Origin of the sequence: Achromobacter pestifer (assembly GCF_902859625.1) — a bacterium.
GTDB lineage: Bacteria > Pseudomonadota > Gammaproteobacteria > Burkholderiales > Burkholderiaceae_B > Achromobacter > Achromobacter pestifer.
Genome location: NZ_CADIJX010000004.1, coordinates 682,106 through 738,616, shown reverse-complemented (window position 1 = coordinate 738,616; position 56,511 = coordinate 682,106). Strand labels below are relative to the sequence as shown.

Sequence of the window (56,511 nt, the reverse complement as noted above, 5' to 3'; positions counted from 1 at the left end):
GTTCTCACCCTGCACGTAGGATGGGTGTAGCGCGAAAGACCGGAGTAAAGAACCCCGGCATCCATCGCGCGCAACCCATCAAGCGCCGATTGTGCCGTGGCAGGAGGATTATGCCGTGGCAAAAATTGAGAAAAACCCAGCGCAGTTTGATGGGTGTCTCAGCCCTCGTACAACGCCGGAAAGCCGCAGTCCTGCAACATGGCGTTGGCTTCCTTCAAGAACGCTGGCGTGGACGTTTCGGGCACGCGGACCAGCCATTGCACGGCTTCCTCTTTCCTGCCCTGCAACAGCAGCAGGCGGCCCAGGTGGAACATGCCGCGGAAATCGCCGCCTTCAGCGCAGCGCTGATAGCAGTCAAACGCGCGCTCCATGTCTTGCCCAATCACATCGCCCGCTTCGTAGAAGCGTCCGACCACGCCGATCGATTTCACGTGACCGGTCTGCGCCGCCTGTTGGTACAGCGCGAGCGCCGCGGCCTTGTTCTGCGTGACGCCGCCTCGGCCGCCGCGCAGCATGTGCGCATAGTTGTACATACCCCAGTCCAGCCCGCGATCGGCGGCCAGGCGGAACCAGTAGGCCGCCACCGTATCGTCTGCCGTCACGCCCCAGCCGTTCTCGTAGCAGCGGCCCACCATGTTGATGGCCATCGGGTGATCGGCGTTTGCGGCACGCTTGAACCAGGCCAGACCCTCTTCGGGCTGGCGCTCGACGCCCACGCCGTCCAGCAGCATCTGCCCGTAGATGGTCTGCGCTTCGACCAGCCCAAGCTCAGCCGCCGCCCGGATCCAGGCGGCATAGTCCTCGGGCGGCCCTTCGCGCAGGCGAGCCAGTTGTTCCGGGGAGGTTGCGGCTACGTCGGCCGCGCTGTAGGTCTTCATGTCGGTTTCCTTCTGCGGCGCCAGGCATCCGCCAGATTCTGCGCCAGCGCATCACCCACGCTGGTGGGCGCGCGGCGCACGCCACAGGCCGCCATGTCGACGGTGCGCAGCCCTTCGTAACCACAGGGATTGATGCCCAGAAAGGGGGCCAGGTCCATCGCGACATTCAACGACACGCCGTGATAGGCCCGCCCGTTGCGGATCTTGATGCCCAGCGCGGCAATCTTGGCCAGTTCGCCGCCGTCGGGGTCCGGAACATACACGCCTGGTGCGCCCGGCTTGCGGCAGGCGCCCGCGACCCCCTGCTGGGTCAGCGTGTCGATGACGGCGCCCTCCAGCAAGGTGACGTATTCCTTTACGTACATGTCCACGCGGCGCAGGTCGAATAGCGCGTAGGCCATCACCTGACCAGGACCGTGATACGTCACCTGCCCGCCCCGGTCGCAGTGGACGATGGGGATGTTGCCGGGGTTGAGCACGTGCTGCGGCAAGCCAGCCTGGCCCAGGGTGTACACCGGCGCGTGCTCGCACAGCCAGATCTCGTCAGGCGTATCGGCGCCGCGCTGGTTGGTGTACGCCTGCATTTCCTGCCAGACCGGCAGATAATCCGCCGGCCGCGCGAGCCACTTGATCACGGCAATCCTGATTACAGAACGATGGACACCATCGGATGGCCGTGCAGCGCCTGGTAGAGGCTGTCCAGCTGTTCGCGCGAGGTCGCGCGCACGGTGAAGGTCAAGCCCAGGTAGTTGCCGCCCTTGCTGGGACGCATCTCGACCGTGGCGGCATCGAAGCCCGGATCGAACTTCAACACGACTTCAGTCAGCGTCTGCGCGAAGTCGGGATGGTGCTTGCCCATGACCTTGATGGGGAAGTCACTGGGATATTCAATAAGCGATTCTTCGGGCGGAATATGCATGATTTGCCTAGAGTGGTTGTTGCCCCTGAATGTTCTTATATGGGGGCAAACGGCGCATTGGCAAGTGTCCGCTGGGCGATGGACGGCCCTGCGGGCCGCCCAGTACAACGGTTTACAGCGCCGCGATGCGGGCATCATAACCCGCGCGCAATTGCTCGAAAACAGGGCCGGGCTTACCTGATCCGACCGGTTTTCCGTCCAGTGTGACAATCGCCAGCACTTCCTTGGTGGCCGACGACAACATCAATTCGTCGGCGGATTCCACCTCTTCCTGGGTAATTCGGCGGGCCTCGAACGGAATGCCGGCCTCGGCCGCCAACTCGCCCATCAGGCCATAGCGGATGCCTTCCAGGATCAGGTTGTTCTTCGGCGGCGCCAGCAGCTTGCCGCCGGACACCACCCAGATATTGGTGGACGAACCTTCGGTCAGGTAGCCATCGCGGAACTGCACGACTTCGTCGGCGTTGGCGTCCACGGCCTGCTGCTTGGCCAGCACGTTGCCCAGCAGCGACACGGATTTGATCTCGCAGTGCAGCCAGCGTTCATCGGGAATGCTGATGGCGCTCAAGCCCTGGGTACGCTGTGCCGCAGGCGGCGGCGACCACGGCGAAATCATGCCGAATACGGTGGGCGTGACCGGCGTGGCCGGAAACTGGTGGTCGCGACGGGCGACGCCGCGCGTCACCTGCAAGTACACGATGCAGGTATCCAGATTGGTACGCGCCAGCAATTGCTCGATCAGGTCGATCCAGCCCGCCCGATCAAACGGTTGCGCGATCCGCAGGGCGGCCAGACTGCGGTCCAGGCGGTTCAGGTGCTCGGCCATGCGAAACGCATTGCCTTGATACACGGGCACGACTTCGTAGATGCCGTCGCCAAAAATAAAGCCGCGGTCTAGGACGGAGATCTTGGCCTCGTCCACACGCAGGAACTCACCGTTGAGATACACCTGGCTTTCGCCCGGCACGCCCGGAATCATGAGGCACTCCTGATAGATGACAGCCCCTCTCGCCGTGCACGCTGTGCGTGCTTGCGGCCCCAAGGGGGTGTTTTGTCTTGGGACAGCCCGGCCTCAAAAACGATTGGGACGAACCGCTTGGTCCGTCCCAAATGGAAAACGGGCGTTTCGCGCACGAAACGCCCGTTGCTAGCTTACACCCGTGGCCGCGCCCGTGGCGCGTCCGCTTACTGGAACCAGCGCTTGACGGTGTCGACCATGCGGCCGAAGAAGCCGGCGCGTTCGACGGCATCCTGCACCACCAGCGGTTCAGTGCGCAGCACCTTGCCATCCAGCGTGAACTGTAGCGTGCCAACCTGTTGGCCCTTGGCCAGCGGGGCGATCAGCGGATCCGTGCGCTGCGCCACCGGCTTGAGATCACCGGCCTTGCCGCGCGGCACGGCGATCGACACCGGATTGGGCGGGCCCAGCTTGACGTTATCGGCCGTGCCTTCCCAGACGCGCGCATCGATGCCCGGCTGGCTCTTGTCGAACAGCTTCACGGTGTCGAAGTTCTGGAAGCTCCAGTTCAGGAGCTTCAGGCTTTCTTCAGCGCGCGTGGCTTCGCTGTCCGTACCCACGACGACGACCAGGATGCGGCGGTCGCCGCGCACGGCGGTCGAGACCAGGCAATAGCCGGCCGAATCCGTGTGGCCGGTCTTCATGCCGTCCACCGACGGGTCGGCCCACAGCAGCCGGTTGCGGTTGGGCTGGGTGATCTTGTTGTACGTGTAGCTCTTCTGCTTGTAGTAGTGGAAGAAGTCCGGGTGATCGGTGATCAGGTGCGACGACACCGTGGCCAGATCGCGCGTGGAGGTCGTATGCTGCGGGTCCGGCAGGCCGGTCGCGTTCATGAAGTGCGTGCTCTTCATCCCCAGGCGTTCGGCTTCCTGGTTCATCAGTGAGGCGAACGCGGCTTCGCTACCGCCTACGGCTTCGGCCAGCGCCACCGAGGCGTCGTTGCCCGACTGCACGATCATGCCCTGGTTCAGCTCGTCAACCGTGACCGGCTTGCGCGGCTCGATGAACATGCGCGAGCCGCCGGTGCGCCAGGCATGCTCGGACACCGGAACGGTCTGCTCCAGCGTCAGGCGCTTTTCGTCCAGCGCATTGAACACGACGTAGGCCGTCATGATCTTGGTCAGCGAAGCCGGCTCAACCTTCATGTCCGGGTTGGAGGCGGCCAGCGTCTGGCCGCTGTTCACGTCAATCACGATCCACGCCTTGGCCGCGATGGTGGGTGCCGGCACGGCCGATACATCACCCACCGGCACCACGCCCGAGGCCGTCGGAGCCGGCGCCGTGGCGCCTGCTGCGGCGGGCGCAGCAGCGGGGGCCTGTTGTGCCCAGGCCGGCATCGAGGCCGCGAGCATCGCCGACAACACCACGCCGGACAACAAGCGGCGGGTAAAGACAACGGGGGATTGAGCGGAGTAAGGCAAATTCTTCATCGGCAACGTGGGTCCAGGAAAGACGCCCGCCGGCGCGGGGCTAGTGGCTGACAATTATAGGCAGCCGATTGGACCGGCCCGCCCCGCGCGAGGTTCCGCACGCATTTAAAACATGCAACCTGATGCAACCTGCGGCCTGAATGCAACGACGAATCAATCCAGCGCAACCTTCAGGCGCGCTTGCACCAATTGGCGCAGCACCAGCAACTTGCCGTGGAAAAAGTGCGATGCGCCCGGCACCACCACCACCGGAATCGAACGCGGGCGTGCCCAGTCCATGGCTTCGGACAACGGCACGACTTCGTCTTCTTCGCCATGCACCAACAGCGTATCGTCAGGGACTTGCACCTCGTGCGACTGGAAGCGGTTCACGGCCGGCCCCATCAGCATCAGCGCCGACGGCAGCACGGGCTCGCCCGCCTCGGCCAGTGCCGAATACGTTTGCGCCGCCACCGCCGTGCCGAAGGAAAACCCGGCCAGCACCCACGGGGCCTGCGCCAACTCAGGGTGCAGCTCACGCATCTGCGCCACGACCGCCAGCATGTCTTGCGTCTCGCCCACGGACTTGTCGAACGCACCTTCCGACAGGCCCACGCCGCGGAAATTGGGGCGAACCGCCACCAGCCCGTGCTGCACGCAGGCACGCGACAGGGTCGTCACCACCTTGTTTTCGCGCGCGCCGCCTTGCAGCGGATGCGGATGCAAGACCAGGGCCCAGCCTTGCGGAGTGCCCGCCGGCCAGTCGATGGCGCAATCGATGCGGCCGGCAGGTCCGGCAAAGGCGTGGGTATCAGTACGTGCGGACATGGATGGGCTCAGCGTGCAAAAAAGGAAGGAATGTTAACCGCCCGGCTTGGCGGCCGATGACTTCAAGGCCACGGCCAGCCATTGCGCCAACTGGTCGGCGGCATCGTCACTGGCCTGCCGCAATGCGGCCACACCGCCTGCGGCGTCCTGCGTCGGCGCCGGCGCCTGTGTCGCAATGCGCGTCTGTCCCACGACCGTGCGCCCGCTGACCAGCACCGCTTGCAGCAAGACCTGCCCTTGGCTGGACTGGCCATCTTCGGCGTACACCTGCTCGAATTGGGTCAGCGACACCTGCAACTGCGGCGTCTGAAGATTCACGCGATCCGTCAGCACGGGGCCTTGGCGCGACAGGCGGTCGGTGATGCGCTGGCGCACCAGTTCCGCGGGGGATGAGGCCCATCGGAAGGTGGCATAAGCCTTGGGCGCGGCGCTATCGCCCACCCGCCAGATCATGCGGGTGTCCGACAGGACAGGCACGGCCTGGAACGTCAGCGCAACCGGCTCGCGCGCGGGCAGCGCGGGCACGGGTTTGCTATCCAGCCCCAGGTCAAAGACCGAGGGCGGCGCCCCCACACGGCCGATGCCGCACCCCGCCAAGGCCAGGGTCAAGATCAGAATGGCGCTACGCATTTTCATTTGGGCTGTCTCCCGAAGCCTGCAAAACCGGCTTCGCCGGGTCCAGGCGCAACAGGCGCCGGGCCGAACAAGAAGGATTGCGGCGTGCTGTCCACACGGCGCAGAGTAGTGGTCGCACCCCGCGCGGCGGCGCTGACGTTGGTGGCCATGTTGGTGACGGCGGGCAGGGTTTCACTGTCCAGCCGCGCGGCGGCCAGGGCGATGTCGTTCAAGCTGCGCGTGGCCACCGCCAAGGGGCCGTTGGGCGCATTCAGTTGCGCCAGCGCCTGCCGCGCCTGTTGCGCCAGATCGCCCACTTCACGCGCGGCGCGGTCTGCCTGGCGCGAGGTATTGCCCAGCGAATCGAGCAGCGGACCCAGCTTGGCCATCGTGGGCGCCAGGTCGCGACTCGCTTCCTTCAACGATTGCGTGATGTCAGTGGCGTTCTGGAGGCTGGCGGTCAACGCCTGCACGTTCTGTTCGCTCAGCACGCGGCGCAATTGCTCGGTGGCTTCTTCCACGTTCGAGATCAGCTTGCCGCCACGCTGCTCGATCCGATCCAGGAAACCCGGGCGCAGCGGAATGGCGGCGGGATGCTGGGCCGACGACGCCAGGCGCTTGAGCGACGTGCCGTCGTCGCGCAGTTCCACGTTGGCCATGCCCGTCACGCCCTGCACGCCCAGTTCAGCCCACGTCGATTCGGTGATCGGCGTATTCGGCGCCACACCGATGCGGATGCGCACTTGGCCCGGCTTGTCCGGATTCAGCGCCAGCGACTGCACCTTGCCCACCGGCACGCCCTGATAACGCACGGCCGACTGCGGATTCAACCCGCTGACCGCCGTGGCCGACACGATTTCGTATGTTTGCAGTTTGGTCCGGTCCCGGCCGATCCAGACAGCCACCAACGCGGCGGCGGCCAACAAGACCAGCGTAAAGATACCGGCCATGAGCGCATGACTACGGTTTTCCATGATGCAATCCCTTCGGCGCCAAATCCCCAAGCGCGCGCAAACCGCGTTCGCCCAGGAAGAATGTGTGAATGAACGGGTGATCAACCTTCAGTACTTCCGGCACCGTATCGCACACGATCACCCGCTTGTCCGCTAGCACGGCGACGCGCGTGGCCAACGCCAGCAGCGTGTCCAGATCGTGCGTCACCATGACAACGGTAAATCCCAACTGCCGGTGCAGGCTGCGCACCAGGTCCACGAATTCGTCCGACCGCAATGGATCCAGGCCAGCCGTGGGCTCGTCCAGGAACACCAGTTCGGGGTCCAACGACAGCGCGCGCGCCAACGCCACGCGCTTGACCATGCCGCCGGACAGGTCCGACGGCCGCTTGCCAGCGTCCTGCGCCGACAGGCCCACCATTGCCAGCCGGCACATGACGACATCGCGCACCAGGTCCTCCGGCACCGTGCGCAACTCGCGCAGCGGCAAGGCCACATTGTCGAATACCGACAACGCCGAGAACAACGCCCCCGCCTGGAACAGCATGCCCCAGCGGTACGACAGGCGCCTGCGTTCACTGGGCGACAGATCGAACAACGAATGCCCCAACACTTTCACGATGCCGGCCGCAGGCTGGTCCAGGCCGATGATTTGGCGCAGCAAGACGGTCTTGCCCGTGCCCGACCCTCCCACCAATACCAGGATTTCGCCCGGGAAGACGGTCAGGTCCAGATTGTCATGGACCACGTGGTCGCCGAAAGCCGTGCGCAATCCCCGCACCGAGATGACGGGTTCGACCGTGACGCTGTCGTCGGTGAATAACCGGTGTTGGGCGGCGCTGCTCATCAGATGCCCACCGAACTGAAAATGATGGCGTAGAGCGCGTCCAGCAGAATCACGCCGGTGATCGACGTGACGACAGAGGTCGTCGTGCCGCGGCCCAGGCTTTCGGTGTTGGGCTGGATGCGCAGGCCAAAGTGGCAAGCGATCAGCGCAATCAGGATGCCGAAGGTCACGCCCTTCAGGATGCCAATCCAATAATTCGTCAGGGAAATGGCGTCAGGCAGCGAGGTCAGGAACCATTGCGCCGAGACGCCCAGTTGCATCTGGGCGGCCAGCATGCCGCCCAGGATCGCCATGGCGTCGGTCCAAAGCACCAACAGCGGCATGGTCACTGCCAGCGCCACCACGCGCGGCAGGATCAACCGCTGCCCGTGCGAAATGCCCATGACCAGCATCGCGTCCAGCTCCTGCGTCACCCGCATGACGCCAATTTGCGCCGTGATGGCAGACCCAGATCGGCCCGCCACCAGGATGGCCGCCAGCACCGGCCCCAGCTCGCGCACGATGGATACGCCCAAGAGCCGCACGATGAAGCGGTCGGCCCCGATCATCTGAAGCTGCTGCGCCGACAGGTACGACAGCACCACCCCGATCAGGAAGCCGACCAGCGCCGTGATGCCCAGCGCCTGCGCGCCCGTGCGGTACACCTGCGCCGAAATCTCGCGCCAAGGGCCCAGTCGCGGACGGCGCAACATGCCCCCGAAGTCCAACATGAGTTGGCCCAGCATGATCAGCAGCGCGCGGCCATTCTCGGCGCCCCGGAAGAGCGAAGCGCCCAGTGCCCGCACCCAGCCCCAGGATTCGGCCTTGGGTTCGGGCGCGCGGGCGCCGCCCTTGTTCATGGCCAGCGCGTTGAAAACGTCCTGCTGCCCGGCCGCCCAGCGCACCCGCTCGGGCAGCTTTTCGCCCCAGGCCTGCCAGATCAGCAAGGCCCCGATGGTGTCCAACCGGCTAATACCGTGCAAATCCCAGCGCACGCCGTCTTGGGCGGCGCGGGCCATTGCCGACCGCCGGCGTTCGACTTCGCCCGCCTCGGCCAGGGCCAGGACGCTCCAGTCGCCCGCCACATGGCAGACGTTCCCGTCTTGGCGGAACGGCGCGGCGGCGGACGCGGGTGAAGCAGTTTGCGGCATGTAGACGGGGGACCGATGCAAAATGTATCGCTAATCATAAACGCTTGAGGGGACGAAAGGCCGCGAGGGCCGGCCGTGTGCCCTACAATCGCCGCCATGTCCGATCACGTTCGCCCAATCGACCTGCCCGCGCCAGAAGCCCTGGTCCGGGAGCTAGGCTCGCGCCTGCCCGTATTCCAAGACATCGCCTGGACAGGCTCCACCGGGTCGACCAACGCCGACCTGCTGGCTCGTGCGCGTTCGGGCGCTGGTGCCGGCAAGCCCTGGCTGCTAGGCACCCATTTGCAGGAAACCGGCCGAGGCCGCGCCGGACGCCCCTGGCAGAATCGATCGGGCTCCACACTGATGTTTTCGTGTGCCTTCGACGTGCATCTGCCCGCCGCGCAACTACCCGCACTGTCCCCGCTGGCCGGTGTCGCTGCTTGTGAGGCGCTGCGCGCCGTCGCCGGCCCCGAAGCCCGCGGCCTATGCATGAAATGGCCCAACGACATCCAGTGGCATGACGCCAAGCTGGCGGGCGTGCTGGTGGAGACCACCCGCAATCCCGGCGGCCGCGAGGCCGGCTACACCGTCGTCATCGGCATGGGCGTGAACCTGATCGATGCCGCGCAGCTGTCCCGGACGCTGGGCCGCGAGGTCGCCGACTGGACCCAGGTGCAGGCCCATTCGCATCGCCTATCCACCGCCGCCGACCTGGTCTGTGCCAGCGCGACGGCCTGGCACGAAGCGGTCCAGACCCTGGAACGCGAAGGATTCACCGCATTCAGGCAGCGCTTCAACCACGTGGACGCCCTGGCCGGCCGCATGGTGAACGTGCTGGAGAAAGGGGATATCCTGCTTAGCGGCGCCGCCTGCGGTGTGGACGAGCAAGGACGCCTGCTGGTGCGCACGCCCGAGGGCGCCACCCCGATTTCGGTCGGTGAAATTTCGATTCGACGCCAAGCATGATTATTCTCATCGACTCCGGTAACAGCCGTCTCAAGGTGGGTTGGCTGGACGCCAGCAACCCCGACATGCCGCGTGAACCGGCGGCGGTCGCCTTCGATGGCCTCGACCTGGACGCGCTGGACGGCTGGCTTGCCGCCCTGCCGCGCCGCCCGATTCGCGCGCTGGGCGTGAACGTGGCGGGCGAAGCTCGCGGCACGGCCATCGCCACCATTCTGCAAAAACACGGCTGCGCGGTTGCCTGGTCGCCCTCGCAAGCCACCACGCTGGGCCTGGTCAACAGCTACCGCGTGCCGACGCAACTGGGCGCGGATCGCTGGGCGTCGCTGCTGGGCGTGCTGTCGCGCCTGCCTGGCGCGCATCCGCCCTTCGTTCTGGCCAGTTTTGGCACCGCCACGACGATCGATACCGTCGGCCCCGACAACGTGTTCGCCGGCGGGCTGATCCTGCCCGGCCCGGCCATGATGCGCACGTCGCTGGCCCATGGCACCGCCAACCTGCCGATCGCCAACGGCCAGGTCGTGCCCTACCCGGTCGACACCCACGAGGCCATCGCCTCCGGCATCGCCGCAGCCCAGGCCGGCGCCGTCGTGCGCCAATGGCTGGCTGGCCGCCAGCGCTATGGCCAAACCCCGCAGATCTATGCGGCGGGCGGCGGCTGGCCCGAGGTGCATCAAGAAATCGAACGACTGTTGGCGGATGCCGGCGGCGCGTTCGGTGCCGCGCCCGTACCGGTCTATCTGGATCACCCCGTCCTGGACGGATTGGCTGCGGTTGCCCGCGCCACCCTGGACGCCAACGCCTGAGCGAGGCCCGCCATGCGAGTGCTCTTCATCCTGATCCTGCTGGCGAATTTGTGGGTCCTGGCGCTGGGCCAAGGTTGGATTGGCGTGCGTCCGGAGGACGAAGGCCGCGACACCCGACGCTTCAGCCAAGAGCTGAATCCAGGCGCGGTGACGTTGGTGCCGCGGAAAGCGCCGTAGGCGCTTCCCCCTGGGCAAGCCCGCACAGACCGCCGAGTCAGCCCAGCCAGGGCGCCAGTGCGTCCAAGGTGCGCCGGGTGGCGCCTGCATGTGAGTCGAACCAGGTCCGCGCCGCCTGACTCGCTGCCTGCCGGCGGGGCGTATCGGCAAGCAGCGCCATCGCGCTGTCCACCGCCTGCCCCGTATCCGCCACACGCAAGACCGCGCCTGCGGCGATCGCATCTTCCGCCGCCTGCTTGAAATTGAACGTGTGTGGCCCGACGATGGCGGGCACGCCGGCTGCGCAGGCTTCGATCAGATTCTGACCACCCAGTGGCGCGAAGCTGCCCGCGACGATGGCCACGTCCGAGGCCGCGTAATAGAACGCCATTTCGCCCAGCGTATCGCCCAGCAGCACCACTGTATCCGAAGCGGGCTCGGCCCCTTCGGAACGCCGCACGAATGTCAGCCCCGCATCCGCTAGTTGACGGGCCGCCTCGTCAAAGCGCTGGGGATGGCGTGGAATCAATAGGAATAGCGGCGCGTCCGGCGCCTGGAAAGTAGCGGCATGCCGCTTGATCGCGGCGATGAACCCACTGTCTTCGCCCTCGCGAGTGCTGGCCACGGCAAGCACCGGCCTGCCCAGCCGCGTCCGCCAGGTCCGTCCCGCCTGCACCTGCAGCGCCGGCAAGACCAGATCGAACTTCAAGTTGCCCGTCACAATGGGTGCCGGCGCTCCTGCCTGCGACAACCGTGCCGCATCCTCGGCAGTTTGCGCCAGCACCTGATCCAAACCGGCCAACGCTTCGCGCATCACGCTACCCATGCGACCTGCCTGACGCAGGGACGATGCCGAATACCGGGCGCTGACCAAGGCCATGGGCACGTGCGCGCGCCGGGCAGCGGCCAACAGGTTGGGCCAGATCTCGCGTTCGATCAACAGACCGCAGCGGGGCCGATAGTTGCCCATGAAACGGCGGGTCGCGCCAGGAAAATCGTACGGTAGCCACGTCTGACGAAGTTGCCCGCGAGCGATGGCCTCCGGAAACAGGCGTCCGCCCTCGGCGCGGCCGGTCGCCGTCATATGGGTCAGCAACACCGGCAGGCCACGATCAAGCAGCGCCTGCAACAGCGGTTGCGCAGCGCGCGTCTCGCCCAGGCTGACGGCGTGCACCCAGACGGGCGCCGTCCAGGACGGAAAAGAGCCGGGACCCGATGGCGTGGCATGGCCGAATCGTTCGGGGGAGAAGATTCCCCACTGCCCGCCCGCGCGCTTGGCGCGGCGAGCCATCCACAGCCATACCAGCGGCGACAATGCCCGAAGCGCCAGAGAATAGACGCCGCGGTTCATGTCACTGAGCGGCCAAAGCCTGCTCCACCGCCGCCATCACGGCCTCGCGCGAAGGCGATGCCCCGCGATCGCCCAGGCTGGCGGTGTAGTTGGAACCGACAAGCGGCGTACGCACCGGCGTGGAGGCGCGATAGATGCCGATCGTGGGGCGGCCCAGGGCGGCCGACAGGTGGGTCAAGCCACTGTCCAGACCCACCATCAGGCGCGACCCCGCCAGCAGACGCGCCACCGAGGTCAGATCCATGCGGGGCATGACCTCGGCGCCATCCATGCCGGCGACGAGCAAGCCGGCGCGCTGGGCTTCCGACTCATTGCCCGCCAATAGTTTCAAGGTGCAGCCGGCTTCGCGCAGACGGCGGAAGACCGCGCGCCAGTCCTCTTCGGGCCAGAGCTTGTCATCGCGGCTGGCCGACGGCATGATCACCGCGTAACCACGGTCATTGTCCAGATGATGCAAACGAGGCAATTCCGTCGTGTTCATCCCGGCACTGCCCACTTCCAGCACAGGCTCGGCCGACTGTCCCGCTTGGCGCACAAAGTTCTGCAACCCGAAATCCGGCAAGCCTGCGTGTTGGTAGCCAAAAGTCAGACCTGCCAGCTTGCGCTGACGGATCACGGCGGGTTGCCAGAATTCCACGCGATGACGCACGTTGTAGAAGAGCGAGGCCAGCGGCTCGCGCGCCGAGCGCCAATCCAACCCATGACGCACGCCGCGCGCCTGGCGGACCAGCCATGCGGATTTCAGCAGGGCCTGCATGTCCAGAACGATGTCGTATTGCGTGGTTCGCAAGCGTTCTTTCAACGCCTTGCGCTCGATGCGCACCTGCGGCGACCACCAGGATTTTCGCCAGCGGCGATGCGCGACCTTAATGATTTCATTGACAGCCGGATGCCACGAGGGGATCTCGGCAAACGCTTCCTCGACGACCCAGTCGATCTGTGCGTCAGGCACATGCCGGGCAATATCGGTGATTGCCGGCAGCATGTGGACAAGATCGCCCAGGGAGGACGTGCGAACAATGAGAATTCGTGTGGGCATGAGTAAGGATTCGTGCTTGGCACCACCCTCGACCCGATGGTGGCAGGCGCCGTTCAACGCAGCCCGCACTTTACAACAACATTGCCTCTCGCAGCGATGCATCCAGGCAGGCTTGCCTGGCCTCTAGAAATCGTGTGAGGAAAGCGCTTTATTGCTGGGCGCCTTCGCTCAATGACGATTCTTCTTCTTTTTCACGATCATCCATTTTGGCATGCGAAACAATACCAAGCGGCGATACAGCACAATATAGGTCGTGGAAAATACGGCGGTGAAGAACATCAGCAAGTAAGGTTGTTGCCAAAACAGCACAGCTGGAATGACCGCCAAGGACGACAGCAGCCACAAGTACGGGGACGTCATGGAATTACGCTGTGTCAGATGGCGCATTTCCCTGGAGCCAATAGCCCAGCGCACCAAACGCTTATAAATCAGCATATGCAGATGCACGCCGTCCGGAGCGCCAGGGGAGCGACCGCGCAACCATTTTTTCCGATAGATGGAAAATAGTGTTTCGAAGACCGGATATATACACAAGAGCAGCGGAAACCACGCTGACACTTCGGGGTGGCGGGCCAGCATCAGCACCGACAATTCACCAATGATAAAACCGAGGAAGTACGCTCCTCCGTCGCCCAGGAATATGTGCCCACGCGGATAATTCCAGACCAGGAATCCAATCACTCCACCCAACGTGCTGAGTGCCACGATCAATAGGAACCGATCGCCTAAATAGAACGACACATAGGCGAAACCGGCCAATATCATGGCGGACACCACCGCAGCCAAACCGTTGTACCCGTCAATGATATTTATGGCATTGGCAGCGCCCCCGATTGCCACTGACGTAAAAATCAGGGACACCACACCAAACTGCAATAACCAATCAATTCCGATAATGTCGACACGAGTAACAGCCGCATCCAATAAATAATATGCGGCAACTCCGGACAGCATCGCCAGGCCCAACCGAACAATGACGCGCACGTGCTTTGTAAGGTCCTCCGCAAACCCGCCCAGGAAGGCAGGCATCGCCGCCGCCAGCAGCAGCACCATACTGGGCAGCACGTCGGGTTCGCGCACCGCGACCAGCGCACAGGTAACGCCGCTGGCAATCAGAAGGGAAAGCCCGCCGATTCGGGGAACCGGGGCCGCGTGATACTTCTGCACACCATCCATATCGTGATCAGCCGTCAGGCCATCGTGCCAAGAACGATAGCGAACGATCAGCAAGGTGGAAATGAGCGAAACCAGAAACGCTACAAGGACGTACAACATGGAAAACACACGCCGGAGGGGAGAAGTGGCGGGATTGTAGCGTCAGACGCAGACAACACATGAAAACAATATTGACCGTTTTGCAAAAGAATGGAAACGCAGCTTGCAAAATAAAAGGGGCCTCCGTCCGGCCTGGACGACCAGTTAAACTCACGGCTTTGCAGAAAGGCGAAAATCGCCTCCCTGGCCCGGGGCAAATCTAGACGCCCATCCTCAGTACTAAGACGTATTCACAAAATATGCTGCCTTTAGACTCCGCTGACCACGCGAACCTGCAACAACTGCCTGAATGGCAGGCATTCAGACTCGCTGTCCAGGACGCCTCCTTCTGTACCGACGAGCTCCGTTTGCTGGAGGCCGCGGGCCTCTCCATCGACCTGAGCGCCCATGTCACCTCCCCCGCCACTCGAGCCGCTGCCGCCGCACTATTGAACGCTCGCGGTTTTGACGTAGCCCGCAACGCACTGCTGACAGGCGAACACGTCAACAGGACGGAAGACCGCGCTGCCTGGCACACCATGCTGCGCGCGCCCGAACCCATCGAGGCCGTCGCCCGCGAACACCAGCGCGTGCGCGAGTTTGTGCAGCAGGCCGACACGCAAGGCCAATGGAAGGCGGTCATCCACATCGGGATCGGCGGTAGCGATTGGGGCGTGCGACTGGCCACCGATGCTTGCAGCGGCGGTGGCGCGCGCCGGGCGTTGAAGTTCGTCGCCAATATCGATGGGCACGCGCTTGAAGATGCAATTCTGGGGCTGGACGCCACGGATACGCTGATCGTGGTGACATCCAAGTCATTCACCACGACGGAAACGTTAGCCAACTTGCGCCGCGCTATCGATTGGCTCACGCAGGCCGGCATCAAACACCCGTATGAGCAGGTCGTCGCCATTACTGCCCGCCCGGACGCGGCGCTGGCGCTTGGCATCCCCTCCCATCAGGTGTTTGAATTCTGGGATTGGGTTGGCGGCCGCTATTCTTTGTGGTCTGCGGTTGGGCTACCGGTCGCCATGGCGGTCGGCATTGACGTCATCGAAGGCATCCGCGCAGGCGCTGCCGCCATGGATGCTCACTTCGCCAAGGCGCCAATCGCCGAGAATGCCCCGGCCCAGCTTGCTCTCGCTGGCGTGGCCAATCGCAGCGTGTTGGGCTATGGATCGCTCAGCATTGCCGCTTACGATGCCCGCCTGCAATTCCTGGCTCCCTATCTACAGCAACTGGACATGGAGTCCCTGGGCAAGTCCGTGGACATGGCGGGCAACCCCGTAGGCGTGCCGACTGGCCCCTCCGTTTGGGGCATGCCCGGCACCGACGGCCAACACACGTTCTTCCAATGGCTGCACCAAGGCACGGATGGCGCAGCCGTCGACTTCATCATGTGCCGCGAAGCCGACCATCAGTGGACGGAAGAACACGCCATGCTGCTTGCCAACTGCCTTGCCCAGCGCCAGACGCTCTTGCAAGGCACATCGGCCGACGTCGACCGCGCCAGCCTGCTGGCGCAAGGGATGGCCCCGGACACGGCCGAATGGCTATCCCGACACCGCAAGCACCAGGGTGGCAGGCCGTCGACGCTGATCGTGTTGCCCAGGCTGACCCCACACGCGCTGGGCGCGCTGCTCGCGCTATATGAGCACAAGATTTTTGTACAGGCGCTGATTTGGGGCATCAATCCCTTCGATCAGTGGGGTGTCGAAGCCGGCAAGAAGATGGCCAGCGGCATTCTGCAGGAGCTCCACGGACAAGCACCGAACGCGGCACACGATCTGTCGACCCAGCATTGGATTTCCGTATTGACGCAGGGCCACTGAGCCACGGCGCCAGGGCCGGCCCCGCCAAGCCCTGGTAGCCAAACCTGTTATTTGGGACGAGAATGTAGATATAACTCTTCCAAGGAGACAGCCATGCGCATTGCCGATGCCCAATGGATTCCTTCGACGCAGCACCAGACATGGGATGCGTTGACCGACCCGAGAGTCTTACAGAAATGTATTCCGGGATGCGTGGAAGTCGCGATGCGCAGCCCGACGGAGTACGCCGTCACATTGCGAGCCAATATCGCCGGGATCGATACCGACTACGAAGGCGAGATCCTGCTCTCCGATGTCAATGCCCCCGATAGCTGCACCCTCGTGTTTGAAGGCAAGGGCCGCGCCGCCTGCCTTGCAATCGGCACCGCCCAAATCAACCTCAGCACCAAAGACCAAGGCACCCGCGTGGCCTATACCGTGGCCGGCATGGCGGGTGGCAAGCTGGCGGAATGCGGAGAAGGCCTGCTGCTGAAAGCGGGTGACAAGATCATCCAGAAGTTCTTCACCGCCTTTATCGATCACATGGCCAAGCAGCCCCGCCTTGCACCGCCCCCCCCGCCTCCTGAACCCGAACCTCGCGGCCTGTCCAATTCGCGTTGGTCCTGGGTGCTGGTGATGGTGGTCATCGCGGTATTCTTGGGATACCACTCGTTTTACAAGTGAAAACCCTAGTAGGCCGGTGATATCCTAGGCGGCATGACGCCGCCCCCAACGCCCCAGCCATCCGCCACCGATCCCGCCCACTCTCGCCGGGATCTCCTGATGGCCATGGCAGGGGTGTCGGCGACGGTGGTGCTGGCCGCGCTGGACTCCACCATCATCAGCACCACGCTGCCGCGCGTGGCCGAAGCGCTGAACGGCATGGCGCTGTATGCCTGGGTTGGCACCGGCTACCTGCTGGCCACTGCGGCCTCCATCCTGATCTTTGGCCGGCTGGGCGACATGTTCGGCCGCAAGCCCCTGATGCTGGTCTCCGTCCTGATCATTGCGTTGGGCTCCATCGCCTGTGGCCTGGCGCAGTCCATGACCCAGCTGATCGTGTTCCGTACCTTGCAAGGCGTGGGCGGCGGGATGATGATCGCCACCGCCTTCGCCGCGCCCGCTGACCTGTTCCCCGACGCCAAACAGCGCGTGCGCTGGATGGCGCTGGTGTCTGCCGCCTTCGCCATGGCCAGCGGCATCGGGCCGGTCCTGGGCGGGGCCGCCACGCAGGCACTGGGCTGGCGCGCGGCGTTCTTCATTTCGCCGATCGCGGCGGCGGGTGCCTTTTTCCTGCTGGCGCGCTATTTCCCGCGTATCCGCCCCATCCATGACGGCAGCCGCAAGATCGACTGGTTGGGTGCCATCTTGCTGGTATTGGCGGTGGGCGCACCGCTGGCTGCGCTGGAACTGGCCTTTGCCAGTGGCGAACACGCGCACCCGCTTCTGGGCGGCATGCTGGCTTTGATTGGCGTCGCCGCCATTGCCATCCTGATTCCCACCGAACGCCGCGTGAAATCGCCCATCTTTCCGCTGCGCGTCCTGGCCGGCCAGGAATCCCGTCTGCTGAACCTGGCCGCGATGATGGTTGGCGCGGTGATGTTCGTGCTGATCTTCTACAGCCCGTTGCTGCTGCAACAGGTGCTGGGCTATTCGCCCAGCGAGGCGGGCCTGCTGCTGACCCCGCTGGTCGCCGCGATCTCGGTGGGCAGCATCATCAACGGGCGGATGTTCCCCAAGCAGACCGAGCCGCAACGCCTGATGGTGTTCGGCGCCCTCTTGCTTGCGGCCGGCACCCTGATGGTGCTGCTGATTTCCCCCGGCACGTCGGCCTGGTGGATTCTGGCCGCCTTTTTCGTCAACGGCTGTGCGCTAGGCTTTCTGCTGCCCAACCTGACGCTCTTCATGCAGATGCTGAGCGAACGCCGCGACGTGGGGGTGGCCTCTGCGCTGGTGCAGACCACGCGCGCCATTGGCAGTGCCTTGGGCACGGCGGTGGTTGGCATCATTATTTCGCACGGCACGGTACTAAACGGAGTGCGGGCAGGCCTGGCCTTGTGTATTGTGCTGTCGCTGACCTGTGCGTTGCTGGCGCACCGGGTCAAGATGAAGAACCTGGTCACCGGCCGGAAGTAGCCGCCACCCAAGCGAAACGCCGGCCCAAGCAGGCCGGCAGAATCAGGCCTGCCTTAGGCTAACTCGAGACAAACATGCGTCAACGCAATCTGCTGGACCTGCTGCTTCTGGCTGCGGTCTGGGGCGGTTCCTTCCTGTTCATGCGCATCGCGGTTGGCGATTTCGGGCCGATCGCGCTGATCGAGTTGCGCGTGGGGCTGGCCGCGCTGTTCCTGCTGCCCGCCGCCCTGTGGCGCGGCAAGATGCCGCTGATCGTCCGGCACTGGAAAGCACTGCTGGTGGTCGGCACGCTGAACGCCGCCGTGCCCTTCCTGCTTTACGCCTACGCGGCGCAATCGCTGGGCGCGGGCTTCCTGTCGGTGGCCAATGCGGTGACACCCGTCTGGGGCGCGGTCATCGGCTGGCTATGGCTGAAGGACAAACTGCCCTGGATGCGTTCGCTGGGCCTCTTGATCGGGTTCCTGGGCATTATCGTGTTGGTGTGGGACAAGCTGAACTTCCAATCCGGTGGCACGGGGCCGGCGGTGCTGGCCGCCGTGTCGGCGCCCGTGTTCTACGGCATTGCCGCCAACTGGACCAAGCGTTTCCTGAGCGGCGTCGACGCCTTGGCCAGTGCCACCGGCAGCATGATCGCGGCCTCGCTGGTACTGCTGCCTTTGGCGATCTCCGCATGGCCGGAAACGCCGGCATCAATGGCCGCCTGGATCTCCACGATCTTGCTGGCCGTCGTGTGCACGGGCGCGGCCTACATCGTCTTCTTCCGTCTGATCGCCAACGTCGGGCCGACCGGCGCCGTCAGCGTGACCTTCCTGGTGCCGATCTTCGGTGTGGTGTGGGGGGCCTGGTTCCTGGATGAGAGCATTACGCCGTCCATCGCCATCGGCGCCGCCATCATTCTGGTGGGCACGGCGCTGGCACTGGGCCTGATCAAGCGCCGAGCCTGAACCGCCCGCTCAGTATTTGTCCGACGTGCCCGTCAAGGCCACGCCGATACGCAGCAGCGTATAGGAAGCCGCATCCACCCAGCGTCGGACCCACCCCCGGCGCTGGTATTCCAGCGGACGAATGAAGCGGCCGCCTTCTCGGATGGCCATTTCCAGGCGCTCCTGCAAATCCCACGCGAAGGGCTGGTCGTCGACGACCACATTGGCCTCGCGCGCCAGCAACAGGCTGAAGGGATCCAGGTTGGACGAGCCCACGGTCGCCACGTTGTCGATCACCGCGACCTTGGCATGCAGGTAGCTCGGCATGTATTCGTAAATCTCGATGCCGTCACGCAGTAGCTGGTCATACAGCGAGCGCGTGGCGTGGTACTGCATGCGGTATTCGACCTTGCCTTGCAACAACAGCCGCACCCGCACGCCGCGCGCGGCGGCGCGGGCCAGGGCGCGACGGAACTGCCGTCCTGGAAAAAAATACGCATTGGCGATCAGGATATCGCGGCGTGCCTGCGTGATGCCGTACAGATAGGCCCGTTCAAAAGTCTGCCGGTAGCGCAGGTTGTCCCGCAGGACCAGCGCCGCGCGCAGCGTGCCGCACGGGGCTACCGGCGCGGGGTGCGGCTTGGTCAGCCGCATGCGGCTCCAGTCACGCGGATGACGTCGCAGGCGTGCCCAGTTCAGGCGCACCCACAGCAGATCCTGCGCGTAGGCCGCGTCGGTGACCAACGGCCCTTCCACCTGCACCGCGAAATCAAAGCGTGGCGCCGAGATGCCGTCCGTGGGGTCCAGGTCGTCGTAGTCGTCGATGACATTGATGCCCCCCACGAAGGCAATGCGCCCATCCACGATGGTGACCTTGCGATGCAGCCGTCGCAAGCGGCTGCGCGATGGGATCAGACGGGCGAACCAACGTGGTTCGGGGCGGAATATGCGGCATTGCGCGCCCGCTTCAAGCAAGCGCTCGCGCACCTCGTCGGCGCTTTCGGCACTGCCGAAACCATCCAGCACGACGCGCACCTTCACGCCGCGCCCGGCCGCCGCCGCCAGGCATTCCAGCACTCGTGAACCGCTGCGGTCCACCATGAAGATATAGGTTTCCAGGTGCACGCTGACCTGGGCTGCATCGATGGCCGCGCACAGGGCGGGAAAAAAGTCGGACCCGTTCTGCAACAGGCGGATGCTGTTGCCGTCGGTCCATTCCAACTTGACCTGCTCGGCCTTCACGGTAGTTCCAGCTCGGCCAGCAAGGGGGAGTGATCGGAAAGCCGCGCCCATTCGCGCCCGCGCAAGACGCGCGCGCTGCGCACGGCAAAGCCGCGCTGGTAGATGCGGTCCAGGCGGAACCAAGGGAAGACGGCGGGAAAGGTGCGGGGCGGCGGCAGCAGCAGACGCGAGCTACCGTCCATGCCCAGTTGATTGGTGCGCTCCATGACGGACAGGCCGCCATTGGGCAGCCCCCGCAGCGCATTGCTCAGCCGCTTGACCGAATCACGCAGGCGCGGCAGCTCGCCGCCATGGCTGCGCGGTGCGTGGGAGAAAACTTCGTACAGGCCCAGCTGCTGCACAAAGAGCGGCGCCAGGCGGTCGTTCCAGTCGTTGAAGTCACCCGCGATGAGGATCGGTTCACCGTCCGGCACCATGCGCCGGATGCGTTCGGTCAGTGCCAGGATCTGGCGGCTGCGGCTGCCGGCGAACAAACCCAAATGCACCACGAAGCAATGCACCGCACGGCCGCCGAGTTCGATGCGCGCATGCAGCAGGCCGCGTTGCTCCAGCCGGTGGTCGGAGATGTCCAGGTTTTCGTGGTCAAGAATGGGGAAGCGCGACAGCAATGCGTTGCCGTGGTCCGTCTCGTGCCGGACGGCATTGCGGCCATAGGCCACGTCCAGCCGCAAGGCGGCGGCAAGGGATTCGTGTTGAGCGTCGAGCAGCGATTTCTGCTCGTTGCGGCCTTGGACTTCTTGCAGGAAGACCAGGTCGGGGCGCAGGCCATACAGACCCAGGCGCAATTCTTTCAGGGAGTCGCGCCGGCCCAATGCCGAACGGCCCTTATGAATGTTGTAGCTGACGACACGGATAAGCGACATAGCGGATATGGCGCCTTTCAACATCGGGAAAACGCCAGGAATCTGGCGCATTCCCCGAGAAGATCGGCTGGCTGAGCACCGCCGCGACAAGCGGCGGCGCTACGCCAGATTACTTCATTTCGGTTCGACGTTACGCAACCGAATGTGCAATTCGCGCAGTTGCTTTTCATCGACTTCCGACGGCGCTTGCGTCAGCAGATCCTGAGCGCGTTGCGTCTTCGGGAAGGCGATCACGTCGCGGATCGATTCAGCGCCGGTCATCATCGTGACGATGCGGTCCAGGCCGAATGCAATGCCGCCGTGCGGAGGAGCGCCGTATTGCAGCGCGTCCAGCAGGTAGCCGAACTTCTCGCGGGCTTCCTCGGCGCCAATCTTCAGCGCGCGGAACACCTTGCTCTGGACTTCTTCGCGGTGGATACGAACCGAGCCGCCGCCGATTTCCCAACCGTTCAGCACCATGTCGTAGGCCTTGGCGAATGCCTTGCTGGGATCGGTCTCCAGGAAGTCTTCGTGGCCATCCTTCGGGCTGGTGAAGGGGTGGTGGGCAGCGGTGTAGCGGCCGTCTTCCTCGTCGTACTCAAACATCGGGAAGTCAATCACCCACAGCGGCTTCCAACCGGCCTGGAACAGGCCCGTCTTCTTGCCGAATTCGCTGTGGCCGATCTTCACGCGCAAGGCGCCGATGGCGTCGTTGACGACCTTCTCGCGATCCGCGCCGAAGAAAATGATGTCGCCGTCTTGCGCGCCGGTGCGCTTGACCAATTCGGCCAGGGCAGCGTCGTGCAGGTTCTTGACGATCGGGGATTGCAGGCCGTCGCGGCCCTTGGCCACTTCGTTGACCTTGATGTAGGCCAGGCCCTTGGCGCCGTAGATGCCAACGAACTGCGTATAGCCGTCGATTTCGCTACGCGACATTTCAGCGCCACCCGGCACGCGCAGGGCAACGACACGGCTGCCCGGCGCCGTGGCGGCGGCGGCAAACACCTTGAAGTCCACATCACGCATGACGTCGGTCATGTCGGTGAATTCCAGCTGCACGCGCAGGTCCGGCTTGTCCGAACCGTAGCGGCGCATCGCTTCCGTCCACGGCATCAGCGGGAACGGCGACGGCAGTTCAACGCCCTGGACCACCGAGAACACGTGGCGGATCAGGTTTTCGAAGATTTCGCGGATTTCGATTTCGTTCAGGAACGACGTTTCGCAGTCGATCTGGGTGAATTCGGGCTGGCGGTCAGCGCGCAAGTCTTCGTCGCGGAAGCACTTGGTGATCTGGTAGTAGCGGTCAAAGCCCGACACCATCAGCATCTGCTTGAACAGCTGCGGCGACTGCGGCAGCGCGAAGAAGTGGCCGGCGTTCACACGCGAGGGCACCAGGTAGTCGCGCGCGCCTTCGGGCGTGCTCTTGGCCAGCATCGGCGTTTCGATGTCGATGAAGCCCAACTGGTCCAGGAACTTGCGCGTTTCGATCGACACGCGGTAACGCAACATCAGGTTGCGCTGCATCTGCGGGCGGCGCAGGTCCAGCACGCGATGCGTCAGGCGGGTGGTCTCCGACAGGTTGTCGTCATCCAGCTGGAACGGCGGCGTGACCGAAGCGTTCAGGATTTCGACTTCCTTGCAGAGCACTTCGATTTCGCCCGAAGCCAGCTCGCTGTTGGCGGTGCCGGCCGGACGCTCGCGCACCAGGCCGGTGACGCGGACGCAGAATTCGTTGCGCAGGCGCTCGGCGGTGGCGAAGGCGGCGTTATCCGGATCGAACACGATCTGGGCCAGGCCCGCGCGGTCGCGCAAGTCGATGAAAATGACCCCGCCGTGGTCGCGGCGGCGGTTCACCCAGCCGTACAGGGTGACAGTCTGGCCGAGATGGTCACGGCAAACCTGGCCGGTGTAGCAGGTACGCATGCGGGATGACTCCGTTGTGTGCTTAGTTTGAGCGTAAGGGTTACGAATCGGCGCGAGGCGTGTCTTGCACGCCAGGCGCTGGAGAGGACGGGGCCGGCCGGTCCTCGGGCGCGGGCGCCTGGGCCGGGGCGACAACGCCCATGGAAACGATGTACTTCAATGCCGCGTCCACGCTCATCTGAAGATCGATCGCGTCGGCGCGAGGCATCATCAGGAAAAAGCCGGACGTGGGGTTCGGCGTCGTCGGCACATACACGCTGATGTGGTCGCCGGGCAGCAGGCTGGCCACTTCACCGCTGGGCGTGCCGGTGACAAATGCAATCGTCCAGGAACCTGCCCGCGGATACTGCACGAGCACCGCGCGGCGGAACGCCTGGCCATTCGGGGCAAGCACGGTATCGCTGACCTGCTTGACCGAGTTGTAGATCGAACGCACCAGTGGAATACGGCCCAGCAGGTTTTCCCACTGATCCACCATGGTACGGCCGATCAGGTTTGCCGCAAATACGCCCGTCAACAACACCACCGCGATGACCAGGACGAAGCGGAAGCCGGGGATGTCGATGCCGAACAGCGATTCGGACGACAGAAAGCCAGGCACGAACCCTTCCAGGGTGGCGACCAGCAAACCCAGCACCCACACCGTGATGACCAGGGGAACCCAGATCAACAGGCCGGTGATGAAGTACTTCTTGATGAGGCGCATCCGCATCGCGTGCGCGCTACGTGGCCGAAGACCCGGCGGCCGGCGTTCCGGCGGCCGGCGTTGCAGCCGGAGCCGCAGCAGGGGCTGGCGTGGCGGCCGGTGCGGCGGCGGCGGGTGCGGCGCCTTCAGCGGGCGCGGAAGTGCTGGCGGGCGCGTTGCCGTTTCCACGGAAATCGGTGACGTACCAGCCGGACCCCTTGAGCTGGAATCCAGCCGCGGTCACCTGCTTGGAAAACGTGCTTTGGCCGCATTCGGGGCAAACCGAAAGCGGCGCATCGGAAATCTTCTGCAAGACGTCTTTGGCATGGCCGCAGGCGCTGCATTTATAAGCGTAGATGGGCATCAGGGGCTCCCAGGCGCGGGCCCGGCAAATAAGAAGCCGTCAGTCGTCGGACGGAAGGGTCCGCGGCGGCGGGTGGGCAAGGCCGGAAAAAAATACGGGAAAGTCTTGAATTTTAGCGGTTTTTCATGAACCGTCGGTGTCCGACCCGGAGGGCGAGGCCCAAGGCCCGTCCCGGAGGCGCCGCCCCCGGGTCTGCCAGGCTCTTTCCCTAGACGGGAAGCAGGAACATGACCGCTGCCACCAGGGTGGGCGCCAGGGCGGACAGGAACAGCCGACCCGACGAAATGCTGCCGTCTGGAAAATGGTTCTTCAGGATGGCGAAGCCCGCCGGATTGGGCGCATTGGCGATCACGGTCAGCCCGCCGCCTGTCACGGCGCCGGCCACCAGCATGTAGCGCCAGGCCTCGTTGGTGCCTTCCACCAGCGACCCCAGATAGGTCAGCGCGGCATTGTCGGTAATGGCTGTCAGCGCGGTGGCCCCCCAGAACAGCACGAACGGCTCCAGTCCGCCCAGCAGATCCTGCAACCACCATTTCTGTAGGCCGCCCAGCACCACCAGCCCGGCCAGGAAGAAGCCCACCATCAGGCCTTCCTTGATCAGCAGGCGGTTCTGGTGCCGTTTGTAGGCTTCCGAGAAGCCGATGAACATCATCAGCAACCCCATGAAGATCGCCGGATGGTGCGCGGTCAGCACCACGGCCACCAGGAAGACCAGGTGCACGAGGATGACGACGGCCGGCACCGGGGGACGCGAATCCGCCCCTTCCGGCGCGTCCACGCCACCGCCCGTGCCCACCGAACGCTCCATCAGTGCCTTGCGGCAGATGAACGTCAGCAGACCGGCGTTCAGGCACACTGCCACCGCGGCACGCCAGCCGAAATGCTGCGCCATGAAGGCGGAATCCCAACCGAACGTGGAGGCCACCATCAGGACGGGCGGCGCGGCATAGGAGGTCAGCACCCCGCCGATGGACACGTTCACGAACAACACGCCCAATGTCATGTACTTGAAACCCGCGCGGCCGCTCGTGCGGAAATAGGCGTCGCGCAGCAGAATGGCGGCCAGCGTCATGGCGGCCGGCTCGGTAATGAACGAGCCACCCAGCGGCACCAGCGACATCACGACAAAAAAAGTAGCCAGTTCGCGCGGCAGCGGCAGCACGCGCGCCACCACGCGCACCATCAACCCCACCAGTTCCAGGATCGGCCGGCTGGCGGCCACCACCATGATCGCGAACACGAACAGCGGCTCCGTGAAGTTGCGCGTGTCCATGTAGTCGATGGCACTGGACGGTCCGGCCAACGCCGCCATCGCCACGATCAGCGCGAAGGCCCATACCCCGAAGACGGCCTCGACTTCCGCGAACAGATGCCAAAAGCCCGCATGGGGGCCGCCGCGATGCGCGAGCCGTGCGAAAAAGGGAACCGAAAAAGTATGAAGGACCGCCACGGCGAACAGAATGGTGGCAATGACTTCAATGGTTTGAGGCATGGGGGGGCCTTCCGGAATAGAGACTGACGCAACGGAAAATCACGCGATGCGAACGCGGTCCAGCGCGGTTCGCCGAACAAGGGACGCAATATAACGCAGCCGTTTTACCCTGTAACGCAGGGTCTACACCAAGTCCCCCGGCGGTGGCGCAGGCCTGTTGCCCGTCCTGGCACCTGCCGGCCTAGGCGATCGGTGCCGGGGGCTCCGCGCCCTGCTGGGCGGCCTTCATCTCCATCAGCAGACTGTGCAACATCTCGGTGGACAAGCCGTGCAGCACCAGGCGATAGCCCGCGCGCAAGGTCGACATCGGCACCAGAGGATGGCTGTTGTTGACCAGGATCAGATGCTGCGGCGCCCCCAGCAGCTTGGCGGCGTAGATGCCGATGGTCTCGTCCAATTGCAGGGAATTGGCCGCGCGCCAGAAGTCGTTGTCGGTCAGCATCAACTGGTACAGGGGCGTGAACAGCTCGATGGCGCTTTGCAGGTCCAGGAAGTTCAGCTTGCCCTGCGGCATGTCTTCCAGCTTCAGCGGCGGATCCTTGATCATCGAGAAATCGACGGACTCGGGTGCGTGCATTTCAACGCCCGCATCGTTCAGCGCCTGGTTCAGCCGGATGACGAAGTTGAACAGGTTCAGGTCGTGTTTGACGAAGAGCTCGTCCTTCAGGTCGTCGATTTCCAACGGCTCAAGTGGCGTGGTCGTGATCCGCACCGGCGAATTCGCGGCAATGAAGGCCAACGCCTGTGCGCCCAGATGGAAGTGCCGCAGGATCAGCCAGTTGGCCTCGGGCGACACAAAGCGCTTGAGCCCCCACGCCAGAATGCGGTGCAGGAGCTTGGAATGCGACCAACGACGCGGCAGGAACGTCTTCACCACCTGGATCAGGATGATGAAGGCGCGTGCCAGCGGCCGCAGGAACGGCAACAGATACTGGCGCGACGCGCAGCTGGAATCCGTCAACCAGGCTTTCTTCACCTTGTCCGGCAAAGGCGTGCTGCGGTCCAGGTATAAAGCCAGCCAGGGGCTGGGGTCAGCCGGGTCGTGCGCCTTGGCCAGGAATTCGGGTTCCTTGCTCATGCCGTATCGCCCTCCATCACGTGGTGGAACTGCATCAGGTACAGCGCGGCCGTGCGGCGCGCGGTATCCACGATGCGTTGTTCGGCGCGGCCATCCTCATCGCAGTCCAGCGCCAATTCCACCGCCGACAGCCAGCGCGCCAGGTGATGCTCGTCGTTGTGTCCGTGATATTCCAGGAAGCGGAAGGCGTCGGGCGGCAGCTTCAGGCTGGCCTTCAGCAGCGGCAGCAGCGCGGGCACGATGCGCTGGCCCGTGCCTTCGATGATGTAGATCGCGCCCAGCAGGCCAATCGGGTCGCGCGTGGCGGCCAGGCTGTGCAGATAGGCGTTCAAGGCCTCGCCACCCGGGTTGCGGCGCAGGGCATCGATGTTGTCCACCGCGCCGCCCGCATTGCGGTAATCCTGGAACAGGATCTGGAAATCGTTCTGTTCTTCGCCGGCGTGCATGTCGATCAACGCGGCCAAGGGCGCGTATTGCTCGGACAGCGAAGCCGCACCTTCGCGCATCCACTTGCTGCCTTCGCGCACCTGCGGAATCCAGTTCTCCATCCAGTTCAGATAGTCGGGCGTCTGGAACTGACGGTTGCGCAGGCGGCGCACCACCGGCGTGCGCCAAACGCGCGACCGGTAGTCGTGCCAGATGGCCGCCAGCTCGGTCAGCAGTTGGCCCAGGCCTTGCGGCGCCATGTCGGGATCGTGCGGCGGCGCGATCGCGTCGGCGTCGCCACTCAGCGCGTCATCGCGTGCTACCGCCGGCGCCGCTACCGCCGCGCCGCCCGCCACGGCATGCGGCGCGTGTACGGCTTCCGCCTCCAGCAGCATGTAGGCCGCCATGAACCGGCCGGACTCGGGGATGTAGCAGAAGATCTGCTCGCCCGGCTTCACCTCGCGCGTCTCCAGGAATTCGGCCAGCATGATCAGGATGGAGGCCGCGCCCGTATTGCCGCGCCACGCCAGGTTGCTGAACCAACGTTCGCGCGGAATCACCAGGCCCGCTTTCTCCATCAGGTCTTCGACCACGGGAATGAATTTCTCGGACGAGTAATGGCACAGGAAGTGGTCCACCTGATCGGGATCCAGCCAGCCGTCGCGCACCAGCTTCGCGTACTCGTGGATACCGATATCGAACAGGTGCGGCAGCAGCCGGATGTCTTGCCGCAAGGACAGCGCGCCATCGGCCTCGGCCTCGTTCCAGGACGGATAGTCCAGGTGCCCCTTCTGCCGGTCGGCCGACAACCCCAGTTGCATGCACACGGGATAGTCACCCGAGAACGAACGCTGATGCACCCATTTCAGCTTCAGTCGCACGCCGCTGGACGCCCCCGGCAGAGCGCGGCCAGTATTGCCCAGCAACAGCGCGCCCGCGCCATCCGACAGCATCCAGCGCAGGAAATGCGCGTCGAAATCCGCGTCGTAACCACGCGCCGCGAAGCGCGAACGCTTGAACAACCGTGACGGCAATTCCGCGGCCACGGCCAGCGCGCTGGCGTGCCCACCCATCTCGACGCCTTGCGCGGCGGCCTGAATCGCCGACACGCCAGCGGCGCAGATGCCATGCACCGACAGCGTCTCCATCGGCTGCGCGGCCAATTCGCCCTGGATCATGTTGGAAAAACCGGGCATCAGCGCATCGCCGCCCGATGAACCGCTGGTCAGCAGGGACACGGCGGACAGATCGCTGTCGCTGCGCCGCAGGCAATCGCGTATGGCGTTGGCAGCCAACTGCGCGTTGGTAAACACGGTGGCGCCTTCGGGATCAATGGCGTAGTACCGGTGCTTGATGCCGTTCTCGGCCAGGATGCGGCTCTTGATGCGGCTGGACATCCGGTTCAACGGCGCGATGTAGTTATCCATGGCGTCGTTGGACACGGGCTCGCCTGGCATGAAATAGCCGGCGCTCTCAAGATAGACACGATTGAACGCGATAGGCATGTGGCGGGTCTCTAGTGGGAACAGGGAATGCGGCGCTAGCGGATGTGCTCGGGCGCCATGCAGGAACGGCTGCGAAACCGCGGCACGAAGATGCCCAGCACGAAAACGCGGAACATATACGGCGTTAGCCCGCGTTCATTCAGCGCCGGATCGACGCGCTGGCGGTAGTGCTCGCCATGCAGCCGGGTCAGTTCGGACCAGTGCGCGCGCGGATGCTCGTGATGCGCGGTGTGCAGGCCGATGTTGAACAGCAACGGGTTGACCAGCCCTTCAAAATTGCGCGCGTAGTTCAGCCCGGCGGCGGGTCTCGGTCCACCGTCGGCGTGCGCATGCTGCAAGTAGTTCGTCGCCAGCAACCAGTGCAGACCGTGCAATTGCGGCACGATCACGAACACCAGTGCCTTGATGGGATTCACGGCCATCAGCCCGCCCCACAGGCCCAACCACACGCCATACTGCGCCATGCAATAGCGCCAGGCGCCCGGCCAGTGGCGGCGCAAGCGCCCCAGCCACGCGAAGAACAGCGGATACAACACCCAGCCCGCCTGCAAGGGGTGGATCAGATAGCCCCACAGATGATTCGTGTCGCCGCCAAAACGGTAGGTGCGCGCCACGTCGCGCGCGCCGTGCTTGAACCGGTGATGGTTGGCCACGTGCGCGGGGTAGAACACGAAGGTGGGATGCCCTTGCAGCAGCGTGATCCAGAAATCGGTGGCGCGGTTGGTCCAGCGCCCGCGCCACATCCTGATATGGGTGTGGTTGTGGTGGATGACGCCAATTCCCAACGTCAGGAACAGCATCAGCGCATACAGCGGCCACCAGAATCCGTACACCCATTGCCAGGCGGCCAACGCGGGCAGCGCGGCCAGATAGACCAGACTTTGCCAGTCGCGACGATGACGCAGCGACGGCAGCCGGCGCCGCGGACTAGGCCCGTCCGCCAACCGATTCTCTACGCTGGAATGCATCAAGCTGCGCAGTCGCCGCTTCGGCTTTCAACCGGGTGCGGAACAGGCGATCCATGAAAGTGAACTGGAAACCGTAGTTGCCGTTGTAGCAGGCATGGTGCAGATGATGCCTGCGGCTGGCGGCGAACCAATGCGCATACGACACCTTGGGGAAAAAGTCGTAATTGGCGTGCCCGATGCAATTGAAAAACAGGCTGAACAGCGGCACGGAGGCCAGCGCCCAGAAGCTGAAATCATGCAGCAGCATGGGCAGCAGGATCACGTTGCCCAGCATCAGGGCCTCGATGGGATGGAAGCTGTACGTGGAGAACGGCGTCGTCACGACCGAGCGGTGATGCGGCAAATGGAACCGTCGCAGCGGCTTGGTGTGGAGCAGCCGGTGGTTGACCCAGAAATGCACGTCATTCCACGCCACCAGCACCAGAATCTCGACCACGACCTTCTGCCAGCTTGGGTTCGGGTCCAGGTGCGCCCATCCCAACTGCAACAGGCCCCATGGAAAGATCATGCCCGTGCCGAACAACAGAACGGACAGCCCGGACTGAGCGAACTCGCGCCGCAGTTGCCCCGGGGCCAAAGGCCGCGGATCCAGCGGCCGCCCCATGCCCAACGCCGGCAACACGTACTGCGTCAGTAGCCAGGTTGCCGTGCCGAAGACCAGATAGATGCCGCCAAAGAACAGCAGCCCCGCCAGCATTACCTGCCAGGCGGACAAGGCTTCAAAAGCTTGAGCCATAAACGTTTGGTTTCACCCTGAGAATGGCCGCATCATAAGCAATCCGTCAGCTTCCCGGTAAGCCTTTTATTACAAAATGAATCCGGGCACCACAAAGCTGATGCATGGCGGCGTGCAAGCCGCCTAACTTCCGGCTACTGGCAGGGATACTGGCGGTTCAGGCCTGCAACAGCCGCATCCATCCGCGCGGCCAGCGCAACGCTTGCGGCCGGCATCGGCAGGCGCAGTTCCTCGGTCAGCAGTCCCTGGCGCCCCAGTTGCGCCTTCAGCGGCCCCGGATTGGGCTCCTCGAACGCCAGTTGAATCACCGGCACCAGCGCCTGGAACAGCTTGCGGGCCAGATCCAATTGCTGCGCACGCACCGCCTGATGCATGGCCACGAACAGGTCGGGCCGAATATGCGCCGCCGCCGCGATCATGCCGGTACCGCCCAGGCAAAGGGTCGACAGCGACTGTAGGTCTTCGCCTGCCAACACGTTCATCTGGCCATCGGCGATCAGCGCCAGCGTCTTCGCAAGCGACCCGCCGCAATCCTTGATAGCCCCGATATTCGGATGTGCGGCCAACGCCAGCAAGGTCGCGGTGTCCAGCGTCGTGCCGGTGCGATAGGGAATGTCGTAGAGCACGAGGGGAAAACGCGACGCATCGGCCAGGCAGCGAAAGTACGCGGCGGCGCCCTCCTGACCGGCCCGCACGTAGTACGGCGCGGGCGCCAGGATGCCAGCCAATGGCCGAGTGCCGAAGGCCGACAGGCGTTGCAGCACGTGGCCCTGATGATTGCCGGCCAGGCCCATGATCACGGGCAGCTTGCCCGCTTCATTCAGCACGGCGTCCAGGACGGCCAGTTGTTCGGCATCATCCAGCGATGCGGCCTCGCCGGTGCTGCCGCACACGACCAGCCCATCCACGCCGGCCGCGGCGTAATGGCGCACCAGCCGACGCAACGCACCGCCGTCAACGGCGCCGCCGGAAAACGGCGTCACCAACGGCACCCAGACACCCTGGAAAAGAGAGGATTGAGATGACATGAGAACACTCCTTCGATGTAAACGGGACCGTGGTTGGGACCGTACAGAAGTGCTCGGGATATCAGGGGTGCGCGCGGAGGCGCCCATGCGCCGCCAAGAGGCCGCTGTTCCGTCGCCCATCTGACGGAACAGCATGCTCCGGTCAGATGAGCGGCTGTTTTTTGGATTTCAGGCCGACGGCAGCCAGCACCACGCCCAGGGCGCGGATGCAGGAAGCAGATTGGAAGGCCTGATGAATCATGAATGAGATAGACGCCGGAATCGGCGGATAAGCGGTAGAGCAGGAATCTACCGGGCCGTCGTCACCGTGTCAACGGACGCCGGAGGCTGGCGTCCACATCCGATCAGCCCAGGCTAGCCAGGAACACGGCGCACAGGGCTTCCATGCCTTGGCGGTCGTCTTCATCGAAGTGATCCGGCACGGGGCTGTCGACATCCCAGACGCCGATCAGCTTGCCCTGGTGCACCAGCGGCACGACGATTTCCGAACGCGACGCGGCGTCGCAGGCGATATGCCCCGGAAACGCATGCACGTCCGGCACCAATTGCGTCTGGCGCTGGCTGGCGGCCGCGCCACACACACCGCGATTCAGCGGAATGCGCACGCAGGCGGGCTTGCCCTGGAAGGGGCCCAACACCAGCTCGGTGCCGTCAAAAAAGTAGAACCCCACCCAGTTCAGGTCAGGCAGGGCTTGATAGGCCAGCGCGCTCAGATTGGCGGCGTTGGCGATGCGATCGGGTTCGCCGTCCAGCAAGGCGCGGGCCTGGCCCGCCAGTTCGGCGTACAGGGCGGCTTTGGAGGCGGCAACGATGGGGGCAGCTTCAAACATAGCGTTAAATGTAACTGTACAGGCGGTTATCGATGCAGGTGATTTTAGGGGTTCCGCGCGTTAAAGGGGCCGGGCTGCTACCGTGTGGGACAATAGATTTTTGCCGCAGTCCCTCTCACAAGCCTCTCCCTTTTACCCTTCTTGATCAAGAAGCAATCCATGGACAAGCCTTTCGAACCTGCGTTTTCCTTCTCGGAACGCGCTCAGCAACTTACCAGCTCCGCCATCCGCGAAATCCTCAAGGTCACCGAGCGCCCCGAAGTCATTTCGTTCGCTGGCGGCCTGCCGGCGCCCGGCGGCTTCCCGGTAGAAGTGGTACGTGCTGCATTCGACAAGGTATTGGCCACCAACGGCCGCGCGGCCCTGCAATACGGCCCGACCGAAGGCTTTGCCCCACTGCGCCAATGGGTTGCCGATGACCTGAACCGTGCCGGCGCCAACTTCGCCGCCGACCAGATCCTGATCGTGTCGGGTTCGCAGCAAGCGCTGGACCTGCTGGGCAAGGTACTGATCGACAAGGACAGCAAGGTCCTGGTCGAAGACCCCAGCTATCTGGGCGCCCTGCAATCGTTCAGCCTGTATCAGCCCAAGTTCGTGCCGGTGCCCACCGACGAAGGCGGCCTGATCCCGGAAGCCATCACCCCCGAACTGGCCGACGGCGCGCGCTTCCTGTATGCGCTCCCCAACTTCCAGAACCCTACGGGCCGTACGCTGAACCTGGAACGCCGCATCGCGCTGGTCAAGCGCGCCGCCGAACTGAACCTGACCATCGTCGAAGACGATCCCTACGGCGAACTGCGCTACGCGGGTGAACCGCAGCCGGGCCTGATCGCGCTGGCCGCCGAACACGGCGCCAATGTCGTCCGTCTGGGCACGTTCTCGAAGGTGCTGGCCCCTGGCCTGCGCCTGGGCTATATCGCCGCAGCCCGTCCGCTGATCAACAAGCTGGTCCAGGCCAAGCAAGCCACCGACCTGCACACGCCCACGCTGACGCAAATGGCCGTGTACGAAATCGTCAAGGACGGCTTCCTGGAAGAACACCTGCCCAACGTGCGCGAAATCTACCGCGCTCAGGGCAGCTGCATGCTGGAAGCCATCAAGCGCGAATTCCCGTCCACCGTCACCTGGACCAAGCCGGAAGGCGGCATGTTCATCTGGTTGACGCTGCCCGAGCACATCGACAGCACCAAGTTGCTTGAAAAGGCCATCGCGCAAAACGTGGCCTTCGTGCCGGGCGCACCGTTCTACTGCGGCGCGGGCCGTGCCAACACGCTGCGCCTAAGCTTCGCCACGGTGCAGGAAGACAAGATCCGCACCGGCATCGCTATCCTGGGCAAGCTGCTCAAGGAATACACGGCCTGAAAACCCAGGCCCTGAACGGCGATTGATCTTCCACGGCCGGGCGCGATGCCCGGCCGTTGTTTTATGCTGTCGGCTTTCCCGACCATTTTCCGACCGTGACAGTGAGCGCTCCAGAACAACCTCCCGTCGACCTCAGCGACATCGTCTTCACCGACTGGGTCGAACGCTGGCTGCCCAAATCGTGGCGGCCCTACGCCCGCCTGTGCCGCCTGGACCGCCCCATCGGCACGTGGCTGACCCTGCTGCCGGCCATCGCCGCGCTGATCCAAACGGCGGGCGGCCTGCCCGACCTACAGCGCTTGATCGTCTTCTCGCTGGGTGCCCTGCTGATGCGCGGCATCGGCTGCACCGTCAACGACATGTGCGACCGCAACTTCGACAAGCACGTCGAACGCACGCGCTTCCGCCCGCTGACCAGCGGCCAATTGTCGATGAAGAATGCCGTGTGGTTCCTGGTGGGCCAGTTGCTGGTCTGCGGATCGCTGCTGTTCTTCCTGAACGACATGAGCCGTTGGCTGGCCGTGGCGGTGCTGCCCTTTGTCTTCATCTACCCGCTGTGCAAGCGCGTGACGTACTGGCCGCAAGTGGTGCTGGGCATCTGCTTTAACTGGGGCATGCTCATGGCCTGGTCCGACACGCAGAACCACGTGCCGCTGGCCGCCGTCGCCATGTGGGTGGGCGCGGTGCTCTGGCAGGTGGGCTACGACAGCATCTATGCCTATGTCGACGTGCGCGATGACCGCAGCCTGGGGCTGCATTCCACCGCCATGCGCTTCGGTGACCAGGGCAAGCTGTGGATCGGCGGCTTTTACCTGGCCACCGTCGTGCTGTGGGCCTGGGGTGGTTATGCCATGGGCATGTCGTGGGCCTATCACGTCGGCATTGCCGCTGTCGCGGTGCATCTGGCGTGGCAGCTGAAGGTGTTCGACATCCAGCGCCCCGACCGCAACTTCATGCTGTTCCGGGCCAACCTGTGGTTGGGCGCCCTGCTGGTGGCCGCGGCCCTGGCCGGCACGCTGATCCGGTAATCCGCTGGTGCGCTGATCCGGCACGGCAAGCAGGGCGATTGACCCCGCGCATTGCCGGCAACGCCGGATCGCGCGATCATGGTGTTTCCGCCACGCTTACGGAGACACCGCATGCCCTCTTTGATCAAATCCCTGACTGCCGCTGCCGCCGCATGCGCTCTGTTCGGCGCCTTGCCCGCGCAGGCCGCCACCGACTGCTCGGCGCAGCGCGGTTGCGCCGCCAAGTTCTGCGAAATCGAAAACGACATCGCTGCTGCCCAGGCGCAAAACAACACCCGCCGCGAAGCCGGCCTGCGCAAGGCCTTGGCAGAAGCGAAGGCCCATTGCACCGACAGCCGCCTGCAATCACAGCGCGAGGCCGACGTGCGCGATAAGCAGGCCAAGGTGTCCGAGCGCGAGCAGGATCTGAAGGAAGCCCGTGCCAAAGGCAAACAGGACAAGATCGACAAGGCGCAGCGCAAGCTGGAGGAAGCCCAGTCCGAATACAACGCCGCGCTGGTCGAACTGAACCGATAAGCCGAAACCCGTTCAGCCACCGGCTCTTCCCCGCTTTTCCAGATTTTCCCCTGTCAGCCCCGGGTCTCTCCCGGGGCTGCGCTTTTTTACGTCCCCGGGCCCGTCGTGCAGGCCTGCACCAACACACCACCTATAGCGTCATCAAATGGAAATATCGCCACCCATGGTGTCATTTGGCGAAATCCAAATCGATTAGTACGTATTTTGGAAAGATGTTTTCAGGTAATAAGGGTTTATCCCAAGGTTGTTTGAGCACAGAATGCATCTCATCGGGACACAGCAAGCGAACCCCCGGCAATGAGGCCAGCGGTTCGGATCCCAAGCTCACAAGACACCGGAGGTCTGCTATGAAAACCCTTGCTACCGCATTGATGCTGTCCATGTCCGTTCTGGCTGCTGGCGCTCAAGCCGCTGAAGCCGACCAAGGCCCGTCGCGCGCCCAAGTCCAGGCAGAACTGCAACAAGCCAAGGTTTCGGGCCAATACACGTTTGGCGAAGAAGGCTACCCCGCCGCCATCGCCCAGAAGTCCAGCCTGACGTCGCAACAAGTGCAAGCTGAACTGGCACAAGCCAAGACCGCTGGCGAAGTCACTTTCGGCAACCTGGACTACCCGCCCGTCGCCGCCGCTGAAACCGCCACGTCGCTGACCCGCGCTCAAGTGCAATCGCAACTGGCTCAAGCCAAGGCAGAAGGCCTGGTCACCTTCGGCAACATGGACTACCCCCCCATGGGCAGCTGATCCACGGGCCTGAAAAGGCCGTGCCAGCCCCATTGAAAAGCCCCTCGGCCACAAGCCGAGGGGCTTTGTTTTGACGTTTCGATATCTTATTAAGTCAAAACGACGTCAAATTAAGCCGTTACGACAATTTAAAGGCTACAAATCGACAGCGCTCACGCATAGGATGAGGCCAACCCATCCCCCCTCATCGCAGGAGCTGCACCATGTCCACCCCCACCCGTCCCATTGTTCTGCTGGGCGCCGGAAAAATCGGTTTCGCCATCGCCTTGATGCTGGAACGCAGCGGCGATTATTCCGTGCTGGTTGCCGACCAGGATCCCGCCCGCCTGGCGGTCCTGGCTGAATTGGGTTGCGAAACGCGCCAGATCAGCGATGACGCCTCCGTGGCGCGCTGCATCGAAGGCGCTTATGCCGTGGTCAACGCCCTGCCATTCCACCGCGCGACCGCGGTGGCCGGGCTATGCGCACAAGCCGGCGTGCACTATTTCGACCTGACCGAAGACGTCGCCAGCACCCATGCCATCCAGGCCCTGGCAGAAAACGTGCGCAGCGTGCTGATGCCGCAATGCGGCCTGGCGCCGGGCTTCATCGGCATCGTCGGCAACGCGCTTGCGCGCCGCTTCGACACCCTGCTGGACTTGCGCATGCGCGTCGGCGCCCTGCCTCGCTATCCCTCGAACAGCCTGCGCTACAACCTGACGTGGAGCACCGAAGGGCTGATCAACGAATACTGCAATCCGTGCGAAGCCATCGTCGACGGAAAACTGACCAGCGTGCCCGCCCTGGAAGGCTATGAAACATTCGCGCTGGACGGTGTCGAATACGAGGCCTTCAACACGTCGGGCGGCTTGGGCACGTTGCCCGCCACGCTGCTGGGCCGCGCCCGCAACGTGGACTACAAGTCGGTGCGCTATCCCGGCCACTGCAACATCATGAAGCTGCTGTTGAATGACTTGCGCCTGCGCGACCGCCGCGATCTGCTCAAGGATATTTTCGAGTCGGCCATCCCCACCACCGAACAAGACGTGATCGTGATTCAGGCCTCGGCATCCGGTCATCGCCATGGCCGCCTGGAAGAAGAGTCCTACCCGATCCGCGTGTTTGGCGCGGACGTGGACGGCCATCGCCTGAGCGCCATCCAACTGTCCACGGCCGCGGGCATCTGCGCCGCGCTGGACCTGGTGGCGCAAGGCGTGCTGCCGCAGAAGGGTTTCGTCGGCCAGGAATCCATCGACCTGGACGCACTGCTGAACAACCGCTTCGGCCGCGTCTATGCCGGCAAGCCGCTGGCACTGGCGGGTTGCGCCACCGCTGACCGCTAGACGTTCAGGTCCGTTCCGCCGCGGCGCGGCGCTATGTCCAGCCTTCCAGACGTAGCGTCGCGCGCACCAGGCGCTGCTCTTCCTGTTCGATCTCGGCCAGGCTCTGGCGCACGCTGTCCACATGATCGGCCGCCGCCTTGCGCGCCAATTCGGGTTGACGCCCCGTCACGGCGTTGAACAGGCGCGTGTGTTGGCGGTCGATCTGCCGCTTCTCGGGTTCGCGGTGGTACAGGTTGTTGACGCATGCGAACACCGACCCCAGCAGCAAATCCGTCAACGATTGCAGCGTATGCACCAGCACCGGATTGTGTGAGGCTTCGCAGATCGCCAGATGAAAGGCGTGGTCCAGATGCGCATGCGTGGCGGTATCAGTGGCCGTGCCTTGGGCCCCGACCATCTCGTCGTAGCGACGGCGGATCATGATGAAATCCGCCTCGGTGCCGCGGATGGCCGCCAACCGCGCGGACTCCGCTTCCAACAGGGAACGCACTTCCAGCAAGTCATAGAGCGTGCGCGGCTGGGAGTTGAACAAGTGCATCAACGGCCCGGCATCCACCTTCGAGATGTGGGCAACGAACGACCCCTTGCCTTGCGCGGTGTGGATGATTTCTCGCGCGCGCAGCAGCTTCAGCCCCTCGCGCAGCGCCGTGCGCGACACGCCCAGCTTTTCGGTCAAACGCCGTTCCGAAGGCAGGGCCTGCCCCGCCTTGAGCACGCCGTCCAGGATCAGACGCTCGATCCGTTCGGCTACCTCGTCCGCCACCTGGCGGGGCTTTTCTTCTATTTCCGCGTACATGCGCTCTCCGGACCAGTGGTATGACCAAGCCTGGCTCTGATTCAGCCCGATTGATCCCGCCGCTGTAAGTAGCTGATATAACACCATAAAAATGGCCGCCTTGTCTGGCAGCAAATGAATAAACTGGTATGACCAGTTGGTTTTGATATGGACATTGCGGCATACGCGAACGATGATGTCAGGACAGATTCGCCCGGCGTCCCGCGCCGGCCAGCCCTTCTTACCGCTAGAGATCCGCATGACTCAACGCATCCAGCACCACGGCCTGCAAGTGGCGGCCAATCTCAACCAATTCATCGAACAGGAAGCCCTGCCCGGCACCGGCCTGGATGCCGACGGCTTCTGGCAAGGGTTCGCGGCCCTGGTACACGACCTGGGTCCCAAGAACCGCGCACTGCTGGCCGAACGCGACCGCCTGCAAGCGGAACTGGACGCCTGGCACCGCGCCAACCCCGGCCCCATCGCCGACCCCGCTGCCTACCGCAAGTTCCTGGAAGGCATCGGCTATCTGCTGCCGCAGCCGGCCAGCGTGCAAGCCACCACCGACAACGTCGACACCGAGATCTCGCAACAGGCCGGCCCGCAATTGGTCGTGCCGATGTCGAACTCGCGCTACGCGCTGAACGCCGCCAACGCGCGCTGGGGCAGCCTGTACGACGCGCTTTACGGCACCGACGCGATTCCCGCCACCCCTGGTGATACGGGCAAGGGCTACAACCCCGAACGCGGCGCCGCCGTCATCGCTCGCGCGCGCGCTTTCCTGGATACCGCCGCCCCGCTGGCGCAAGGCTCCCACGCCGATGCGCGCGGCTACACCGTGGAAGGCGGCCAGTTGCGCGTTGCGCTGGCCAACGGCGCCACCGGCCTGAAGTTCGGCTCGCAGTTCGCGGGCTACCAAGGTGATGCATCCGCCCCCACGGCGATCCTGTTGAAGAACAACGGACTGCACTTTGAAATCCAGATCGACCGCGCCAACGCCATCGGCAGCACCGACGCCGCCGGCGTCAAGGACGTGGTGGTCGAAGCCGCCCTCACCACCATCATGGACTGCGAAGACTCGGTTGCCGCCGTCGATGCGGACGACAAGGTCCACATCTACCGCAACTGGCTGGGTTTGATGAAGGGCGACCTGACCGAAGCCGTCACCAAGGGCGGCAAGACGTTCACCCGCAAGCTCAATGCCGACCGCGAATACACGCGCCCGGACGGTTCCTCGCTGACCTTGCACGGCCGTTCGCTGATGTTCGTGCGCAACGTCGGCCATCTGATGACGAACCCGGCCATCCTGGACCGCGACGGTCTTGAGATCCCCGAAGGCATCCTGGACGCCGTTGTCACCAGCCTGGCCGCGCTGCCCGACCGCAAGCACAAACTGAATTCGCGCACGGGCTCCGTCTACATCGTGAAGCCCAAGATGCATGGCCCAGTCGAGGCCGCGTTCGCCAGCGAGCTCTTCGACCGCGTCGAAGACCTGATCAAGGTGCCGCGCAACACCCTGAAAATGGGCATCATGGATGAAGAGCGCCGGACCAGCATCAACCTGAAGGCATGCATCAGCGCGGCGGCATCGCGCGTGGCCTTCATCAACACGGGTTTTCTGGACCGCACCGGCGACGAAATGCACTCCAGCATGGAAGCCGGCCCGATGCTGCGCAAGGGCGACATGAAATCCACCGCCTGGATCACCGCCTACGAACGCAACAACGTGCTGGTCGGCCTGGACACGGGCCTGCGCGGCCGCGCCCAGATCGGCAAGGGCATGTGGGCCATGCCGGACCTGATGGCCGCCATGCTGGAACAAAAGATCGCGCACCCCAAGGCCGGCGCCAATACCGCATGGGTGCCCTCACCCACCGCCGCCACGCTGCACGCAATGCACTACCACCAGGTAGATGTGCAAGCGGTGCAGAAAGAACTGGAACGCACCAACCTGGAACAGGTGCGCGACGATCTGTTGGGCGGCCTGCTGACCGTGCCGGTGGGGGATCCCTCCAAGTGGTCCGCAGCCGACATCCAGCAGGAACTGGACAACAACGTCCAGGGCATCCTGGGCTATGTGGTGCGTTGGATCGACCAAGGCGTGGGCTGCTCGAAGGTGCCCGACATCCACAACGTGGGCTTGATGGAAGACCGCGCCACGCTGCGCATCTCCAGCCAGCACATCGCCAACTGGCTGCGCCATGGCGTGACCCACGAAGACCAGGTCATGGAAACGTTCAAGCGCATGGCCGGCGTGGTTGACGGCCAGAATGCCGGCGACGCCGCCTACCAGCCGATGGCCGGCCACTTCGACACCTCGCTGGCGTTCAAGGCGGCTTGCGCACTGGTGTTTGAAGGACTGACGCAGCCCAACGGCTATACCGAACCCCTGCTGCACAAGTACCGCTTGGAATTCAAGGCGGCACAAGCCTGACCGCGCTGCCCTCGGCATCAATGAACCGGACTGCTCACACAGTCCGGTTTTCATTTGGCTGCCGCGATCGCTATTAAAAATAAATTCCAGCATTTAGCACGACCGTGCTAAATTTGGCCGCATGACTGCCAAAACGGAAAAAAGCGAACTGACGTTCGCGTCCATCGTGGACGCGGCCGTGGACATGGCTGCGGCTCAGGGTCTGGAAAGCCTGTCGCTTGGCCAGGTGGCACGGCATCTGGGCATCAGCAAAAGCGGCGTGTTCTCGCGCGTGGGGTCGCTGGAAGCCTTGCAACAAGCCGTGCTGGACGAATACGACCGCCGCTTCGTGGCCGCCGTTTTCACGCCTGCCTTGGCCTACCCGCGCGGCCTGCCCCGCATGACCGCGGTGGTGTCGTTGTGGGTCGAACGCGCCAGCAACGTCGAGATGTTGACGGGCTGCATCTACGTGGCCGGAGCCTTTGAATACGACGATGTGGAGTCCCCGCTGCGAGCCGTGCTGGAAGGCAACCTGCGACGTTGGCGCGCAACCATGGTGCGCACCGTCACCCAGGCGCTGGAAGCCGGCCATCTGCGCCCGGATACCGATCCCGAGCAATTGGTGTTCGAGATCTACAGCTTGATGATCGGCCTGATGCACGACGCCCGTTTCCTGCGCGATCCGAAGGCGCCTGAAAGGGTACGGGCTGCGTATGACCGGCTGATCTCTACCTACCGCAGCTTTACGTACCTCGAATAATGTTCCCATCGCCGGCGTCTGCCGGCGTTTGTTTCCGTCAATTTCGCACGATCGTGCGAATTAAAATCCTGGAGCGCAACATGTGGATTCTGATTGCAGTCATCGCCGCCGGCGCGCTGGCCCACCTATGGCGGCAATGGCATGTGCTGGCACGCCAATTGCCTGACGCTGCGGAACATCTGGTGCTGTTCTAGTGGATAACACGCATCCCGGTCTATATTCCGGGATATCCCCACCGATTCCGCCCATGCCGCGTTCCATTCATCTACTGATCATTGATCCGCAGAATGATTTCTGCGACTTGCCCCAGGCCTACCTGCCCACGGATCCGTTGACGGGCGACATCACGCAGCCCGCACTGCCCGTAGCCGGTGCGCACGCCGACATGCAACGTCTGGCGCGCTTCATCGATGCGACCGCACCCGTGCTGAGTTCCATCACGGTGACCCTGGATTCGCACCATCGGCTGGACATCGCGCACCCCACGTTCTGGCGTACCGGCGATGGCCGGCCCGTCGCGCCTTTCACATCGATTTCCGCGGCGCAACTGCGGGCGGGCGATTTCCTGCCCAGGCATGATGACGACATGCCCCGCACCCTGTCCTATCTGGATGAACTGGAAGCGCGCGGCCGCTATGCGCTGATGGTGTGGCCCGTGCATTGCGAGATCGGAACGTGGGGCCACAACGTACATCCCGACGTGCGGGCAGCCTACAGCCGCTGGGAAGATGCTGGCCAATTCATCGTGCGCAAGGTGCCCAAAGGCACCAACCCCTGGACCGAGCACTACAGCGCGCTGATGGCCGAAGTGCCTGATCCCGATGACCCCCGCAGCCAGCTCAACCGCAATCTGATCCATTCGCTGGACCGCGCCGAACTCATCCTCGTCGCGGGAGAAGCCGGCAGTCATTGCGTGAAAGCCACCGTCGAACATCTGGCCGAGCACCTGCCGGGCGGTAATTTGTCGCGCGTGGTGCTACTGACCGACTGCATGAGCCCGGTTGCCGGATTCGCCGATGCGCAAACCGCCTTCCTGCAACGCATGCGCGACCACGGCGTGCAAGAGCGCACCAGCGTGGACATGGCGCGCGCCTTGCTGGCTTGAGAAGCCGGGCAAACAAGCGACTGGCACAGGCACAGACACTACCCAAAATGACAACGGCCGCCTGCTTGCGCAAGGCGGCCTTGTTTTACTGCGTGTCCGAAAACCTCTGTGGCCGCTATGCAGCCGTCGCAGGTTTGCCGGCCTTGTCGCATGCCACGTACAAGGTGCTGATGGCCTCGCACAACGCGGGCGGTTGCTGAAACAGGCGCGACACCAACAAGCAACCCTGAACCGTGGCGAATACCGCCCGGCCAGCCGCTTCGGCCGTACCTGAGAACTTCAACGTACCTTGCGCCGCACCCTCGGCCAGCACACGGGCCAGCCACGCTTCATGTGCGCGGAAAAATCCCTGCAAAGCGCCACGCACGCGCTCGGACAAGCTCATGATGTCCGCGGCCAGCATGCCGCCCAGACAGAGTTCGCCAGCGCCGCAGGCGCGCGATTCCATCATCGACAGGTATTGCTCCAGCTGCGCTTGCGCAGGTTGTGCCGTGTCGATGGCGCGCACGTTACCCAGTGCGCGGGTGCTGTAGGCCTCGACCGCTTCATAGAGCAGGTCGTCCTTGCCCGGGAAGTAATAGTGGATGCTGGACGTCTTCACGCCCACATGCTCCGCCAGGTCGCGGTAGCTGAAACCATTGCATCCGCGCGTGCGGATCAGCTTCTCGGCGTGCGCCAGCAGCAGGTCTCGGGTGGTGTTGGGGGTTGGAGTGTCCATGGCTCAATATTACCTACTAATAGGTCGGTTCGTCATCGGTGGCTGCCCTAAGGGCAAAGTCCGGAACGCCCGTGCGGACCCTGGCCGGGAAACATCCCGCCCCCCAGGGTCCGCATGTGCCGGCATCCTGCTTAGCCTTGCACGGGCGGGTAATCCAGTTCACCACTTTCGGTCAGACCTTGAGCGCGGGCGGCGGCCAGTTCTTGCTTCACTTGTGCACGGGTCTTGTCGGTGCCGACGGCAGCGAACGCGGTCGCGGCATAACCTTCTTCGCCGGATACCAGTTCACCGTTGGCGCGCGCTGCGGCCAATTCCTGCTGCACTTGAGCGCGGGTCACGGTGCTCTCGGTGTTCAGGGCGGGCGGATAGTCCAACTCGCCGGCTTGGGCGGCGCCGATGAAGGACGCGGACAGAATCAGGGCGGATACGAGGGTCTTCATGGTTGATCTCCAGTAAGGATCAATGCTGCATCAGGGATTGGGGTGCTTCAGTATTGAAACTATCTATCACTAGATAGATACGATTTCAAAAAAATCAGCCTTGAACGGGCGGGTAGTCCAGTTCACCGCTTTCGGTCAGACCTTGAGCGCGGGCAGCAGCCAATTCCTGCTTCACTTGTGCACGGGTCTTGTCGGTGCCGACGGAAGCGAACGCGGTCGCGGCATAGCCTTCTTCGCCAGATACCAGTTCACCGTTGGCGCGCGCCGCGGCCAATTCTTGCTGCACTTGGGCGCGGGTCACCGTGCTTTCGGTGTTCAGGGCGGGCGGATAGTCCAGCTCGCCAGCTTGGGCGGCGCCGATGAAGGAAGCGGACAGAATCAGGGCGGATACGAGGGTCTTCATGGTTGATCTCCAGATAACGGATTTGATGCGGATTAGGTTTCGATTAAACTATCTACTTATAGGTAGACAGCAAGGCAAATAAAAAGCGGTCCTACTGTATTTCTGGTTCGGCACCAGCGGGTTGTTGGGTTTGCTGTGTCGATGGATGAATCTTACCTACTACTAGATAGATGATCAAAGCCCATTTTTGAAACAAATAATTTCAGTGCAGCCCGATCTCCCGTCGATTCAACTGATAGAACGCCCCGAAGGCCTCGCCAGGCAGTGGCCGTGAATACAACCAGCCTTGGCCGGCATGCACGCCGAGCTTGCGAAGTAAGACCTCTTGCTCGGGCGTTTCTATCCCCTCGGCGACGAGGGTCAACCCCAGATCCAGCGCCAGTTCGACAATATGCGCGGTGATTCGCGCATCCTCGCCCCCAACGCCCAGCGGCTCGACGAACGACCTGTCGATTTTCAGCACATCCAACGGCAAACTGCGCAGGTAAAGCAGGCTGGAATACCCCGTGCCGAAGTCGTCAAGCGCGATGGTATGCCCGGTGTCCCGTGCGGCGCTCAATGACGCACAGGCGCGGTCCAGGTCGATGAAGCCGCTTTCAGTCGCTTCCAGCCAGATCTGCGAATAGGCCAGGCCCCTGCCGAACATCGCTCTGTCGAGGTAGTCGACGGCACGCCCGGTTTCCACATCTTCCGGGCATAGATTGATTGCGATGTGAAGGGAAGGCTCCGACTTCAGTAAGGCCGCCATTTCCCGCAATACCTCGTCGATGACCAGCCGCGTCAATGCCGGCGCCAAACCGCTGGACTCGGCCAAGCCGATGAAATTGGCCGGCGCCTCCAGAGAGCCGTCGGGCCGCCGCCAACGCACCAGCGCTTCCGCCCCGATGCAACGGCGCGTCCGTAGATCCATGATGGGCTGATAGTGCACCGTGAATTCACGTCGGCGGATGGCCGCCGCCAGCTCGCCTGCCGGCGACATGCTTTTGCGCGCCAGGTAAATCAGCGGCAGCAACGCCAGCGCGGCAACGAAATAGCCCGCGATCAGGAACACGTTCTGCAACTGCTCGGCCCGCGCCGCGACGTGTGCCCGGGCAAGCGCGACACTCACCTTCCAATTGCCGTCTTGCCCCTCGGTAACCAAGTCCTCGCGCACACGGCGCATTCCCGCTGGCCCGGCCATCTCCCCGTCGGCAAGGTTCGACACCGCCAAAGGCGTTCCATCACTTCTCAAGACGGCCAATTGAGCCTTGGCGCTAGCCACGGGATCCGTAAAGCGGGATGGATCCACCATCACGACGTAATGACCTTTCATGAAGGCTACCTGCCAGGCATTCTCGGGCGGAAGCCTGGGATGGCGATACGCAAAAACATCAATGCCATCGGCATTTGGCAAGCCGGACGGCTCGACCGGATAGGACGGCCGTGCAACTCCCCACGACGAACAGAGCGCGCGTTGATTGCGCACGAAATCGACTTCCTCGGCAAAATCGCTGCTGACCGCCAAATGGCGCAGCGCGGCAACATGTGCCGACGAGCATGGCATTCTGTCCTGCGCGGAGAGCATGGCAAGCGCCGCTTTGACGGTGCGGTAGATCAGGCCAGCGCGCTCCAGGGCGATGACGGTCAATCGTTCGTTGCGGCGTGTCTCTTCAGCAACAGCACGCTTCAGGGCAAGATACGGCGATACAAGCATAGGGGTGCAAAGCACAGCGGCCGCGATCATGCACGCCGCCAGTGCGATCCGAGCCCTGCGCCGCTGGCCTCTTGGACTAGCCCCGTGTATTCCCGTGATCGCCTCCCATCTGGCCGATACTGGATACGGAAGTCGCATCTACCGAGAGCGCCAGGCCGAACCGCCGCCTCTCATGAAACACCACGTCCGCCGATAGCAGTCCGCACACCGACACGCCTTCGCCATCAGTCAACACCAACAGGGATTTCGCGATCTTCGGCAAGATCGAATACACGTGAACCGTCAGCCGCTCGCCGTTGCCGGCGAAGGTCTGGACATCCACACTTGCGCGCAACGTGCCGTCAACGCAAAAACGCGACGCCGGCGCGCCGACGACCGTCCCGACCATAGACGTGTTCAACATATGGATCCTTGCCCGCGCAGTTACCGGATGGCGGCCAGCTCAATCATGCGAACCTTCACCTTGCCTGAGGACGAATGGCACTTCGCTTTTCAGAATATCGATGATGGCGCGAATTCTAGGCGGCATGGGCCGCGTCGCTTGCACCAGCACGTTGATGGGAAAGGACGGCACCCGGTATTGAGGAAGCAACTCAACCAGCTTGCCTTGCCTTAGCGCCGGCAGGCAGGCCGGCTGTTGCACCACGCCGATTCCAGCGCCCGCGGAGATCATTTCGAACATCGGGCGCCAATGGCTGATGACGAGAATCGTGCTTATCGGGAAATTCTCCACCGGCCCATTCGCGCGAACCAGGGGAAGCAGCTCATTGCCGAAGATGCCTTTCACGCGGATGAAATCGTGCTTCCTGATATCGGCCGGGCTTTCCAGCTGCCCATGCCGGGCCAGGTATGCAGGCGCCGCCACCAATGTCCGGTGCACGTAGCCGAGCGGATGAGCGACGTAGCCGCCCTCGCCAAGCTGGCCCAACCGTATCGAAATGTCGACCCCTTCCGTAACGGGATCGACCACGGCGTCATTGAGCACAAGGTCCAAATGCAACTTTGGATATTGCTCTCGCACGCGCATCAGCACGTGAGGCAACACGACTTCGCCGAAGCACTGGGCGGAAGCGAGACGTACCGCGCCTGCAACGGCCTCTTTCTTGCTGGACACCGCCGTTATCGCACGGTCAGCCGCAGCCAGCAGCTCTCTGCCGCAATCGTAGAAAAGTTGTCCTTCGTCGGTACATGTAAGCGTTCGGGCGCTGCGCATCAACAGCTTTGCGCCAAGAAATGTCTCCAGCTTGTGGATGCGTTCGCTGACTGCGGGCTGACCCATCTCCAACTCCCTTGCGGCTCCAGACATGCTGCCGCGCTCGACCACACGCGTAAAGATGCGCACCGTTGCCAGCAAATCCATGTACATGTCCTACGCTTTCTAAATTGGACGCTGATCGCGATGTTGCCCAAATGGGGGGCGTGAACACCATCCCCATGCAGGGATGAATTCTTCTTGTTCCTATCCCCCAGGCGCTTCTGCGCACCAATGATACTCAAACACCGGGCACGCTCATATGGCCTTCAGTCGATAGTAAGTATCGGCGGATCTGACTACTCGCAAGCTCATGCCCCACGTAAGCTGGCCGTGGCTTTGGTCAATGGATGTATCGCAATGGAGCATCCATTCAATGGTTGAAATGCAAGGGATTCGAGGCACGATCCTGGCTCCAGGAGACACGGACGGCAGGCCTTGCGCGCATTTCGTCTTCGGTGAAATCCGCGCCCGCCAGCAGTCCACATCTGCTCGAGATCGAACCTCATTCTTTCCGGCATTGACCGGTCCCTTGGATCAACCACGTCAACCCGCAGCGAGAGTGGATTATGAATAGAACTTACAAGACGATCTGGAGCGCGGCTTCGGGAACATGGGTGGCCGTTGGTGAAAATACTCATGCTCGCGGCAAACCATCGAGCAGCACCCGGAGTCTGACTAGGTCTATTGCTGCGGCGGGGCTGGCGGCTGCCGGCGTGTTCGCCTACTTGCCGGAAGCACGCGCAACCACCTATGGGCCGGAGAACTGCAATCTCGGAAGCGCTGTCGGACCTGACGGCATCACCAGCGTGCCAGGTAGTGCTCCCGCCGATGGATCCGGCCTATGGTCGAACGTGATCGGTTGCAGCGCGAAGGGCGGCGGGTATCAAGGGGTGCAGGTCCTGGGTTTCAACGCGACCGCTACCGGCAGCGGCGCAACGGTGCTTGGCTATGCCTCTTCAGGGGCGGCGCGAGGCACCGCCGTCGGCATGCAGGCGCGAGGCTCGGGCATGGGGTCAACGGCGATAGGCCAATGGACCCGCGCGACAGGTGCCAGCAGTGTTGCAATCGGCGGCAACATATCGTCGAACACGGAGGCAGCCGGGGCACAAGCGCTGGGAAATGACTCTGTCGCAATCTCCGGCCAATCCCGTGCCCGAGGCAGCGAATCCATCGCGATCGGAGTCCGGTCGGAGGCTCGCCGCAATGGCGACGTTGCGATTGGCAGCGACAGCGTCGCGGACGGCACGGTCAACAACCTGGCGGCGGTGGCGGTTGGCCGCGGCGCCATCGCTGTCGGAGAAGACGCGCTGGCCCTGGGCAACTCCTCCAATGCCCAGGTGAACTACGGCGCAGCCATAGGAAACTTCGCCACCGTCACGGCGCGCAACGCCACGGCGATCGGCAATTCGGCCAAATCCGGTGGCGTGGCCGCCACGGCGATCGGCAACTTCTCGAACGCGGCGGCCGCCAATGCCGTTGCCATCGGCGGCGGCGGGCAGCCGGGATCGTTCGCCGGCGCGCAGGCCACCGGCGTCGGCGCTGTTGCCCTGGGCGGCAACAATGTCAGAGGCGCGGTATCGGCTGCCGCTTCCGGCATCGCCTTGGGCGGGGAGTCCAACGTCGAAGCCGGAGCGGACTCCGGCATTGCCATCGGGCGCGGCGCACAAGTACTGGACGCCGCCGACTACGGCATCGCCCAAGGCGACGGCGCGACCGCGCGTAGCCAGAACGACATCGCCATCGGCAGAAACGCCGCAACCGCGGCCGACTCGGACGGCAACAACATCGCGCTTGGCAATGGCGTGGCAACAGGAGACCAGGGCCACAACGTGGCCATCGGCTCGGGCGCCACCACGGCGAATGCATCCTCCGCCACCGGCGGGGCCGTGGCGATTGGCCGCGACCAGCGTGCCATCGGCAATGGCGCGGTCGCCTTGGGCGACCCCAATACCGCCAATGGCACGGGCGCGGTCGCGCTGGGCGCGGAGAACATCGCAGCAGGAGACGAGACTGGCGACACCGCGAGCAATGGCGCGGTGGCCATCGGCAACGGCAACCGGGCCATCGGACAGGGTTCGATCGCTTTAGGTAATGGCTCCACGACCTCGGATGCCGGATCGATCGCGCTGGGCGATACCGCAAGCGCCTCCGCCGCCAACGCAATCGCGATGGGCTCCGGTGCCAACGCTGCGAATGCAGGGGATGTCGCCCTGGGCGCGCAATCCCGGACGGAAGCGGCTGTCGCCACGGCAAGCACGACCATTGACGGCCAAACGTATCAGTTCGCCGGCATCAGTCCTGACAGCACCGTCAGCGTGGGCGATGCCGGAGCGGAACGCACGATCACTAATGTGGCCGCCGGCCGCATCAATGCGAACAGCACCGACGCCATCAACGGCTCCCAATTGTTCGCGACCAATCAGGCCATAGAAACAGTCAGCGACAGCGCCGTCAAGTACGACCAGAACCCAGACGGCACGGTCAACTATGAAAGCGTGACGCTGAATCCCGGCGGCGATCCGGCCCGGCTGGGCAACGTTGCGGCCGGCGATGTCTCGGCCACCAGCACGGATGCGGTCAATGGCTCGCAGTTGTACGAGACCAACCAGAACGTGACGCAGATGGGTGACACCATCACCAACATCGCGGGCGACACCAGCCAGGCCAACACCGACGCCAACGGCATGGGCATCCGGTATGTGCGCACGAACGAGGCTGGCCTTGCACAAAGTGATGCGTCGGCCCAAGGTCAGGGCAGCACTGCCGTGGGCTACAACGCTACCGCCACCGCCGACAGCGCCTTGGCGATCGGCCGTGAAGCGCAAGCCAGCCACGCCGGCAGCGTGGCGTTAGGCGCCAATGCGGTTGCCGATGGTGCGACACTCGGGTCCACGGCCTATAACCCGGGCGCGGGCACAGTCGCCGGCCCATCGCCGGTTGGCGAGGTCAGCATCGGTTCGGCTGGTGCCGAGCGCCGCATCACGAACGTCGCCGCAGGCGCCACCGACACCGACGCCGTCAATGTCAGCCAGCTTAAATCGCTTGCAACCGACGTCGGCAACCTGGGCGACCGCGCCGTGCAGTACGACGGGAACCCGGGAGACCCCAAGGACTCGATCACGTTGGCTGGCCCGGCGTCCACCGACGGCGGCGCGACCGGCGGCACCAGGATCACGAACGTCGCCCAAGGCGACGTGTCGGCCAACAGCACCGACGCGGTCAATGGCTCGCAGTTGTACGAGACCAACCAGCAGGTGGCCGAAAACGCCACCAATATCAATCAGATCGGTGACACCATCACCAACATCGCCGGCGACACCAGCCAAGCCAACACCGACGCCAATGGCATGGGCATCCGGTATGTGCGCACGAACGAGGCTGGCCTTGCACAAAGCGATGCGTCGGCCCAAGGCCAGGGCAGCACCGCTGTCGGCTACAACGCCACCGCCACCGCCGATAGTGCGCTGGCGATTGGCCGTGAAGCGCAAGCCAGCCACGCCGGCAGCGTGGCGCTGGGCGCCAATGCGGTTGCCGACGGTGCGACACTCGGGTCCACGGCCTATAACCCGGGCGCGGGCACAGTCGCCGGCCCATCGCCGGTTGGCGAGGTCAGCATCGGTTCGGCTGGTGCCGAGCGCCGCATCACGAACGTCGCCGCAGGCGCCACCGACACCGACGCCGTCAATGTCAGCCAGCTTAAATCGCTTGCAACCGACGTCGGCAACCTGGGCGACCGCGCCGTGCAGTACGACGGGAACCCGGGAGACCCCAAGGACTCGATCACGTTGGCTGGCCCGGCGTCCACCGACGGCGGCGCGACCGGCGGCACCAGGATCACGAACGTCGCCCAAGGCGACGTGTCGGCCAACAGCACCGACGCGGTCAATGGCTCGCAGTTGTACGAGACCAACCAGCAGGTGGCCGAAAACGCCACCAATATCAATCAGATCGGTGACACCATCACCAACATCGCCGGCGACACCAGCCAAGCCAACACCGACGCCAATGGCATGGGCATCCGGTATGTGCGCACGAACGAGGCTGGCCTTGCACAAAGCGATGCGTCGGCCCAAGGCCAGGGCAGCACCGCTGTCGGCTACAACGCCACCGCCACTGCCGATAGCGCGTTGGCGATCGGCAGTGAGGCCCAGGCCAGCCACGCCGGCAGCGTGGCGTTGGGCGCCAATGCGGTTGCCGATGGTGCGACGCTTGGGTCCGCCGCCTACAACCCCGGCACGGGCACGGTCGCCGGCCTGTCGCCCGTTGGCGAGGTCAGCATCGGCTCGGCCGGCGAGGAACGCCGCATCACCAACGTGGCCGCAGGCGCCACCGACACCGACGCCGTCAACGTCAGCCAGCTTAAATCGCTTGCAACCGACGTCGGTAACCTGGGTGATCGCGCCGTGCAGTACGACGGCAACCCGGGGGACCCCAAGGACTCGATCACGTTGGCTGGCCCGGCGTCCACCGACGGCGGCGCAACCGGCGGCACCAGGATCACGAACGTCGCCCAAGGCGACGTGTCGGCCAACAGCACGGATGCGGTCAATGGCTCGCAGTTGTACGAGACCAACCAGAACGTGACGCAGATGGGTGACACCATCACCAACATCGCGGGCGACACCAGCCAGGCCAACACCGACGCCAACGGCATGGGCATCCGGTATGTGCGCACGAACGAGGCTGGCCTTGCACAAAGCGATGCGTCGGCCCAAGGCCAGGGCAGCACGGCTGTCGGCTACAACGCTACCGCCACTGCCGACAGTGCATTGGCGATCGGCCGGGGTGCGCAAGCAACCGAATCGGGAAGTGTGGCATTGGGTTCGGGTTCCGTATCCGGCCGAGCGCTGGCACCCGCCAGCGGCAGTATCGCGGCCGGCAGCGGCGGCGCATTGGTGCCCTTCAACACGACAGACCGTACCTTGCAAGGCGCGGTGTCCGTAGGCAGTAACAGCACGTACCGCCAGATCACCAACGTGGCCGACGGCACCGAAGAGCACGATGCCGCAACCGTGCGTCAATTGACCGGCGCTATCGAATCCGTGACGGTGACGGGAACCCGATATTTTCACGCCAATTCGACCGAACCGGATTCGCTCGCGGCAGGCGCGGAATCGATCGCCATCGGCCCGCAGACGGTGGTCAACAGCGATAGCGGCGTGGGAATCGGAGACCGCGCCGTCGTCGAGCAGAATGCGCCAGGGGGCATCGCCCTGGGACAGCAGGCGCGTACGGTGATGGCGGACGGCATCGCCATCGGAACGCAGGCATTGGCCAACGCCGAACAAGGCGTCGCCATTGGGACGAGCAGCAGCGTGTCCGTTGGTGGCGGCGTGGCGCTGGGGGCCGGGTCGATCGCGAATACGGCGGCGGGTGTCGCCGGTTACGTCCCTCCGGGAGCCGATTCGGCCGGCATCGACGCCACGCGCAGCAAACTGGCGGCAGTGTCCATCGGCGATGTCGCCGCGGGCGAATACAGGCAAATCAATGGCGTTGCCGCGGGTACGGTGGATACCGACGCGGTCAACGTCAGTCAGCTCAAGGCCGTGGTCTCGAATGTCAGCGAACTGGCCGCCGGAGTAGTGAAATACGACACGAACCCGGACGGCACAGTCAACTATGAAAGCGTGACGCTGAATCCCGGCGGCGATCCGGCCCGGCTGGGCAACGTTGCGGCCGGCGATGTCTCGGCCACCAGCACGGATGCGGTCAATGGCTCGCAGTTGTATGAGACCAACCAGCAGGTGGCCGAAAACGCCACCAATATCAATCAGATCGGCGACACCATCACCTACATCGCCGGCGACACCAGCCAGGCCAACACCGACGCCAACGGCATGGGCATCCGCTACGTGCGCACGAACGAGGCCGGCCTTGCGCAAAGCGATGCCTCGGCGCAAGGTCAAGGCAGCACGGCTGTCGGCTACAACGCCACCGCCACCGCCGATAGCGCCTTGGCGATCGGCCGTGAAGCGCAGGCCAGCCACGCCGGCAGCGTGGCGTTGGGCGCCAATGCGGTTGCCGATGGTGCGTCGCTCGGGTCCGCCGCCTATAACCCCGGCACGGGCACGGTCGCCGGCCTGTCGCCCGTTGGCGAGGTCAGCATCGGCTCGGCCGGCGCGGAACGCCGCATCACGAACGTCGCTGCGGGCGCCATCGACACCGACGCGGTCAATGTCAGCCAGTTGAAGGCCGTGGACAGCAAGTTCCAGGACTTGGTCGATACGGATACCGGCATCAAGTATTTCCATGCCAATTCGCTGGCGGCGGACAGCCGCGCACTGGGTGCCGAAAGTGTGGCGATCGGCCCCCGTGCCTTGGCCAATGCTGAAGAAGCCATCGCGCTGGGCAATGCCGCCGAAGCCACGGGCACGGGAGCGATCTCGCTGGGCAGCGGATCACAGGTCTCCGGCCAACGGGCGGCAAGCTTCGGCGCGGGCAACAATATCAGCGGCGCGGGCGCGTTCTCGCTGGGCAACAACAACAACGTCGTTGCCGCCAACGCCTTCGTGCTGGGCAGCGGCGTCTCGATCCTGGACAGCAGCCTGAGCGGCGCGGTGGTGCTGGGCAATGGTTCCAGCGTAACGGCTGCAAGCGCCACGCGCGGCGCCACGATCAACGGCGTGGAGTATGCCTACGCTGGCGGCGACCCGGCGGCCGGAGATGTCCTGAGCGTCGGCAGTGCCGCGGCGCCTCGTCAGATCCAGAATGTCGCGGCGGGACGCATCGCCATCGACAGCACGGACGCCGTGAACGGTTCGCAACTCTACGCGACGCACCAAGCCATCGATTCGCTGGGCGCGACAGTCAATAGCATTGCCAACGGCGGCGCTGGCGTCAAATACTTCCATGCCAACGGCGGCGCCTCGGCCGCAATGCCGGACTCCCAGGCCAATGGCTTGGGCTCCGTTGCGGCCGGCCCCAATGCGATCGCCTCCGGCGCCAACTCGGTGGCAATGGGTAACGGTGCGGCGGCCAACAAGGACGGAGACGTGGCGCTTGGCGCAGGGTCCATCGCGGATCGCGGCTCCGAAAGCTACACCGGCAAGTATTCCGGCGCACAGAACGACACCGCCGGTACCGTGTCGGTCGGAGCGCCAGGCGCGGAACGCACCGTCAGCAACGTCGCCGATGGCCGCAATGCGACCGATGCGGTGAATGTCCGCCAGCTTGAAGGGGCCGTGAAGGAAGCCAATGACTATACCGACAAGCGCATCACCGAGGTCGCGGGTTCCGTTGTCGAGGTCGGCGACAAGATCAACAAGATCGACAACCGCGTAACGGTCGTGGAAGGCGATGTCGCCAACATCAAGAACGGCGCGGATGGCATGTTCCAAGTCAGTCAGGACGGAACACCACCCCCTGCCCCCACGGCCAGTGGCAAGAATGCGGTCGCTGGCGGAGCAGGCGCCGTGGCATCGGGCAAGGACAGCACAGCCGTGGGCAATGGCGCGCAAGCCACGGGGGCTGGCGCAACGGCAATCGGACAGGGCAGCAACGCATCAGGCAGCAATGCCGTTGCGCTTGGCGCCGGCTCGGAAGCAGCGCGCGACAACAGCGTGTCGGTAGGCGCCGTAGGCTCCGAACGCCAGATCATCAACGTCGCCCCCGGAACGGCCGGCACCGACGCGGCCAATATCAATCAGCTGCGCGAAGTCGAGAGCGGTCTGTCCACTCAAGTGGCCGGCGTACGCCGGGACTTGCAGCGCCTGGACAGCCGGCTAAGCGCAGGCATTGCAGGCGCCATGGCGATGTCCGGCCTGCCCCAGGCCTATCTGCCCGGCAAGAGCATGTTCAGCATGGGCGGTGCCACCTGGCGCGGCGAAAGTGGCTTCGCAATGGGTTTGTCCACCGTTTCCGATAACGGCAGATGGGTGGTGAAAGGCCTCGCGAACAGTACTTCACGCGGCGACTTGGGCGCGGCCGTGGGTGTGGGTTATCAGTGGTAGGAAACCGAACCATGACGATGATGAAAAGAAGTGGGCAGGCCGGACGTATCCCCCGCGCCCTTGTGGCGGCCTTGGCCGGCGGTCTCGTCGCCGCCGCCTTGGGAGGTTGCGGCAACCTCAGCCGCGTCAGCGCTGACGGCACAACCGACACGCCCAGGTTCCCTGATGTGAGCGGCGCGTCTCGCAGTGAGGGATCGTGGCCAAACCTGGAGAACCTGCGCGCGGTGCGCGAGGGGATGAGCAAGACGCAGGTATCCCAGTTGCTGGGACCCCCACATTTCAGCGAAGGCCTGCTGGGCGTGCGCGAATGGGATTACCTGTTCTGGCTCACCGGCTCCGGCGGCGTGACGCCATGCCAATTCAAAGTGCTGTTCAACACCGCCATGACGGCAAGCAGCTTCCACTGGAAGCCGCAGACCTGCGCCGAATTGCTTGCCCCCTCCTCCTGATGCCCGCTCCATGCGCCTGATTCATCACACCCAACCGATACGCACCCGAAACATGACTCGCAACCTCAGACTTCTGACCTGCTTCGCCCCCCTGTTCCTGCTGGCCGCCTGCCAACAGATGCCGCGTCAGCAAACCGGATCCTCGGCGGCCGCCAGCCAGCAACCTCCCGCAACCTCTCAGACCGCCGCACAGCAGGCCGCCCCCAGCCAGCAACAGGCGAAGGCGAATACTCCCGTCGTGGAATTCCGGCTTGCGCAGGCTCAAGCCGGCAAGAACTTGACCGCGTTGCGGGTAGAGAATCAAACATTGCACTATCAGCCCGCGCCGATCTTGATCCGCGATGACCTGACCTCCGTGACCCCCATGAAAACCAAGGAAGGCCAGCCATTCGTACGATTGCAATTCAACCAGGGAGGGGCGCAGAAGCTTGCGCAGGTGACACGCCAGAACCCCGGCAAGTCGCTGCTTTTCACGATCAATGGGCAGCTTGTCGGGATGCCCCGGATCACGGCCCCCATCAACGACGGCATACTGAATCTGACCATGAATTCCGAGGCGCAGGCGATCAACGTGACCAACGCCATCATCGGCCAGCAAGCGGTAACGGCCACGCCTCCCCGCAACTGACCCCGCCAGCGGCGAACCATTGACCAGGCACGGGCCGGGAATTCTTACCGGCTCACGCCGACAGCTCCCGCATCACCGCAGACAGATCCGCCTTCCCTTCAAACCCGATACCCGGCAGATCGGGCATGGTGAGATACCCGTTATCGACTTTCACCCCATCGGGAAAGCCGCCAAATGGTTGGAACAGATCCGGATAGCTCTCGTTGCCGCCCAGCCCCAGTCCGGCCGCGATGTTCAACGACATCTGGTGGCCGCCATGCGGAATGCATCGGCTGGCCGACCAGCCGTGCTGCTTCAGCATCTCCAGCGTGCGTAGATACTCCACCAAGCCATAGCTCAACGCGCAATCGAATTGCAGCCAATCACGGTCGGGGCGCATGCCCCCATAGCGGATCAGGTTGCGGGCATCCTGCATTGAAAACAGGTTTTCGCCCGTTGCCATTGGCCGGTCGTAGTAGTTGCGCAGGGTCGCTTGCAGCTCGAAGTCCAGCGGATCGCCCGGCTCCTCGTACCAGAACAGGTCGTATTGTGACAAGGCCTTGGCGTATGCAATGGCAGTGTCCAGATCGAAGCGGCCATTCGCGTCCACCGCCAACTTCTGGCCGTCCTGCAACACGCTCAGGATGGAGTCGATACGGCGCAGGTCCTCGTCCAACGACGCACCGCCGATCTTCTTCTTCACAACCGTATAGCCCCGGTCGATGTAGCTGCGCATTTCGTCCTTCAACTTGCCGTGGTCCTGGCCGGGGTAGTAGTAGCCGCCAGCGGCATAGACGAACACGCGGCGATCCGGGCGCCCATTGCCGTAGCGATCCGCC

The 56,511-nt window shown here is 64.0% G+C and carries 51 protein-coding genes and 1 pseudogene (1 of these 52 running past the window's edge); 19 read left to right on the top strand and 33 right to left on the bottom strand.

Annotated features, from left to right (window positions below; translation table 11 throughout):
• Positions 1-158: 158 nt before the first annotated feature.
• From HV753_RS19215 to HV753_RS19170, 10 genes are all read right to left on the bottom strand, one after another.
• Positions 159-878: a tetratricopeptide repeat protein gene (locus HV753_RS19215; protein ID WP_175176174.1), complete on the bottom strand. Its 720-nt coding sequence runs from the start codon at positions 876-878 to the stop codon at positions 159-161.
• Entirely contained in the window at positions 875-1,513 is a 639-nt protein-coding gene (lipB, locus tag HV753_RS19210; protein ID WP_175176173.1) for a lipoyl(octanoyl) transferase LipB, read from the bottom strand. Before lipB ends, HV753_RS19215 begins: the two co-directional genes overlap by 4 nt.
• An 11-nt stretch (positions 1,514-1,524) precedes the next feature.
• Positions 1,525-1,797, bottom strand: a complete 273-nt coding sequence (locus tag HV753_RS19205) for a YbeD family protein (RefSeq protein ID WP_175176172.1) — start codon at positions 1,795-1,797, stop codon at positions 1,525-1,527.
• A 112-nt stretch (positions 1,798-1,909) separates the two neighbouring features.
• Positions 1,910-2,776, bottom strand: a complete 867-nt coding sequence (locus HV753_RS19200) for a D-amino acid aminotransferase (protein ID WP_175176171.1) — start codon at positions 2,774-2,776, stop codon at positions 1,910-1,912.
• Between the two features lie 206 nt (positions 2,777-2,982).
• Positions 2,983-4,245 (bottom strand): D-alanyl-D-alanine carboxypeptidase family protein, encoded by a 1,263-nt coding sequence (locus tag HV753_RS19195; RefSeq protein ID WP_175176170.1) that lies wholly within the window; start codon positions 4,243-4,245, stop codon positions 2,983-2,985.
• 153 nt (positions 4,246-4,398) lie between these two features.
• Entirely contained in the window at positions 4,399-5,052 is a 654-nt protein-coding gene (locus tag HV753_RS19190) for an alpha/beta hydrolase (protein WP_175176169.1), read from the bottom strand.
• Positions 5,053-5,085: 33 nt separating this feature from the next.
• Positions 5,086-5,688: an ABC-type transport auxiliary lipoprotein family protein gene (locus tag HV753_RS19185; RefSeq protein ID WP_175176168.1), complete on the bottom strand. Its 603-nt coding sequence runs from the start codon at positions 5,686-5,688 to the stop codon at positions 5,086-5,088.
• On the bottom strand, positions 5,685-6,641 hold the full coding sequence (locus HV753_RS19180; RefSeq protein WP_175176167.1) for an MlaD family protein: 957 nt from the start codon (positions 6,639-6,641) through the stop codon (positions 5,685-5,687). The genes HV753_RS19185 and HV753_RS19180 overlap by 4 nt, the downstream gene beginning before the upstream one ends.
• Entirely contained in the window at positions 6,628-7,467 is an 840-nt protein-coding gene (locus tag HV753_RS19175) for an ABC transporter ATP-binding protein (protein WP_175176166.1), read from the bottom strand. The genes HV753_RS19180 and HV753_RS19175 overlap by 14 nt, the downstream gene beginning before the upstream one ends.
• The gene (locus HV753_RS19170; RefSeq protein WP_175176165.1) at positions 7,467-8,597 is read right to left on the bottom strand and encodes an MlaE family ABC transporter permease; all 1,131 of its coding nucleotides are present in this window, start codon (positions 8,595-8,597) and stop codon (positions 7,467-7,469) included. Before HV753_RS19170 ends, HV753_RS19175 begins: the two co-directional genes overlap by 1 nt.
• Before the next feature lie 96 nt (positions 8,598-8,693).
• Between HV753_RS19170 and HV753_RS19165 the strand changes: the two genes are divergently transcribed.
• The 3 genes from HV753_RS19165 to HV753_RS19155 are packed head-to-tail and all read left to right on the top strand — an operon-like array spanning position 8,694 to position 10,525.
• A complete protein-coding gene (locus HV753_RS19165) occupies positions 8,694-9,545 on the top strand; it encodes a biotin--[acetyl-CoA-carboxylase] ligase (protein WP_175176164.1) in 852 nt (283 codons plus the stop codon).
• Entirely contained in the window at positions 9,542-10,348 is an 807-nt protein-coding gene (locus HV753_RS19160) for a type III pantothenate kinase (protein WP_175176163.1), read from the top strand. The genes HV753_RS19165 and HV753_RS19160 overlap by 4 nt, the downstream gene beginning before the upstream one ends.
• A gap of 12 nt (positions 10,349-10,360) precedes the next feature.
• Complete coding sequence (locus tag HV753_RS19155) at positions 10,361-10,525, top strand: hypothetical protein (RefSeq protein WP_175176162.1); 165 nt, start codon at positions 10,361-10,363, stop codon at positions 10,523-10,525.
• A gap of 37 nt (positions 10,526-10,562) precedes the next feature.
• Here HV753_RS19155 and HV753_RS19150 read toward each other — a convergent pair whose 3' ends face one another.
• The 3 genes from HV753_RS19150 to HV753_RS19140 form a co-directional block, all read right to left on the bottom strand.
• Positions 10,563-11,855, bottom strand: a complete 1,293-nt coding sequence (locus HV753_RS19150; RefSeq protein ID WP_175176161.1) for a 3-deoxy-D-manno-octulosonic acid transferase — start codon at positions 11,853-11,855, stop codon at positions 10,563-10,565.
• A 1-nt stretch (position 11,856) separates the two neighbouring features.
• On the bottom strand, positions 11,857-12,894 hold the full coding sequence (waaC, locus tag HV753_RS19145) for a lipopolysaccharide heptosyltransferase I (RefSeq protein WP_175176160.1): 1,038 nt from the start codon (positions 12,892-12,894) through the stop codon (positions 11,857-11,859).
• Between the two features lie 168 nt (positions 12,895-13,062).
• Positions 13,063-14,169 carry an MraY family glycosyltransferase gene (locus tag HV753_RS19140; RefSeq protein ID WP_175176159.1) on the bottom strand — a complete coding sequence of 369 codons (1,107 nt, stop codon included), beginning with the start codon at positions 14,167-14,169 and terminating at the stop codon, positions 13,063-13,065.
• A gap of 239 nt (positions 14,170-14,408) precedes the next feature.
• On the opposite strand from HV753_RS19140, the gene pgi reads away from it, so the two are divergent.
• The 4 genes from pgi (at position 14,409) to HV753_RS19120 (ending at position 19,039) form a co-directional block, all read left to right on the top strand.
• Positions 14,409-15,980 carry a glucose-6-phosphate isomerase gene (gene pgi, locus HV753_RS19135; protein WP_175176158.1) on the top strand — a complete coding sequence of 524 codons (1,572 nt, stop codon included), beginning with the start codon at positions 14,409-14,411 and terminating at the stop codon, positions 15,978-15,980.
• Between the two features lie 93 nt (positions 15,981-16,073).
• The gene (locus HV753_RS19130; RefSeq protein ID WP_175176157.1) at positions 16,074-16,643 is read left to right on the top strand and encodes an SRPBCC family protein; all 570 of its coding nucleotides are present in this window, start codon (positions 16,074-16,076) and stop codon (positions 16,641-16,643) included.
• A gap of 33 nt (positions 16,644-16,676) precedes the next feature.
• Positions 16,677-18,095: an MFS transporter gene (locus tag HV753_RS19125; protein ID WP_175176156.1), complete on the top strand. Its 1,419-nt coding sequence runs from the start codon at positions 16,677-16,679 to the stop codon at positions 18,093-18,095.
• A 74-nt stretch (positions 18,096-18,169) separates the two neighbouring features.
• Complete coding sequence (locus HV753_RS19120) at positions 18,170-19,039, top strand: DMT family transporter (protein WP_175176155.1); 870 nt, start codon at positions 18,170-18,172, stop codon at positions 19,037-19,039.
• Between the two features lie 9 nt (positions 19,040-19,048).
• Here the strand turns inward: HV753_RS19120 and clsB are convergent, their stop codons facing one another.
• The 12 genes from clsB to HV753_RS19060 all read right to left on the bottom strand — a co-directional run bounded on the left by clsB (position 19,049) and on the right by HV753_RS19060 (position 32,137).
• The gene (clsB, locus tag HV753_RS19115) at positions 19,049-20,260 is read right to left on the bottom strand and encodes a cardiolipin synthase ClsB (protein WP_175176154.1); all 1,212 of its coding nucleotides are present in this window, start codon (positions 20,258-20,260) and stop codon (positions 19,049-19,051) included.
• Positions 20,257-21,123 (bottom strand): endonuclease/exonuclease/phosphatase family protein, encoded by an 867-nt coding sequence (locus HV753_RS19110; RefSeq protein WP_175176153.1) that lies wholly within the window; start codon positions 21,121-21,123, stop codon positions 20,257-20,259. The genes clsB and HV753_RS19110 overlap by 4 nt, the downstream gene beginning before the upstream one ends.
• Before the next feature lie 114 nt (positions 21,124-21,237).
• Positions 21,238-23,025: an aspartate--tRNA ligase gene (gene aspS, locus HV753_RS19105; protein ID WP_175176152.1), complete on the bottom strand. Its 1,788-nt coding sequence runs from the start codon at positions 23,023-23,025 to the stop codon at positions 21,238-21,240.
• 40 nt (positions 23,026-23,065) lie between these two features.
• Complete coding sequence (locus HV753_RS19100; RefSeq protein ID WP_425485904.1) at positions 23,066-23,731, bottom strand: DUF502 domain-containing protein; 666 nt, start codon at positions 23,729-23,731, stop codon at positions 23,066-23,068.
• A gap of 16 nt (positions 23,732-23,747) precedes the next feature.
• A complete protein-coding gene (locus HV753_RS19095) occupies positions 23,748-24,074 on the bottom strand; it encodes an FmdB family zinc ribbon protein (protein ID WP_175176150.1) in 327 nt (108 codons plus the stop codon).
• 208 nt (positions 24,075-24,282) lie between these two features.
• On the bottom strand, positions 24,283-25,566 hold the full coding sequence (locus tag HV753_RS19090) for a putative Na+/H+ antiporter (protein WP_175176149.1): 1,284 nt from the start codon (positions 25,564-25,566) through the stop codon (positions 24,283-24,285).
• A 181-nt stretch (positions 25,567-25,747) separates the two neighbouring features.
• Positions 25,748-26,644, bottom strand: coding sequence for a DUF6999 family protein (locus HV753_RS19085; protein ID WP_175176148.1), 897 nt, complete (start codon positions 26,642-26,644; stop codon positions 25,748-25,750).
• The gene (locus tag HV753_RS19080) at positions 26,641-28,575 is read right to left on the bottom strand and encodes an iron-containing redox enzyme family protein (RefSeq protein ID WP_175176147.1); all 1,935 of its coding nucleotides are present in this window, start codon (positions 28,573-28,575) and stop codon (positions 26,641-26,643) included. The genes HV753_RS19085 and HV753_RS19080 overlap by 4 nt, the downstream gene beginning before the upstream one ends.
• Before the next feature lie 35 nt (positions 28,576-28,610).
• Positions 28,611-29,543, bottom strand: coding sequence for a fatty acid desaturase (locus HV753_RS19075; protein ID WP_246288316.1), 933 nt, complete (start codon positions 29,541-29,543; stop codon positions 28,611-28,613).
• Complete coding sequence (locus tag HV753_RS19070) at positions 29,503-30,279, bottom strand: sterol desaturase family protein (RefSeq protein WP_175176146.1); 777 nt, start codon at positions 30,277-30,279, stop codon at positions 29,503-29,505. Before HV753_RS19070 ends, HV753_RS19075 begins: the two co-directional genes overlap by 41 nt.
• A 134-nt stretch (positions 30,280-30,413) precedes the next feature.
• A complete protein-coding gene (dapA, locus tag HV753_RS19065) occupies positions 30,414-31,307 on the bottom strand; it encodes a 4-hydroxy-tetrahydrodipicolinate synthase (protein ID WP_175176145.1) in 894 nt (297 codons plus the stop codon).
• Positions 31,308-31,651: 344 nt separating this feature from the next.
• Complete coding sequence (locus HV753_RS19060; protein WP_175176144.1) at positions 31,652-32,137, bottom strand: GAF domain-containing protein; 486 nt, start codon at positions 32,135-32,137, stop codon at positions 31,652-31,654.
• A gap of 159 nt (positions 32,138-32,296) precedes the next feature.
• Between HV753_RS19060 and HV753_RS19055 the strand changes: the two genes are divergently transcribed.
• The 5 genes from HV753_RS19055 to HV753_RS19035 all read left to right on the top strand — a co-directional run bounded on the left by HV753_RS19055 (position 32,297) and on the right by HV753_RS19035 (position 37,105).
• Positions 32,297-33,499 (top strand): aminotransferase-like domain-containing protein, encoded by a 1,203-nt coding sequence (locus tag HV753_RS19055; RefSeq protein ID WP_175176143.1) that lies wholly within the window; start codon positions 32,297-32,299, stop codon positions 33,497-33,499.
• 101 nt (positions 33,500-33,600) lie between these two features.
• Positions 33,601-34,527 (top strand): 4-hydroxybenzoate octaprenyltransferase, encoded by a 927-nt coding sequence (ubiA, locus tag HV753_RS19050; protein WP_175176142.1) that lies wholly within the window; start codon positions 33,601-33,603, stop codon positions 34,525-34,527.
• A gap of 111 nt (positions 34,528-34,638) precedes the next feature.
• On the top strand, positions 34,639-35,043 hold the full coding sequence (locus HV753_RS19045; protein WP_175176141.1) for a DUF1090 domain-containing protein: 405 nt from the start codon (positions 34,639-34,641) through the stop codon (positions 35,041-35,043).
• A gap of 347 nt (positions 35,044-35,390) precedes the next feature.
• Positions 35,391-35,783 carry a DUF4148 domain-containing protein gene (locus HV753_RS19040; protein WP_175176140.1) on the top strand — a complete coding sequence of 131 codons (393 nt, stop codon included), beginning with the start codon at positions 35,391-35,393 and terminating at the stop codon, positions 35,781-35,783.
• Between the two features lie 203 nt (positions 35,784-35,986).
• Complete coding sequence (locus HV753_RS19035) at positions 35,987-37,105, top strand: saccharopine dehydrogenase family protein (protein WP_175176139.1); 1,119 nt, start codon at positions 35,987-35,989, stop codon at positions 37,103-37,105.
• Positions 37,106-37,136: 31 nt separating this feature from the next.
• Here HV753_RS19035 and glcC read toward each other — a convergent pair whose 3' ends face one another.
• Positions 37,137-37,901 carry a transcriptional regulator GlcC gene (gene glcC / locus HV753_RS19030; RefSeq protein ID WP_175176138.1) on the bottom strand — a complete coding sequence of 255 codons (765 nt, stop codon included), beginning with the start codon at positions 37,899-37,901 and terminating at the stop codon, positions 37,137-37,139.
• Positions 37,902-38,139: 238 nt separating this feature from the next.
• Here glcC and HV753_RS19025 point away from each other — a divergent pair, with 238 nt between their 5' ends.
• The 3 genes from HV753_RS19025 (at position 38,140) to HV753_RS19015 (ending at position 42,158) form a co-directional block, all read left to right on the top strand.
• Positions 38,140-40,314, top strand: a complete 2,175-nt coding sequence (locus HV753_RS19025) for a malate synthase G (RefSeq protein ID WP_175176137.1) — start codon at positions 38,140-38,142, stop codon at positions 40,312-40,314.
• Between the two features lie 121 nt (positions 40,315-40,435).
• Positions 40,436-41,053: a TetR/AcrR family transcriptional regulator gene (locus HV753_RS19020; RefSeq protein ID WP_175176136.1), complete on the top strand. Its 618-nt coding sequence runs from the start codon at positions 40,436-40,438 to the stop codon at positions 41,051-41,053.
• 247 nt (positions 41,054-41,300) lie between these two features.
• A complete protein-coding gene (locus HV753_RS19015) occupies positions 41,301-42,158 on the top strand; it encodes a cysteine hydrolase family protein (protein WP_175176135.1) in 858 nt (285 codons plus the stop codon).
• Between the two features lie 115 nt (positions 42,159-42,273).
• Here the strand turns inward: HV753_RS19015 and HV753_RS19010 are convergent, their stop codons facing one another.
• The 6 genes from HV753_RS19010 to HV753_RS18985 form a co-directional block, all read right to left on the bottom strand.
• Positions 42,274-42,876: a TetR/AcrR family transcriptional regulator gene (locus HV753_RS19010; RefSeq protein WP_175176134.1), complete on the bottom strand. Its 603-nt coding sequence runs from the start codon at positions 42,874-42,876 to the stop codon at positions 42,274-42,276.
• A 131-nt stretch (positions 42,877-43,007) separates the two neighbouring features.
• Entirely contained in the window at positions 43,008-43,316 is a 309-nt protein-coding gene (locus HV753_RS19005) for a DUF4148 domain-containing protein (RefSeq protein WP_175176133.1), read from the bottom strand.
• A gap of 94 nt (positions 43,317-43,410) precedes the next feature.
• The gene (locus HV753_RS19000) at positions 43,411-43,719 is read right to left on the bottom strand and encodes a DUF4148 domain-containing protein (RefSeq protein WP_175176132.1); all 309 of its coding nucleotides are present in this window, start codon (positions 43,717-43,719) and stop codon (positions 43,411-43,413) included.
• 202 nt (positions 43,720-43,921) lie between these two features.
• Complete coding sequence (locus tag HV753_RS18995; protein WP_175176131.1) at positions 43,922-45,442, bottom strand: EAL domain-containing protein; 1,521 nt, start codon at positions 45,440-45,442, stop codon at positions 43,922-43,924.
• A gap of 46 nt (positions 45,443-45,488) precedes the next feature.
• Positions 45,489-45,815: a hypothetical protein gene (locus HV753_RS18990; protein ID WP_175176130.1), complete on the bottom strand. Its 327-nt coding sequence runs from the start codon at positions 45,813-45,815 to the stop codon at positions 45,489-45,491.
• 39 nt (positions 45,816-45,854) lie between these two features.
• A complete protein-coding gene (locus HV753_RS18985; protein WP_175176129.1) occupies positions 45,855-46,772 on the bottom strand; it encodes a LysR family transcriptional regulator in 918 nt (305 codons plus the stop codon).
• A gap of 461 nt (positions 46,773-47,233) precedes the next feature.
• Between HV753_RS18985 and HV753_RS31405 the strand changes: the two are divergent.
• The 4 genes and pseudogenes from HV753_RS31405 to HV753_RS18970 all read left to right on the top strand — a co-directional run.
• Positions 47,234-47,365, top strand: a pseudogene (locus tag HV753_RS31405) (ESPR domain-containing protein); the annotation flags it as partial.
• A gap of 15 nt (positions 47,366-47,380) precedes the next feature.
• The gene (locus HV753_RS18980; RefSeq protein ID WP_246288315.1) at positions 47,381-54,616 is read left to right on the top strand and encodes a YadA-like family protein; all 7,236 of its coding nucleotides are present in this window, start codon (positions 47,381-47,383) and stop codon (positions 54,614-54,616) included.
• An 11-nt stretch (positions 54,617-54,627) separates the two neighbouring features.
• Positions 54,628-55,065 (top strand): outer membrane protein assembly factor BamE, encoded by a 438-nt coding sequence (locus HV753_RS18975; RefSeq protein WP_246288314.1) that lies wholly within the window; start codon positions 54,628-54,630, stop codon positions 55,063-55,065.
• Between the two features lie 52 nt (positions 55,066-55,117).
• Positions 55,118-55,693: a SecDF P1 head subdomain-containing protein gene (locus tag HV753_RS18970; protein ID WP_175176127.1), complete on the top strand. Its 576-nt coding sequence runs from the start codon at positions 55,118-55,120 to the stop codon at positions 55,691-55,693.
• Positions 55,694-55,745: 52 nt separating this feature from the next.
• Here the strand turns inward: HV753_RS18970 and HV753_RS18965 are convergent, their stop codons facing one another.
• Positions 55,746-56,511, bottom strand: partial view of a mandelate racemase/muconate lactonizing enzyme family protein gene (locus HV753_RS18965; protein WP_175176126.1) — the 3' portion only. Its footprint extends 401 nt past the window's final position; only the last 766 of its 1,167 coding nucleotides appear in the window; its start codon lies off the right edge, out of view; it ends in the stop codon at positions 55,746-55,748.

Coding starts and splice junctions, on each gene's coding strand:
- HV753_RS19110 (WP_175176153.1), bottom strand. CDS start 21,123: ATGTCGCTTATCCGTGTCGTCAGCTACAACATTCATAAGGGCCGTTCG.
- HV753_RS18995 (WP_175176131.1), bottom strand. CDS start 45,442: ATGATCGCGGCCGCTGTGCTTTGCACCCCTATGCTTGTATCGCCGTAT.
- HV753_RS19140 (WP_175176159.1), bottom strand. CDS start 14,169: ATGTTGTACGTCCTTGTAGCGTTTCTGGTTTCGCTCATTTCCACCTTG.
- pgi (WP_175176158.1), top strand. CDS start 14,409: ATGCTGCCTTTAGACTCCGCTGACCACGCGAACCTGCAACAACTGCCT.
- HV753_RS18970 (WP_175176127.1), top strand. CDS start 55,118: ATGACTCGCAACCTCAGACTTCTGACCTGCTTCGCCCCCCTGTTCCTG.
- HV753_RS18990 (WP_175176130.1), bottom strand. CDS start 45,815: ATGTTGAACACGTCTATGGTCGGGACGGTCGTCGGCGCGCCGGCGTCG.
- HV753_RS19160 (WP_175176163.1), top strand. CDS start 9,542: ATGATTATTCTCATCGACTCCGGTAACAGCCGTCTCAAGGTGGGTTGG.
- HV753_RS19040 (WP_175176140.1), top strand. CDS start 35,391: ATGAAAACCCTTGCTACCGCATTGATGCTGTCCATGTCCGTTCTGGCT.
- HV753_RS19180 (WP_175176167.1), bottom strand. CDS start 6,641: ATGGAAAACCGTAGTCATGCGCTCATGGCCGGTATCTTTACGCTGGTC.
- HV753_RS19205 (WP_175176172.1), bottom strand. CDS start 1,797: ATGCATATTCCGCCCGAAGAATCGCTTATTGAATATCCCAGTGACTTC.
- aspS (WP_175176152.1), bottom strand. CDS start 23,025: ATGCGTACCTGCTACACCGGCCAGGTTTGCCGTGACCATCTCGGCCAG.
- HV753_RS19080 (WP_175176147.1), bottom strand. CDS start 28,575: ATGCCTATCGCGTTCAATCGTGTCTATCTTGAGAGCGCCGGCTATTTC.
- HV753_RS19000 (WP_175176132.1), bottom strand. CDS start 43,719: ATGAAGACCCTCGTATCCGCCCTGATTCTGTCCGCTTCCTTCATCGGC.
- dapA (WP_175176145.1), bottom strand. CDS start 31,307: ATGTCATCTCAATCCTCTCTTTTCCAGGGTGTCTGGGTGCCGTTGGTG.
- HV753_RS19095 (WP_175176150.1), bottom strand. CDS start 24,074: ATGCCCATCTACGCTTATAAATGCAGCGCCTGCGGCCATGCCAAAGAC.
- HV753_RS19075 (WP_246288316.1), bottom strand. CDS start 29,543: ATGCATTCCAGCGTAGAGAATCGGTTGGCGGACGGGCCTAGTCCGCGG.
- HV753_RS18975 (WP_246288314.1), top strand. CDS start 54,628: ATGACGATGATGAAAAGAAGTGGGCAGGCCGGACGTATCCCCCGCGCC.
- HV753_RS19120 (WP_175176155.1), top strand. CDS start 18,170: ATGCGTCAACGCAATCTGCTGGACCTGCTGCTTCTGGCTGCGGTCTGG.
- HV753_RS19175 (WP_175176166.1), bottom strand. CDS start 7,467: ATGAGCAGCGCCGCCCAACACCGGTTATTCACCGACGACAGCGTCACG.
- HV753_RS19085 (WP_175176148.1), bottom strand. CDS start 26,644: ATGAGCAAGGAACCCGAATTCCTGGCCAAGGCGCACGACCCGGCTGAC.
- HV753_RS19200 (WP_175176171.1), bottom strand. CDS start 2,776: ATGATTCCGGGCGTGCCGGGCGAAAGCCAGGTGTATCTCAACGGTGAG.
- HV753_RS19015 (WP_175176135.1), top strand. CDS start 41,301: ATGCCGCGTTCCATTCATCTACTGATCATTGATCCGCAGAATGATTTC.
- HV753_RS19165 (WP_175176164.1), top strand. CDS start 8,694: ATGTCCGATCACGTTCGCCCAATCGACCTGCCCGCGCCAGAAGCCCTG.
- HV753_RS19130 (WP_175176157.1), top strand. CDS start 16,074: ATGCGCATTGCCGATGCCCAATGGATTCCTTCGACGCAGCACCAGACA.
- waaC (WP_175176160.1), bottom strand. CDS start 12,894: ATGCCCACACGAATTCTCATTGTTCGCACGTCCTCCCTGGGCGATCTT.
- HV753_RS19070 (WP_175176146.1), bottom strand. CDS start 30,279: ATGGCTCAAGCTTTTGAAGCCTTGTCCGCCTGGCAGGTAATGCTGGCG.
- HV753_RS19035 (WP_175176139.1), top strand. CDS start 35,987: ATGTCCACCCCCACCCGTCCCATTGTTCTGCTGGGCGCCGGAAAAATC.
- HV753_RS19150 (WP_175176161.1), bottom strand. CDS start 11,855: ATGAACCGCGGCGTCTATTCTCTGGCGCTTCGGGCATTGTCGCCGCTG.
- HV753_RS19170 (WP_175176165.1), bottom strand. CDS start 8,597: ATGCCGCAAACTGCTTCACCCGCGTCCGCCGCCGCGCCGTTCCGCCAA.
- HV753_RS19010 (WP_175176134.1), bottom strand. CDS start 42,876: ATGGACACTCCAACCCCCAACACCACCCGAGACCTGCTGCTGGCGCAC.
- HV753_RS19025 (WP_175176137.1), top strand. CDS start 38,140: ATGACTCAACGCATCCAGCACCACGGCCTGCAAGTGGCGGCCAATCTC.
- HV753_RS19195 (WP_175176170.1), bottom strand. CDS start 4,245: ATGAAGAATTTGCCTTACTCCGCTCAATCCCCCGTTGTCTTTACCCGC.
- HV753_RS19155 (WP_175176162.1), top strand. CDS start 10,361: ATGCGAGTGCTCTTCATCCTGATCCTGCTGGCGAATTTGTGGGTCCTG.
- HV753_RS19090 (WP_175176149.1), bottom strand. CDS start 25,566: ATGCCTCAAACCATTGAAGTCATTGCCACCATTCTGTTCGCCGTGGCG.
- HV753_RS18985 (WP_175176129.1), bottom strand. CDS start 46,772: ATGGATTTGCTGGCAACGGTGCGCATCTTTACGCGTGTGGTCGAGCGC.
- HV753_RS19055 (WP_175176143.1), top strand. CDS start 32,297: ATGGACAAGCCTTTCGAACCTGCGTTTTCCTTCTCGGAACGCGCTCAG.
- glcC (WP_175176138.1), bottom strand. CDS start 37,901: ATGTACGCGGAAATAGAAGAAAAGCCCCGCCAGGTGGCGGACGAGGTA.
- HV753_RS19185 (WP_175176168.1), bottom strand. CDS start 5,688: ATGAAAATGCGTAGCGCCATTCTGATCTTGACCCTGGCCTTGGCGGGG.
- HV753_RS19215 (WP_175176174.1), bottom strand. CDS start 878: ATGAAGACCTACAGCGCGGCCGACGTAGCCGCAACCTCCCCGGAACAA.
- HV753_RS19125 (WP_175176156.1), top strand. CDS start 16,677: ATGACGCCGCCCCCAACGCCCCAGCCATCCGCCACCGATCCCGCCCAC.
- HV753_RS19190 (WP_175176169.1), bottom strand. CDS start 5,052: ATGTCCGCACGTACTGATACCCACGCCTTTGCCGGACCTGCCGGCCGC.
- HV753_RS19060 (WP_175176144.1), bottom strand. CDS start 32,137: ATGTTTGAAGCTGCCCCCATCGTTGCCGCCTCCAAAGCCGCCCTGTAC.
- HV753_RS19100 (WP_425485904.1), bottom strand. CDS start 23,731: ATGCGCCTCATCAAGAAGTACTTCATCACCGGCCTGTTGATCTGGGTT.
- HV753_RS19005 (WP_175176133.1), bottom strand. CDS start 43,316: ATGAAGACCCTCGTATCCGCCCTGATTCTGTCCGCGTCCTTCATCGGC.
- HV753_RS19045 (WP_175176141.1), top strand. CDS start 34,639: ATGCCCTCTTTGATCAAATCCCTGACTGCCGCTGCCGCCGCATGCGCT.
- HV753_RS19020 (WP_175176136.1), top strand. CDS start 40,436: ATGACTGCCAAAACGGAAAAAAGCGAACTGACGTTCGCGTCCATCGTG.